This is a genomic window from Mycobacterium sp. shizuoka-1 (assembly GCF_002723835.1).
GTDB lineage: Bacteria > Actinomycetota > Actinomycetes > Mycobacteriales > Mycobacteriaceae > Mycobacterium.
The window spans coordinates 1-44367 of record NZ_BEWG01000021.1 but is presented as its reverse complement, the minus strand read 5'-3'; the positions used below and the strand labels follow the sequence as shown (position 1 = coordinate 44367).

General features: G+C 68.2%; 42 protein-coding genes and 1 pseudogene. 23 read left to right on the top strand and 20 right to left on the bottom strand.

Annotated elements, in window-relative coordinates; translation table 11 throughout:
• The 4 genes from rnhA to MSZK_RS06475 all read right to left on the bottom strand — a co-directional run.
• Positions 1 to 371, bottom strand: a 371-nt coding sequence (rnhA, locus tag MSZK_RS06490) for a ribonuclease HI (RefSeq protein ID WP_099246052.1), incomplete at its 3' end; no start/stop codon positions are given.
• Positions 368 to 994, bottom strand: coding sequence for a VOC family protein (locus MSZK_RS06485; protein ID WP_099246050.1), 627 nt, complete (start codon positions 992 to 994; stop codon positions 368 to 370). The genes MSZK_RS06485 and rnhA, both read right to left, overlap by 4 nt.
• A 2-nt stretch (positions 995 to 996) precedes the next feature.
• Positions 997 to 2865, bottom strand: coding sequence for a propionyl-CoA synthetase (locus MSZK_RS06480; RefSeq protein ID WP_099246048.1), 1869 nt, complete (start codon positions 2863 to 2865; stop codon positions 997 to 999).
• A gap of 117 nt (positions 2866 to 2982) precedes the next feature.
• Positions 2983 to 3411 carry an SRPBCC family protein gene (locus MSZK_RS06475; protein WP_099246046.1) on the bottom strand — a complete coding sequence of 143 codons (429 nt, stop codon included), beginning with the start codon at positions 3409 to 3411 and terminating at the stop codon, positions 2983 to 2985.
• A gap of 44 nt (positions 3412 to 3455) precedes the next feature.
• Here MSZK_RS06475 and MSZK_RS06470 point away from each other — a divergent pair, with 44 nt between their 5' ends.
• Entirely contained in the window at positions 3456 to 4256 is an 801-nt protein-coding gene (locus MSZK_RS06470) for an enoyl-CoA hydratase/isomerase family protein (RefSeq protein ID WP_099246044.1), read from the top strand.
• Between the two features lie 3 nt (positions 4257 to 4259).
• Here MSZK_RS06470 and MSZK_RS06465 read toward each other — a convergent pair whose 3' ends face one another.
• On the bottom strand, positions 4260 to 5123 hold the full coding sequence (locus MSZK_RS06465; protein WP_099246042.1) for a TIGR03619 family F420-dependent LLM class oxidoreductase: 864 nt from the start codon (positions 5121 to 5123) through the stop codon (positions 4260 to 4262).
• Positions 5124 to 5465: 342 nt separating this feature from the next.
• Here MSZK_RS06465 and MSZK_RS06460 point away from each other — a divergent pair, with 342 nt between their 5' ends.
• From MSZK_RS06460 to MSZK_RS06450, 3 genes are read left to right on the top strand one after another with little or no spacing between them, the layout of a single operon-like run.
• Positions 5466 to 6299 (top strand): helix-turn-helix transcriptional regulator, encoded by an 834-nt coding sequence (locus MSZK_RS06460; RefSeq protein ID WP_099246040.1) that lies wholly within the window; start codon positions 5466 to 5468, stop codon positions 6297 to 6299.
• Between the two features lie 51 nt (positions 6300 to 6350).
• Positions 6351 to 6728, top strand: coding sequence for a BlaI/MecI/CopY family transcriptional regulator (locus MSZK_RS06455; protein ID WP_099246038.1), 378 nt, complete (start codon positions 6351 to 6353; stop codon positions 6726 to 6728).
• Positions 6728 to 7606 carry a M48 family metalloprotease gene (locus MSZK_RS06450; RefSeq protein ID WP_142389882.1) on the top strand — a complete coding sequence of 293 codons (879 nt, stop codon included), beginning with the start codon at positions 6728 to 6730 and terminating at the stop codon, positions 7604 to 7606. Before MSZK_RS06455 ends, MSZK_RS06450 begins: the two co-directional genes overlap by 1 nt.
• On the opposite strand, the gene MSZK_RS06445 is transcribed toward MSZK_RS06450, so the two are convergent.
• Positions 7603 to 8088 (bottom strand): DUF2231 domain-containing protein, encoded by a 486-nt coding sequence (locus MSZK_RS06445; RefSeq protein WP_099246034.1) that lies wholly within the window; start codon positions 8086 to 8088, stop codon positions 7603 to 7605. The two genes, MSZK_RS06450 and MSZK_RS06445, sit on opposite strands and share 4 nt — an antisense overlap.
• 109 nt (positions 8089 to 8197) lie before the next feature.
• Between MSZK_RS06445 and MSZK_RS06440 the strand changes: the two genes are divergently transcribed.
• The 7 genes and pseudogenes from MSZK_RS06440 (at position 8198) to MSZK_RS06415 (ending at position 14523) form a co-directional block, all read left to right on the top strand.
• Positions 8198 to 10534 (top strand): heavy metal translocating P-type ATPase, encoded by a 2337-nt coding sequence (locus tag MSZK_RS06440; RefSeq protein WP_099246032.1) that lies wholly within the window; start codon positions 8198 to 8200, stop codon positions 10532 to 10534.
• Positions 10531 to 11697: an MFS transporter gene (locus tag MSZK_RS06435; RefSeq protein WP_099246030.1), complete on the top strand. Its 1167-nt coding sequence runs from the start codon at positions 10531 to 10533 to the stop codon at positions 11695 to 11697. Before MSZK_RS06440 ends, MSZK_RS06435 begins: the two co-directional genes overlap by 4 nt.
• A 10-nt stretch (positions 11698 to 11707) precedes the next feature.
• Positions 11708 to 12442 (top strand): precorrin-6A synthase (deacetylating), encoded by a 735-nt coding sequence (gene cobF / locus MSZK_RS06430; RefSeq protein WP_099246028.1) that lies wholly within the window; start codon positions 11708 to 11710, stop codon positions 12440 to 12442.
• A gap of 28 nt (positions 12443 to 12470) precedes the next feature.
• Entirely contained in the window at positions 12471 to 12863 is a 393-nt protein-coding gene (locus tag MSZK_RS06425) for a phage holin family protein (protein WP_099246026.1), read from the top strand.
• Between the two features lie 18 nt (positions 12864 to 12881).
• Positions 12882 to 13118 (top strand): annotated as a pseudogene (locus MSZK_RS32855) (DNA-formamidopyrimidine glycosylase family protein); the annotation flags it as partial.
• A gap of 138 nt (positions 13119 to 13256) precedes the next feature.
• Positions 13257 to 13745, top strand: a complete 489-nt coding sequence (locus MSZK_RS32850) for a zinc finger domain-containing protein (RefSeq protein WP_371411294.1) — start codon at positions 13257 to 13259, stop codon at positions 13743 to 13745.
• Positions 13746 to 13773: 28 nt separating this feature from the next.
• A complete protein-coding gene (locus MSZK_RS06415; RefSeq protein ID WP_099246022.1) occupies positions 13774 to 14523 on the top strand; it encodes an SDR family oxidoreductase in 750 nt (249 codons plus the stop codon).
• Positions 14524 to 14575: 52 nt separating this feature from the next.
• On the opposite strand, the gene pgi is transcribed toward MSZK_RS06415, so the two are convergent.
• Complete coding sequence (pgi, locus tag MSZK_RS06410) at positions 14576 to 16225, bottom strand: glucose-6-phosphate isomerase (RefSeq protein ID WP_099246020.1); 1650 nt, start codon at positions 16223 to 16225, stop codon at positions 14576 to 14578.
• A gap of 51 nt (positions 16226 to 16276) precedes the next feature.
• Here pgi and MSZK_RS06405 point away from each other — a divergent pair, with 51 nt between their 5' ends.
• Together MSZK_RS06405 and MSZK_RS32270 are read left to right on the top strand one after the other, a co-directional pair.
• Positions 16277 to 17734, top strand: coding sequence for an NAD-dependent succinate-semialdehyde dehydrogenase (locus tag MSZK_RS06405; RefSeq protein ID WP_099246056.1), 1458 nt, complete (start codon positions 16277 to 16279; stop codon positions 17732 to 17734).
• A 47-nt stretch (positions 17735 to 17781) separates the two neighbouring features.
• Positions 17782 to 17946: a hypothetical protein gene (locus MSZK_RS32270; RefSeq protein ID WP_158230555.1), complete on the top strand. Its 165-nt coding sequence runs from the start codon at positions 17782 to 17784 to the stop codon at positions 17944 to 17946.
• Between the two features lie 3 nt (positions 17947 to 17949).
• Here the strand turns inward: MSZK_RS32270 and MSZK_RS06400 are convergent, their stop codons facing one another.
• The 3 genes from MSZK_RS06400 to MSZK_RS06390 all read right to left on the bottom strand — a co-directional run bounded on the left by MSZK_RS06400 (position 17950) and on the right by MSZK_RS06390 (position 22068).
• On the bottom strand, positions 17950 to 19509 hold the full coding sequence (locus MSZK_RS06400; RefSeq protein ID WP_199203218.1) for a long-chain fatty acid--CoA ligase: 1560 nt from the start codon (positions 19507 to 19509) through the stop codon (positions 17950 to 17952).
• Positions 19510 to 19517: 8 nt separating this feature from the next.
• Complete coding sequence (locus tag MSZK_RS06395; protein WP_099246015.1) at positions 19518 to 20807, bottom strand: cytochrome P450; 1290 nt, start codon at positions 20805 to 20807, stop codon at positions 19518 to 19520.
• A 106-nt stretch (positions 20808 to 20913) separates the two neighbouring features.
• Complete coding sequence (locus MSZK_RS06390) at positions 20914 to 22068, bottom strand: LuxR C-terminal-related transcriptional regulator (RefSeq protein WP_099246013.1); 1155 nt, start codon at positions 22066 to 22068, stop codon at positions 20914 to 20916.
• Between the two features lie 131 nt (positions 22069 to 22199).
• On the opposite strand from MSZK_RS06390, the gene MSZK_RS06385 reads away from it, so the two are divergent.
• The gene (locus MSZK_RS06385; RefSeq protein WP_099246011.1) at positions 22200 to 22967 is read left to right on the top strand and encodes an enoyl-CoA hydratase/isomerase family protein; all 768 of its coding nucleotides are present in this window, start codon (positions 22200 to 22202) and stop codon (positions 22965 to 22967) included.
• On the opposite strand, the gene MSZK_RS06380 is transcribed toward MSZK_RS06385, so the two are convergent.
• From MSZK_RS06380 to MSZK_RS06365, 4 genes are read right to left on the bottom strand one after another with little or no spacing between them, the layout of a single operon-like run.
• Positions 22964 to 23794: an SDR family NAD(P)-dependent oxidoreductase gene (locus MSZK_RS06380; RefSeq protein WP_099246009.1), complete on the bottom strand. Its 831-nt coding sequence runs from the start codon at positions 23792 to 23794 to the stop codon at positions 22964 to 22966. The genes MSZK_RS06385 and MSZK_RS06380 overlap by 4 nt on opposite strands.
• A gap of 15 nt (positions 23795 to 23809) precedes the next feature.
• Positions 23810 to 24223 (bottom strand): MaoC/PaaZ C-terminal domain-containing protein, encoded by a 414-nt coding sequence (locus MSZK_RS06375; protein WP_099246007.1) that lies wholly within the window; start codon positions 24221 to 24223, stop codon positions 23810 to 23812.
• The gene (locus MSZK_RS06370; protein ID WP_099246005.1) at positions 24220 to 24678 is read right to left on the bottom strand and encodes a MaoC family dehydratase N-terminal domain-containing protein; all 459 of its coding nucleotides are present in this window, start codon (positions 24676 to 24678) and stop codon (positions 24220 to 24222) included. The genes MSZK_RS06375 and MSZK_RS06370 overlap by 4 nt, the downstream gene beginning before the upstream one ends.
• A gap of 2 nt (positions 24679 to 24680) precedes the next feature.
• The gene (locus tag MSZK_RS06365; RefSeq protein WP_099246003.1) at positions 24681 to 25865 is read right to left on the bottom strand and encodes a lipid-transfer protein; all 1185 of its coding nucleotides are present in this window, start codon (positions 25863 to 25865) and stop codon (positions 24681 to 24683) included.
• A gap of 126 nt (positions 25866 to 25991) precedes the next feature.
• On the opposite strand from MSZK_RS06365, the gene MSZK_RS06360 reads away from it, so the two are divergent.
• A complete protein-coding gene (locus MSZK_RS06360; protein WP_142389881.1) occupies positions 25992 to 27179 on the top strand; it encodes a TetR/AcrR family transcriptional regulator in 1188 nt (395 codons plus the stop codon).
• Positions 27180 to 27253: 74 nt separating this feature from the next.
• Entirely contained in the window at positions 27254 to 29284 is a 2031-nt protein-coding gene (locus MSZK_RS06355; protein ID WP_099245999.1) for an acyltransferase family protein, read from the top strand.
• A 112-nt stretch (positions 29285 to 29396) separates the two neighbouring features.
• Here the strand turns inward: MSZK_RS06355 and MSZK_RS06350 are convergent, their stop codons facing one another.
• Positions 29397 to 29666, bottom strand: coding sequence for a chorismate mutase (locus MSZK_RS06350; RefSeq protein WP_099245997.1), 270 nt, complete (start codon positions 29664 to 29666; stop codon positions 29397 to 29399).
• Between the two features lie 245 nt (positions 29667 to 29911).
• Between MSZK_RS06350 and pcrA the strand changes: the two genes are divergently transcribed.
• Both pcrA and MSZK_RS06335 read left to right on the top strand, forming a co-directional pair.
• On the top strand, positions 29912 to 32239 hold the full coding sequence (gene pcrA, locus MSZK_RS06340) for a DNA helicase PcrA (protein ID WP_099245994.1): 2328 nt from the start codon (positions 29912 to 29914) through the stop codon (positions 32237 to 32239).
• A gap of 9 nt (positions 32240 to 32248) precedes the next feature.
• Positions 32249 to 33157 carry a phosphatase PAP2 family protein gene (locus tag MSZK_RS06335; RefSeq protein ID WP_099245992.1) on the top strand — a complete coding sequence of 303 codons (909 nt, stop codon included), beginning with the start codon at positions 32249 to 32251 and terminating at the stop codon, positions 33155 to 33157.
• On the opposite strand, the gene MSZK_RS06330 is transcribed toward MSZK_RS06335, so the two are convergent.
• Both MSZK_RS06330 and MSZK_RS06325 read right to left on the bottom strand, forming a co-directional pair.
• Positions 33128 to 33736 (bottom strand): hypothetical protein, encoded by a 609-nt coding sequence (locus tag MSZK_RS06330; protein WP_099245990.1) that lies wholly within the window; start codon positions 33734 to 33736, stop codon positions 33128 to 33130. The genes MSZK_RS06335 and MSZK_RS06330 overlap by 30 nt on opposite strands.
• A gap of 4 nt (positions 33737 to 33740) precedes the next feature.
• Entirely contained in the window at positions 33741 to 34799 is a 1059-nt protein-coding gene (locus tag MSZK_RS06325; protein ID WP_099245988.1) for a M23 family metallopeptidase, read from the bottom strand.
• Positions 34800 to 35058: 259 nt separating this feature from the next.
• Between MSZK_RS06325 and sucC the strand changes: the two genes are divergently transcribed.
• Positions 35059 to 36222, top strand: a complete 1164-nt coding sequence (sucC, locus tag MSZK_RS06320; protein ID WP_099245986.1) for an ADP-forming succinate--CoA ligase subunit beta — start codon at positions 35059 to 35061, stop codon at positions 36220 to 36222.
• Between the two features lie 12 nt (positions 36223 to 36234).
• Positions 36235 to 37137, top strand: coding sequence for a succinate--CoA ligase subunit alpha (sucD, locus tag MSZK_RS06315; protein WP_099245984.1), 903 nt, complete (start codon positions 36235 to 36237; stop codon positions 37135 to 37137).
• Positions 37138 to 37191: 54 nt separating this feature from the next.
• Here the strand turns inward: sucD and MSZK_RS06310 are convergent, their stop codons facing one another.
• The gene (locus tag MSZK_RS06310; protein ID WP_099245982.1) at positions 37192 to 39045 is read right to left on the bottom strand and encodes a S9 family peptidase; all 1854 of its coding nucleotides are present in this window, start codon (positions 39043 to 39045) and stop codon (positions 37192 to 37194) included.
• 91 nt (positions 39046 to 39136) lie between these two features.
• Positions 39137 to 39784, bottom strand: coding sequence for a TetR/AcrR family transcriptional regulator (locus tag MSZK_RS06305; RefSeq protein WP_099245980.1), 648 nt, complete (start codon positions 39782 to 39784; stop codon positions 39137 to 39139).
• Between the two features lie 83 nt (positions 39785 to 39867).
• Here MSZK_RS06305 and MSZK_RS06300 point away from each other — a divergent pair, with 83 nt between their 5' ends.
• A complete protein-coding gene (locus tag MSZK_RS06300) occupies positions 39868 to 41400 on the top strand; it encodes an acetyl-CoA acetyltransferase (RefSeq protein WP_099245978.1) in 1533 nt (510 codons plus the stop codon).
• On the opposite strand, the gene MSZK_RS06295 is transcribed toward MSZK_RS06300, so the two are convergent.
• Entirely contained in the window at positions 41397 to 42248 is an 852-nt protein-coding gene (locus tag MSZK_RS06295; RefSeq protein WP_099245976.1) for an LLM class F420-dependent oxidoreductase, read from the bottom strand. The two genes, MSZK_RS06300 and MSZK_RS06295, sit on opposite strands and share 4 nt — an antisense overlap.
• 121 nt (positions 42249 to 42369) lie before the next feature.
• On the opposite strand from MSZK_RS06295, the gene sfnG reads away from it, so the two are divergent.
• Entirely contained in the window at positions 42370 to 43500 is a 1131-nt protein-coding gene (sfnG, locus tag MSZK_RS06290) for a dimethylsulfone monooxygenase SfnG (protein ID WP_099245974.1), read from the top strand.
• A gap of 169 nt (positions 43501 to 43669) precedes the next feature.
• Positions 43670 to 44367 (top strand): DUF5336 domain-containing protein (locus MSZK_RS06285; RefSeq protein WP_099246054.1); only part of this gene is annotated, 698 nt, incomplete at its 3' end.

The window sequence follows — 44367 nt, the reverse complement described above, 5'->3', positions numbered from 1 at the left end:
CCTTTCACCCAGAACCACTCGACCTGATGGCGGGCGCAGGCAATCTGCAGGCGCTGCCACAGGTCGACGTTCTTGACCGGTTGCTTGGCGGCGGTCAGCCAGCCGTTGCGCTCCCAGCCCGCCACCCACTGGGTGATGCCGTTTCGGACGTAGGTGCTGTCGGTGTAGAGGTGCACGCTCACCGGACGGGTGAGCGCCTCCAACGCCATGATCGGCGCCGTCAACTCCATCCGGTTGTTGCTCGTCGAGCCGGCCTCGCCGCCGCACATTTCGCGGACGTGCTGGCGCATCCGCAGCACCGCACCCCAGCCGCCCGGGCCCGGATTGGGCCGGCATCCGCCGTCGGTGTGGATGACAACCACATCGGTCATCGGCTGAGAATAGGCGGCGAGATCATCGCCGTCCGGACCGACATGCCCAGATCCTCATGCCGCAGCGTCGTGATCCGGCGTCCCGGCTGCACAGCGTCTTTGACCGGCAGGGTGCGGTCGCCGAAGAACGCCGCGGTCGCGTCGATGTCGGCGACGACGTAGGTGATGCCCCACAACGACGAAGGACCGTCACCCGCCGTGTCCGGCGCGCCGACGACTTCGACAATCACCGATCCCAGCCGGAAGAAGATCTGCCGGATCGGCCGGCCGCCGAGTTCGGCGTCGCGTTCCCTCCGCGGCTGCAGGCCGATGGCGGCCAACGCCGCCACCGTCCTCGTCAGGTCGGTGGAGAACAGCACCACATGGTCGATCGCGGTGACGCCGTTCGGATGGGCGGCCGGCTCGGCCGGAATCGCGATACTCCGGAAGGTGGGGATGCCGTCGAGCGGGCCGTCGTCGGGCAGGCCCCGCAGCGTCCACCCCAGAATGCCGTCGCCGTCTCCGAGCAGCCGGACCCGGACCTCACCGATCCGGCAGACACCGCCGGTGTCGACGCTGAAGCCGGCGTCGCGCCAGGCGTCGGCGGTGTCCCCGATCCGGATCTCGTCGACGGTGATCGGCATACCTAGCCCTGCAGGATCGGTCGCAACGTTTCCAGCACGGCCGGGTCCTCGATGGTCGACGGCATCGGCTCGTCCTTGCCGTGCGCGATGCCCCGCATCGTCTTGCGCAGGATCTTCCCGGAGCGGGTCTTCGGCAGCGCCGGGACCACATCGACGAGCCGGAAGCATGCCACCGCCCCGATCTCGTCGCGCACCGTGGCCACCAGTTCCTCGGCCAGCCCGTCGGCCGAAGCCCCGGCCTTGAGTACCACGAACCCGCGCGGCACCTGGCCCTTGATCTCGTCGGCCACCCCGATCACCGCGCACTCGGCCACCGCAGGATGCGAGGCCAGCACCGCCTCGATCGATCCCGTCGACAGCCGGTGTCCCGCAACGTTGATCACGTCGTCGATCCGGCCCATGACGAACAGGTAGCCGTCGGCGTCCAGATAGCCGCCGTCACCGGTCAGATAGAAGCCGGGGTGTTCGCACAGATACGACGCCTCATAGCGGGCGTCGTCGCCCCACAGCGTCGGCAGGGTTCCGGGCGGCAGCGGCAGGCTGATACAGATGGCGCCTTCCTCGCCCGGGCCACACGGCGAGCCGTCGACCTGCAGGATCTGCACGTCGTAGCCGGGCATCGGCACGGTCGGCGAGCCGGCCTTGATCCGAAGGTGTTCCACCCCCATGGGATTGGCGGCGATCGCCCATCCGGTCTCGGTCTGCCACCAGTGGTCGACAACCGGGATCCCCAGCTTGGCCGACGCCCACGCGTAGGTGTCCGGGTCCAGGCGCTCGCCGGCCTGGAACAGATACTTCAGCGCGGACAGGTCGTAGCGGCCGATGTGCGAACCCTCCGGATCCTCTTTGCGAATCGCCCGGATCGCCGTCGGCGCGGTGAACAACGCCTTGACCCCGTACTCGGAAACCACCCGCCAGAACGCGCCGGGATCCGGTGTGCCGATGGGCTTTCCCTCGTAGAGCACCGTCGTCGCGCCGGCCAACAGCGGCCCGTACACGATGTAGGAGTGGCCCACCACCCAGCCGACGTCGGAGGCCGCCCAGAACACGTCGCCCGCGTCGATGTCGTAGATGTGGCGCATGCTCCACAGCAGCGCCACCGCATGGCCGCCGTTGTCGCGGACGATGCCCTTCGGCTTGCCGGTGGTGCCCGAGGTGTAGAGCACATACAGCGGATCGGTGGCGGCTACCGGCACCGGGTCGGCCGGCGTGGCGGCGGCCATCACGTCGGCCCAGTCCACGTCGCGGCCGTCGACCAGCTCGCAGCGGTGCCGGTCGCGCTGGACGATCACGCACGCATCCGGGCGGTGGGTGGCCAGCTCCAGCGCGTGGTCGAGCATCGGCTTGTACTCCACCACCCGGGTCGGCTCGATACCGCAGGATGCCGAGACGATCACCGTCGGCTCGGCGTCGTCGATGCGGGTGGCCAGCTCGTGGGCGGCGAAGCCGCCGAACACCACCGAGTGCACCGCGCCCAGGCGGGCGCAGGCCAGCATGGCGATCACCGCCTCGGGGATCATCGGCATGTAGAGCACCACGCGGTCGCCCTTGCCGACTCCCAGTCCGCGCAGCACACCGGCGAAACGTGCTGTCTGGTCCAGCAATTCGCGATAGGTGTAGGTGCGCTTGGTCCCGGTGACGGGGGAGTCGTAGATCAGCGCGGCTTGCTCGCCCCGCTCGTCGACGTGCCGGTCCAGGGCATTGGCGCAGGTGTTCAGCTCGGCGTCGGGAAACCACCGGTAGAACGGTGGGTTGCTGTCGTCGAGGATCTGCTGCGGGGCGCGGGTCCACGACACCGCGCGGGCGGCCTGCGCCCAGAACGCTGCTGGGTCAGCGACGCTGGCGTCGAACAGTTCGCGATATCCGCCCATCCCGGCTCCTCCCGTCATTGGGTGGTAGCACGGTAGCGCGACGCGGCCGCGAAAACCTCCTCGACGTCCGGTTTGTCGGTGAACGCGGCGCCATCTGCGCCGAACGGGCGGATCCGCTCAGGCCAAAGCGGCCAGATTCTCCACCGACTTCTGCACCTCGCCCTTGAGTACACGGGCCACGAGATTGCCGACCGGCCCGTTCAGCAGGCCGCCGGAAATGTCGGCGTTGAGCCGGAAGCAGGTGCCCGGGTGCTGGTCGTCGACGTGCATGGCGATGCCGATCCCGATGCCGCCCCGCCCCCAGCCACGCAGCTCGATCGTCTTGGGAGCGTCGTAATTGGTGACGTTCCAGTGGATGGTGTTGCGGAAGCCCTTCACCTTGATCAGCGACGACACCTGGGTGCCCTCCTTGATCACCAGCGGCACCGGGCTGCGCCAGTCGCCGAAGATCGTCATCCATTCGTCGAAGCGGTGCAGATCCGAGGCCAGTTCCCAGGCTCGCGCGGGGGGCACGGCAGAGGGAACCGCGACGTCAACGGTTGCCATGGCGCCCGGAGTACCCGGGGTCGGGCCGGGCTAATCTGCACGTCATGGCTGCTGTGGAATTCGAGGTCCTCGACGACGGGATCGCCGGCGTCACCCTGAATCGGCCCGATCTGCTGAACGCGATCGACGGTGCCCTGATCGACGGACTCGACGCTGTGCTCGACGAGCTGAGCTCGTGGAAGTACCGGGTCGCAGTCCTGACCGGCGCCGGTCGCGGCTTCTGCGCGGGAGCCGACCTCAGCGGCACCGGGCAGCCGTGGACCGCCCCGGCCGGCGCGCCGTTCAAGACCACGTATGACGCGCAGGTCCGGCTGGCCGACCAGCTCACCCGGCTCTACGAGCTCCCCATCCCGGTGGTCGCGGCCGTCAACGGCGTGGCCGTGGGCGGCGGCCTGGCCTATGCCCTGCACTGCGACATCCGGATCGCGTCGGACACCGCGCGGTTCGGCTCGGTGTTCATCAAGGCGGGGTTCTCGTCACTGGACATGGGCACCAGTTACCTGCTGCCCAAGATCGTGGGTGCGGGCGCCGCGCGGGAGATGATGCTGACCGGGCGGATCATCGACGCGCAGGAGGCCTACCGGATCGGGCTGGTGCACGAGGTGGTGCCCGCCGACCGGCTCGCCGATGCCGCGCTGGAGATGGCGCGCAGCATCGCCGCCAACAACGCCTTCGGTGTCTGGCAGACCAAGACCGGGCTGAATGCCGCCCTGGACGCGCCGAGCCTGCGGCACGCCAAGGAGATCGAGAACCGCACGCAGATCCTGACGGGATTCACCAACAACCCACATGAGGCCGCGATGGCGCACCGCGAGAAGCGGGCGCCGCGGTGGGATCCGCTGTGACGGTTAGACTTTCGCCATCACGTTCTCGGCGAACCACTCCAGATTGCGGATCTTGGCGTCCAACGGCTCGGTGTCGGGTCCCTTGACGTAGGGGATGCGGAACCCGACGATGACGTCGGTGACGCCCTTGTCCTCGAGGCGCTTCACCCCGTCGACGGTGAAGGCGTCCGCCGAGATCACGTGGATCTGGAAATCCCCGGTCTGACCTTCTTCTTCGCGGTAGCGATTGAGCTTGGCCAGCAGCTCGTCGAGATCCTCGGTGCCGCCGCCGTGCATCCACCCGTCGTTGCGCGCGGCCCGGCGCAGCGCGGCGTCGGCGTGCCCGCCGATCAGGATCGGGATGGGTTGCGACGGTGCGGGCGTCATCTTGGTCTTGGGGATGTCGAAGAACTCACCGTGATACTCGAAGTAGTCACCGCTGGTGAGCCCGCGGATGATGTCGATGCATTCGTCCATCCGCTTGCCGCGCTTGGCGAACGGCACACCCATCAGCTCGTAGTCCTCGGGCCACGGGCTGGTTCCGACACCGAGTCCGACCCGGTTGCCGATAAGTGCGGCCAGCGAACCGGCCTGCTTGGCCACCAGGGCGGGCGGGCGGATCGGCAGCTTGAGGACGAAGAAGTTGAAGTGCAGGTTGGTGGTCACCGCGCCCAGCGCCGCGGTGATCACGAAGGTCTCGATGAACGCCTTGCCGTCCAGGAACTCACGGTTGCCGTCCGGGGTGTAGGGATACGTCGAGTCCGATTCGAACGGATACGCGACGCTGTCCGGGATCGTCATCGCGTGATAGCCGGCTGCTTCGGCGGCCTTCGCCAACGGGATGTAGAACGTCGGATCGGTCATCGCCTCGGCGTACGTGAATCGCATGAGCCGATAGTAGAACGTGTTCTACCTGTGGGGAGATCATTGCTGGTGATCGGGCTGAACTGTTCGCAGCCGCGATGACCGAGTAGTCTTCGCGAAGGGCTGAGAACAATGCCCGCACCGTCTGCCGTCGTCGGGACGTGTGTATCCGCTCATGTCGCATGAGCCGCCGGCCAGTTCTCATGTCATCCGAAGTCAGGACCGACGATCACCGTTGTCACGGGCGTTCATCCGCACCGCACCACCTGCACCACCGCCGACGCCGGCGCCGCCGCCGCGTTCTTCCACAGTGCCTGGGGCGCCCGGGGGCGCATCGACGGACTTCATCCCGACCATCCGATCCGGATGTCGCGGACGGCGATCGGCTCCGCCTGCCTCACGACGGCCGAGTTGCCGAGCGCGCTGGAATTCGAGACCGCCAGCTGGCCCTGCTATCTCGTCACCCACGTGAGGGCGGGTGCCGTGCAGGTCGGGACCACCGCCCGCGCCCAGCGATGCGCGACGGGCGATGTGGTGCTGGCCGCGCGGCCGGGTCGGCCGGCCTGGGCGCAGACGATCGATGCCGAAGTGTCGGTGGCGACCCTCGCGCCGCAGGCACTGCTGCGGATCATCGGTGACCCCCGGTCCGACGGCCGGCCCGCGGTCCGTTTCACCTCCGGACGACCCCGCTCGCCAGCCGCCGCCGGGCAGTGGCAGGCGGCCGTCGACTACGTCGCGGCGACGATGCAGGGCACGCTGGGCGCAGCCGACGCCCCGCTGGTGGTGGGTGGCGCGGTCTCCCTGCTGGCCTCGACGCTGCTGCACGTGTTCCCCAACACCTACGCCGACGCCGAACCGGCCGAGGCGCCCGAGGTTGCCACACCGCAGCTGCGGCAGGCCATCGACTACATCCACGACAACTGCGCCCGCGACGTCGCGATGGCCGACATCGCCGCCGCCATCCACGTCACGCCCAGAGCGGTGCAGTACATGTTCCGCAGGCACCTGGACACCACGCCGATCGCCTACCTGCGCCGCGTGCGCCTCGATCGCGCCCATCGAGATCTGTTGGCCGCCGACCCGTCCTGCGACACCGTCGCGGCGATCGCGACCCGCTGGGGGTTCGCCCACACCGGGCGGTTCAGCCAGGTCTACCGGGCCGAATTCGGGGAGTCGCCGAACGTCACTCTGCACGGCTGAGGCCCGGCGGCGGGCCCGGGTGTGCCTATCCTTGGCCGGAGAGGATCATCCGTGCGCAGACAACCCGGCAGTCTGGAAGACGCCATCATCGCGGCCCTGGGCCGTGCCGCCGCCATGAGCGTCGCCGAAGTGCGCGCCGAACTCGGCGGCGACCTCGCGCACACCACGGTGATGACCGCGCTGGTCCGATTGACCGACAAGCAGCTGGTCACCAGGACCAAACAGGGGCGCGCCTTCGTCTATTCACTGGCCGCGCCGGCCGACGACCTGCCGGCCCTGCGGTCGGCCATCAGGATGCGTAACGAGCTGCACCGCCGCAAAGCGCCCGAGCGCGCCGACGTGCTGGCCAACTTCGTCGCCGCCCTGGAACCCGCTGACGAGGAAGCTCTGCGAAAATTGTTGGCCGACAACGATTCCAGTTCGTCGTGATGCTCTGGTTCATGCTGGCCGCGCCGTGGCTGGTCGCTGCCGTGTTGACGTTGCGACTGCCTTCGGCCGAGGGGCTGTTCACCCCGGAGTGGCTGACCAAGGTCCTGGCCGGCACCGCCGCGGTGCTGGCGATCACCACGTGGACGTCGGCGCTGGCGGTGGCGACGATCGCGAGCGCAGCCCGGTTCGCCCCGCTGCGGATCACGGCGCTTCTGGTGGCCGGCTGGCTGGTGTGGACCCTGTTCGGCGCTGTCCGCCACGGATGTCAGGCGGTGACGAATGTGCGTGCGGGACGGCTCTTTCGGAACAGCCCGCACCGCTCCGGTGACGTGCTGGAAGTCGACTCGCAGATACCGGACGCATTCGCGGTGCCGGGCCGGCGCGCGGTCGTCGTCGTCACCAGCGCGCTGGCGGCGGCCCTGAGCGACGACGAGTTGGGTGCCGTGCTCCGCCACGAGCGGGCCCATCTGGCCGGTCGCCACTCGCTGCTCATCCAGGCGGTGCAGGTGGCGGCCCGGCTCAACCCGCTGCTGGGACCGTGGACGGCCGCCATCCGATACGCCGCCGAGCGGGCCGCCGACGAGCGGGCGGCGGCGACTGATCGCACCGCCGCGCTGCGCGCAGTCGCCAAGGCGGCGCTGGTGTGCTCCGGGAGCGCCTCGTCGGCATGGACCGGGATGGGTGGGCGGCGCGCCGAGGTGATGCGGCGCGTCGACGCGCTGCAGCGGCCCGGCCCGCGGCCCCAGCGCAGGTGGCTGCTGGTCGCCGCGACCCTGCTGGTGCTGGGGATGGGAGCCGATCTGGTCGTGGTCGCCGACGTCGCCCAGGACCGGATCGCACCCGAGCCCGGCGAAGCGGCCGGCGCGGTGTTCAGCTAGTCGTCGGACGGTGCCGGCGAACTCTGCGCCAGGTCACCCCAGGTGGCCTTGGCGCCCGAATCGCCGATGCGATACACCTGCACGACGGTCGCGACCGCGGCCAGCACCACGAACACCGTGATCGCGATCGACAACGCCGAGGACAACGCCTGGCCGCGGCTCGCACGCACGTGCACGACCACCAGCAACGCCGCCGCGATGAGCAAGGCGAGCGAGAAGTAGACCATCGTGTCGCCGAGTTCGGTGTGGGCGTGCAGCGTCGGCGATCGTCCCACCTGGTGTTCGAGCCATTCGCCGGCTTCGGTCGTCAATGGCGTCAGCCCCGCCGTGATCACCGCCAGCGCCACCACCAACCACACCAGCCGTTGCCGGGCAGCCGGCCACACCGCGCACAGGATCGCCAGTACCGCGGTCAGCGGGGCCAGCACCACGATGAAGTGCACCAGCAGTGCGTGGGCGGGAAGACCGTTGAATGTCGACACTGTTTCTCCTGCCGATGGGTGGGCGGCGCCTCAGCCGCGAATACTACATACCCTGTAGTAGTTGCCGCAGTGCGCCACAAGCCGTCACACACCGGAGATCATGGCTGATATGGACGACCCAGTGCCGAAGAATGCCGGTCTCGCTGGGGGATTCGTGCGCTGGGCGCTGCTCGCCGTGACCCTGGTCGCACTGCTCGCCGGCGGCGTCGCCTGGCTGCTCGGCACCCGCGAGATGGCCGACCTCTGCTGGATCGCCGGGACCGTCGCTGCGATCCTGCCCGCGTTGTGGTGGGTCGTCGGCGCCATCCGGGCCGGCCGCGTGGGGGTGGACGTGCTGGCCGTGTTGTCGCTCGGTGGTGCGCTGGCCGTGCGGGAATACCTGGCGGGCGCGCTGATCGGGGTCATGCTCGCCACCGGTCAGGCGCTCGACGCCGCTGCCGAGCGACGGGCCACCAAGGATTTGCGGGCGCTGCTCGACCGGGTGCCGCGCACCGCACGCAGACGGACGCCGGACGGCGTCGAGGTGGTCGCCCTGGACGCCGTCGTGGTCGACGACGTCGTCGTCGTGGGACCGGGCGAGGTGTTGCCGGTCGACGGCATGGTGCTGACGGACTCCGCCGTGCTCGACGACTCCGCGCTGACCGGCGAATCGGTGCCCGTCCGGTGCGACCGCGGCGAACCGGTGCGCAGCGGCAGCGTCAACGCCGGCAGCGGGCTCGAGTTGCGCGCCACCGCGACAGCGGCCGACAGCACCTACGCCGGGATCGTCCGGCTGGCCAGACAGGCGGCGGCCGAGTCGGCGCCGGTGGTGCGCATCGCCGATCGCGCCGCCGCCTGGTTCTTGCCCGTGGCGCTGACCGTGGCGGGCCTGGCCTGGATCCTCAGCGGTTCGCCTGATCGCGCGGTCGCGGTTCTGGTGGTGGCCACACCGTGCCCGTTGCTGCTGGCGGCGCCCGTCGCGATCGTGTCCGGGCTGTCCCGGGCGTCGCGGATCGGGGTGCTGGTCCGGGGTGGCGGTGCCCTCGAAACACTCGGCCGGGCAACCACGTTGGTTCTGGACAAGACCGGAACGCTGACGTCGGGACGACCCCGCGGAACGGACATCGTCGTCGGCCCAGGCTGGACGATCGACGAGGTGCTCCGGCTGGCCGCGTCAGCCGACCAACTCTCGCCCCACGTGCTTGCCGCCGCGATCGTCGACGAGGCCCGCCTGCACGGTGTGACCCTGAGCATGCCCGGCTCGGTCACCGAGGAGGCCGGCATCGGGGTGTCGGCGGTGGTGGACGGAAAACGGGTCACCGTCGGCAATCTCAGCCTCGACGGTGACGTGCCGGAGTGGGCGGCGGCCGTGCTGTCCCGGGCGTCGTTGGACGGTGCGGTGGTGGCCTGGGTCAGCGTCGACGGTGAGCTGGCCGGCGCCCTGTTGCTCACCGATCCGCTGCGACCCGACGCCCCGCGGACCCTGCGACGCCTCCGCGCCGCCGGGATGACTCGGCTCGTGATGCTCACCGGCGACCGGCCCGCCCCCGCACAGCAGGTGGGCACCGTGCTCGGTCTCGACGAGGTCGCCGCACAGCAGACCCCGGCGAACAAGGTGGCGCGGGTGCGCGCCGAGAGCGAGCGGGCGGTGACGGCCATGGTCGGCGACGGCGTCAACGATGCGCCCGCGCTGGCCGCCGCCGACGTCGGCATCGCGATGGGCGCCCGCGGCGCCACGGCGAGCTCCGAGGCCGCCGACATCGTCCTCACCTCCGACCGGCTCGACCGGCTCGCCGACGCCAAGATGATCGCCCGCCGGTCGCGGCGCATCGCGGTGCAGAGCGCCGCGGTGGGAATGAGTCTGTCGCTGGTGGCCATGGGATTCGCCGCCGTCGGATGGCTGCCGCCGGCCTGGGGTGCGCTGCTGCAGGAAGGCATCGATCTCGCAGTGATCCTCAACGCGCTGCGGGCGGTCCGCGGCGATCACACCGGGCTTCCACCGCTGAGCCACGACGCCGAAGAACTCGTCCGGCGGTTCTCCGCCGAACACGACCAGATGCGCGACGACCTGTCGATCCTGCGCGACACCGCCCACCAGGTCGCCGCCGGGCAGCTGACCGACGCGCTGGTGTCGCTGCGCGCCGCCGACTCCTTCCTGCAGGACACGCTGCTTCCGCACGAGGACGCCGAGGACAGCGCCCTGTATCCCGAACTGGCCCGGCCGCTGGGCAGCACCGAGGCCACCGCGACGATGAGCCGGATGCACGCCGAAATCCATCGCCTGGCGCAGCGTCTGCACACCCACCGCGAGCTGGCCGACGAGGCGGGCGCGATCCGCGACGACCAGGCCGACGACCTGATGGCGTGCCTCTACGGCCTGTATGCGCTGCTGCGGCTGCACTTCGTGCAGGAAGAGGAGAACTTCTTCGTGCTCGCGCCCGCATTCCTGAACCCGGATCAGGTGTGAGCGCGTGGCTGACCCGCAACGTGCGGGTGCTCTCGGCGGTGTCGTTTCTGCAGGATGCCGCCAGTGAGCTGCTCTACCCGCTGCTGCCCATCTACCTCACCGCCGTGCTCGGCGCGCCGCCGTCGGTCGTCGGGGCCATCGAAGGCGCGGCCGAGGGTGCCGCATCGCTGACCAAGATCGCGGTCGGCCCATTAGGCGACCGTTTCAGCAAACGCCCTTTGATCGCAACGGGATACGGGATGGCCGCACTGGGTAAGGTCATCATCGCCGTCGCCGCCGCGTGGCCCGGCGTGCTGGCCGGCCGCGTGGTGGACCGCCTCGGCAAGGGGATCCGAGGTGCCCCGCGCGATGCGCTGCTGGTCGACGGCGTCGACCCGGCCTTGCGCGGCAGGGTGTTCGGCTTCCACAGAGCGATGGACACCATGGGCGCCGTGGTCGGTCCGCTGCTCGGGCTGGTCGGCTACGAACTGCTGGATCACCGCATCCCGCCACTGCTGTACATCGCGATCGTCCCCGCGGTGCTCTCGGTGCTGCTGGTCGCCGCGGTGCGCGACCCGCGCCGCACGGGTCCCCGCCGGACCCCCGGGCAGCCGATCTTCCGCGGGCTGCGTGAGCTGCCGCGGCGATATTGGCGGGTGACCGCGCTGCTGGTGGCCTTCGGTGCCGTCAACTTCCCCGATGCGCTACTGCTGTTGCGGCTCAACGAGATCGGCTTCGGTGTCGCCGAGGTGATCCTCGCCTACGTCGGCTACAACCTGGTGTACGCGCTGGGCAGTTTCCCGGCCGGCGTGCTGGCCGACCGGCTGCCCCGCTCCGCCGTCTTCGGCTTCGGGCTGGTCTTCTTCGCCGTCGGCTACATCGGATTGGGGTTGACCACCGACCGGGTCGCGGCCTGGTTGCTGATCGCGGCATACGGGATGTTCACGGCCTGCACCGACGGCGTCGGCAAGGCATGGATCTCGACGTTGGTCGGCGCTGACCGGCAGGCCGGCGCACAGGGAGTCTTCCAGGGCGCCAGCGGTTTCGCGGTGCTGGCCGCCGGATTGTGGGCCGGATTCCTGTGGGGCGCCGACGGCCGGCTGCCGCTGCTGGTCTCCGGAGTGGTCGGCGGCTGCTTCGCGGTGGTGCTGCTGGCTCCGATGGTGCTTCGTCGCCATCGTTAGGCTGACCGGCATGCGCTTCATCCACGTCATCGGCATCGGTGCCGGCGATCCCGACTATGTGACGGCGCAGGCGGTCCGGGCGCTGCGCGACACCGACGTGTTCTTCGCGATGGACAAGGGCGAGGCCAAGAGCGACCTCGTCGCGCTGCGCCGGGAGATCTGCGCGCGGTTCATCCCGGAACCGCGCTACCGCTTCGTCGAGCTGCCCGATCCGAAACGCGCGTCCGACGGCGACTACACCCAGGCTGTCGCCGACTGGCACCGCGCCCGCGCCCGGCTGTGGGCGCAGGCCATCGACACCGAACTCGGGCCCGACGGGGTCGGGTCCTTTCTGGCCTGGGGCGACCCGTCGCTCTACGACAGCGCCCTGCGCATACTCGACGACGTACGCCGGCATGTCGACATCGAATACGACGTCATCCCCGGCATCACCGCCGTGCAGGCGCTGACCGCTCGGCACCGCATCCCGCTCAACGACGTCGGTGAGCCCGTGCTGATCACCACCGGACGGCAGCTGCGCAGCACCGGGGTGACCGGCTCGGCGGTGGTGATGCTCGACGGGGACTGTTCCTTCCTGAGTTGCCCGCCGCACACCCGCATCTGGTGGGGCGCTTACCTCGGCACACCCGACGAGCTGCTGATGTCGGGCACGGTCGGTGAGGTCGGGGAGCGCATCGTGGCGCTGCGCGACAACGCCCGCGCGCAACACGGCTGGATCATGGACATCTATCTCTTACGGGCGTAGCCGGCCGCGCTTCTGGGAAGATCGCGGCATGGGATCGTTTCTCCTTCGCGCCGCAGTCACCGGACTGGCGCTGTGGGTCGTCACGCTGATCGTGCCCGGCATCGGTTTCGTCGGCGGCGACACCACGCTGCAGCGGGTCGGCATCGTGCTGGTGGTCGCGGTGATCTTCGGGCTGGTCAACGCGATCGTCAAGCCGCTGGTGCAGATCCTGTCGATACCGCTGTACATCCTGACTCTCGGACTGATCCACATCGTCATCAATGCGCTGATGTTGTGGATCACCGCCTGGATCACCGAGCACACCACGCACTGGGGCCTGCAGATCGACCAGTTCTGGTGGACCGCGATCTGGGCGGCGATCGTGCTGTCGATCGTCGGCTGGTTGTTCTCGCTGCCGTTCAAGGACCCCGCCCACCGCTGACCCGGCTAGCCTGGACAGATGCCCGAACTCCCCGAAGTCGAGGCCCTCGCCGACCACCTGCGTCGGCATGCTGTCGGCTCGACGATCGGGCGTGTCGACGTCGGCGCACTGTCGGTGCTCAAGACCTTCGACCCGCCGCCGACGGCCCTGCACGGCCGGACCGTCACGGACGCGGCGCGCTGGGGCAAATATCTGGGCCTGCAGGCCGGCGATCTGTACCTGATCACCCACCTGTCGCGGGCGGGCTGGCTGAGATGGAGCGACAAGCTCGCCGGGGCCCCGCTCAAACCCGGCAAGGGCCCGATCGGCCTGCGGGTGCACCTCGGAACACCGGGGGTGGCCGCGGGATTCGATCTCACCGAGGCCGGCACCCAGAAACGGCTTGCGGTGTGGATCGTCGACGACCCGGCCACGGTCCCCGGCATCGCGGGTCTGGGCCCCGACGCGCTGGAGATCGGTCCCGAGCAGCTGGCGGAAATCCTTGCGCCGCACGGCGGCCGGATCAAGACGGTGATCACCGACCAGAAGGTGATCGCCGGAATCGGAAACGCCTACAGCGACGAGATCCTGCACGTCGCCAAGCTGTCGCCGTTCGCGACGGCCAACAAGCTCACCGCTGGGCAGCGAGGTGCATTGCACGACGCGATGCTCTCGGTGCTGACCGACGCCGTGCAACGGTCGGTCGGTCAGCAGGCGGCAACCCTGAAGGGGGAGAAGCGATCTGGACTGCGGGTGCATGCTCGCACCGGCTTACCGTGCCCGGTCTGCGGGGACACCGTGCGCGAGGTGTCGTTCGCCGACAAGTCGTTTCAGTACTGTCCGACCTGTCAGACCGGCGGCAAAGTGCTGGCCGACCGGCGGATGTCGCGGCTGCTGAAATAGCGCTCCGGTCCGGCGTTAAGCTGCCCGGATGACCCGCCAGAGAATCCTCATCACCGGTGCCAGTTCCGGGCTCGGCGCCGGCATGGCCCGCGCGTTTGCCGCCAAGGGGCGTGACCTCGCGCTGTGCGCGCGGCGGATCGACCGCCTCGAGGAACTGAAGGCCGAACTGAGCCAGGCACACCCGAACATCACGATCGCCGTCGCCGCCCTCGACGTCAACGACCACGACCAGGTGCCCGCGGTGTTCGCCGCGCTCGCCGACGAACTCGGCGGCATCGACCGGGTGGTCGTCAACGCCGGTCTGGGCAAGGGCGCCGTGCTCGGTACGGGCAAGTTGTGGGCCAACAAGGCCACCATCGAAACCAATCTGGTCGCCGCGCTGGTGCAGATCGAGACCGCCCTGGCGATGTTCAGGGCGGCGGGTTCCGGGCATCTGGTGCTGATCTCGAGCGTGATGGGCAACAAGGGCGTTCCCGGGGTCAAGGCGGCCTACGCCGCGAGCAAGGCCGGGCTGACCTCGCTGGGGCAGTCACTTCGGGCCGAATATGCTTCCGGCCCAATCACAGTCACCGTGATCGAACCCGGTTACATCGAATCGGAGATGACCGCGAAGTCCAACACCACCATGCTGATGGTCGACACCGACACCGGGGTGCGCCAGATCGTCGCGGCGATCGAACGTGAATCCGGTCGTGCGATCGTGCCGGCCTGGCCGTGGATTCCGTTGGTCGCGCTGATGAAGATCGTGCCGACGCGCTTCGCCAAGCTGTTCGCCTGAGCGATTTCGGCGCGGAAACCGTCGCTGGGCGAACGTTTCCGCGCCGAAATCGCTAGCGAGTCCGGCCGCGCTCCTCGCGGTAGCGGCGCACCAGCTCGTCGGTCGAGCTGTCGGTCTGTGCCGGCGGCGAGCTGTCGGCGGTGATCACCCCGAGCAGCGCCTTGGCTTGGGTCTTGCCCAGCTCGACACCCCACTGGTCGAACGAGTCGATACCCCAGATCACGCCCTCGGTGAAGACCTGATGTTCGTAGAGCGCGATCAGCTGGCCCACCACCGACGGGGTCAGCCGGTTGGCCAGGATCGACGTGCTGGGCCGGTTGCCCGGCATCACCTTGTGCGGCACGACGTTTTCGGGTGTTCCTTCGGCCGCGATCTCCGCGGCGGTCTTGCCGAACGCCAGCACCTGGGTCTGGGCGAAGAAGTTGCTCATCAGCAGGTCATGCATGCTCCCCCGACCGTCGGCGGTGGGCAGGTCGTCGGTGGGCTCGGAGAACCCGATGAAGTCTGCGGGCACCAGCCGGGTGCCCTGGTGTAGCAGCTGAAAGAACGCGTGCTGGCCGTTGGTTCCCGGCTCGCCCCAGAAGATCTCACCGGTCGGGGTGGTCACCGGCGACCCGTCAGCCTGCACCGACTTGCCGTTGGACTCCATGGTCAGCTGCTGCAGATACGCCGCGAAGCGCGCCAGGTCGTTGGAGTACGGCAGCACCGCGCGCGTCTCGGCACCGAAGAAGCCGGAGTACCACAGCCCGATCAGGCCCAGCAGGGCCGGCGCGTTGGCCTCCAGCGGCGCGGTGGCGAAGTGCCGGTCGACGATGTGGAATCCGGACAGGAAGTCGGCGAACGCCTCGCGGCCGATCACCGCCATCACCGACAGCCCGATCGCCGAGTCCACCGAGTACCGGCCGCCCACCCAGTCCCAGAAGCCGAACATGTTGGCGGTGTTGATGCCGAAGCTGTCGACCAGCTTCTTGTTCGTCGACACCGCCACGAAGTGCTTGGACACCGCGGCGTCCCCCAGCGCATCGGTCAGCCAGCGCCGTGCGGCGGTGGCGTTGGTCAGCGTCTCCAGCGTCGAGAACGTCTTGGAGGCCACGATGAAAAGCGTTGTGGCGGGATCGAGTCCGTCCAGCTTGGCGACCAGGTCGGCCGGGTCGACATTGGAGACGAACCGCGCCGAGATGCCGGCGTCGGCGTAGTGCCGTAGCGCCTGGTACACCATCACCGGGCCCAGGTCCGAGCCGCCGATGCCGATGTTGACCACCGTTTTGATCCGCTCACCGGTGGCGCCCGTCCACTCGCCGTTGCGCAGCCGGTCGGTGAAGTCCCCCATCGCGTCCAGCACCTCATGCACGTCGGCGACCACGTTCTGACCGTCAACGACCAGCTTGGCGTCGCGAGGCAGCCGCAGCGCGGTGTGCAGCACCGCGCGGTCCTCGGAGGTGTTGATGTGCTCGCCGGCCAGCATCGCGTCCCGGCGCGCTTCGAGGTGCGCCGCGCGGGCGAGGTCGACCAGCAACGTCAGCGTCTCCCGGGTGACGCGGTGCTTGCTGTAGTCGATGTACAGGTCACCGACGCGCAGCGTGAGCTCGCGGCCGCGGTCAGGATCGTCGGCGAAGAGCTCGCGGAGGTGTTTCCCGGCGATCTGGTCATGGTGGCGACGCAGCGCGTTCCATTCGGGGGTGGCGGAAATGTCTCCAGTCATTCCTTCGACCCTAGTGCGGAGAAGTGTCCAAGGGAGTAGATGATGGAGGGTATGAGCTCTCCAGACATTGAACGGCTGTTGGCCTCGGTCCCCACCGGATTGTGGATCGGCGGTGAGGAGCGGCCCGGCTCGTCGACGTTCGAGGTCCACGACCCGGCCAACGACACCGTGATCACCACGGTGGCCGACGCCGGCGGCGCGGACGCGGTCGCGGCGCTGGACGCCGCCTGCGCGGTCCAGGCGCAGTGGGCGGCCACACCGGCCCGGGAGCGCGGCGAGATCCTGCGCTCGGTGTTCGAGACGATCATCGACCGCGCCGACGACCTGGCCACGCTGATGACGCTGGAGATGGGCAAGGTCGTCGCCGAGAGCATGGGCGAGGTCAAATACGGCGCCGAGTTCTTCCGCTGGTTCGCCGAGGAGGCGGTGCGCATCGGCGGACGGTACGTGCCGTCCCCGGCAGGCACCGGCCGCATCATCGTCACCAAGCAGCCCGTCGGCCCCTGCTACGCGATCACCCCGTGGAACTTCCCGCTGGCCATGGGGACTCGCAAGATCGGGCCGGCGTTCGCGGCGGGCTGCACCATGATCGTCAAGCCGGCCCAGGAGACGCCGCTGACCATGCTGCTGCTGGCCAAGCTGATGGACGAGGCGGGCCTGCCCAAGGGCGTGCTGTCGGTGCTGCCCACCAGCAGGCCCGGTGAGGTCACCAAGGCCCTGATCGACGACGGCCGGCTGCGCAAGCTGACCTTCACCGGCTCCACCGGCGTCGGCAAGGCGCTGGTTGCCCAGTCCGCGGACAAGCTGCTGCGCACATCGATGGAACTCGGCGGAAACGCGCCGTTCGTGGTCTTCGACGACGCCGACGTCGACGCCGCCGTCGAGGGCGCGATGCTGGCCAAGATGCGCAACGGTGGCGAGGCCTGCACCGCGGCCAACCGCATCCACGTCGCCAATGCCGTGATCGAGGAATTCACCGACAAGTTCGTCAAGCGGATGGGCGAGGTGAACCTGGGCAACGGACTGGACCCGGCGGCCAAGCTCGGCCCGCTGGTCAACACCAAGCAACTGGCCAAGGTGCAGGAACTGGTCGACGACGCCGTCAACAAGGGCGCGACGGTGGCCCTCGGCGGCCAGGCCCCCGGCGGCCCCGGCAACTTCTACCCGGCCACCGTGCTGACCGACGTCCCGCCGGACGCCCGCATCCTCACCGAGGAGGTGTTCGGTCCGGTCGCCCCGATCATCGGCTTCGACACCGAGGAGGACGGCATCGCCGCGGCCAACAACACCGAATACGGGCTGGCGTCCTACATCTACACCGAATCGCTGGACCGGGCGTTGCGGGTGGCCGAGGCCATCGAGTCGGGCATGGTCGGCGTGAACCGGGGCGTCATCTCCGACCCGGCCGCCCCATTCGGCGGCGTCAAGGAATCCGGGTTCGGCCGGGAAGGCGGCTACGAGGGCATCGAGGAGTACCTCGACACCAAGTACATCGCGCTGACCAAGTAGTGGCGGGCATCACGCTTGCAATTGCAAGCAGTGGGTATCCGTGCGCCATGAAGATCAGCAGTTATCAGGTGCCGGTGCGCCGGGCGGTGCCCGAGTTCGTCGTCGCCCAGCTGTCCGGCGCGATCGCCGGCCTGGTGCTCGCTGCGGATCAGCTGTGGCCGGAGGCGCCGCGGCGCCACAAGATCGTCGATCGGGACCTCACGCGCTGCTGATGCTCAGCTGACCGAACGGTCCTGGCCCGCCCAATAGCGTTCCCGCAGTTCGCGTTTGAGCACCTTGCCGGCCGCCGAGACCGGCAGCTCGTCGACGGTCTCGAAACTGCGGGGGATCTTGTAGCCGCCGATGAGCGGCTTGCAGAACTCCCGCAGTTCGTCGGCCAGGTCGTCGCCGCCGACCTGGTGTCCGGTGGTCAGCACCACCACGGCGTGCACGCGCTCACCCCACCGCTCGTCCGGCACCCCGACGACTGCACAGGTGGCCACCGCGGGGTGGCGGGCCAGCGCGTTCTCCACCTCGACCGAGTACACGTTCTCCCCGCCCGTGACGATCATGTCCTTGAGGCGGTCGACGACGAACACGTAACCGCGGTCGTCCATGTAACCGGCGTCGCCGGTATGCATCCATCCGCCGCGCAGTGCGGCCGCGGTTTCCTGCGGCTTGCCCCAGTAGCCGGCCATCACATGGCCGCCGCGCACCACGATCTCGCCGACCTCACCGCGGGATAGCTCGGTGTCGTCGTCACCGACGATGCGCACCTCGGAATGCGGTGCGGCACGCCCGCCGGAGCGGCGCAGCACCGGGTCGTGATGGTCCTGCGGCGAGAGCAGGGTGGCGATCGGCGATACCTCGGTCATGCCGTAGGCCTGGACGAACGACGCTGTCGGCAACCGCTCGGCGGCCCGCTCCAGCAGAGCCGCCGAGATCGGCGACCCGCCGTACATGACGGCGCGCACGCTGCTGGTGTCGTAGTCCGGAAGCGACGGGTGGTCGACGAGGATCTGCACCATGGTCGGTACGAGCAGAAGGTCGCTGACCCGATGCCGCGCGACCGCGTCCAGTACCCAGTCCGGCCGGAACGACGGGATGAACACGTGAGTGCCGCCGTTGATCACCTGTTCCAGCCAAATCGCCAGATCGGCGAGGTGGAACATCGGGGCGGCGTGCAGCAGCGGTCCGCCCGAGGTCAGGAACAATCCCGACGCCAGTGCGCCCATCGCCGACGTCATCAGGTTGTCGTGGGTCAGCATGACGCCCTTGGGATGGCCGCTGGTCCCACCGGTGTAGAAGATCCCGGCCAGGTCCGAACCGCTGCGGTGTGCGTCGGGCACCGGGGTGCCCGTTCGCACCAGCTCTTCATAGGCGAGGGTGTCGTCCGGCGTCGGGCCGTCGCCACAGTGGATTACGGCCGCCAGGTTGCCTGCCTGCGAACGTAATTCCGGCAGCAGTGCCAGGAAAGTGTCGTCGATCAGCAGTATCCGGGTGTCGGAGTCGCGCAAGCTGTAGGCGATCTCGGCTGCGCTCCAGCGGATGTTGATCGGATTGACCACGGCGCCGGCCCACAGCGTGCCGAGCAGATATTCCTGGTAGCGATCGGAGTTCAGCGACAGAATGCCGACGCGGTCGCCGTCGCGGGCGCCGAGGGCCTGGAGCGCGCCGGCCAGTCGGGCCACCCGGTCGGCGACCTCGGCGAATGTCCGGGTCCGGTCGCCGCAGACCGTCATGGTGTCGTGCGGGGTGGCCCGCACCGATCGATGCAGCCCCTGGGTCAGATACATGCCGGCGGTCATCGCGGCGTGAACCGGAACGGCAGTCGCTTGATGCCGTGAATGAAATTGGTGCCCAACAAGTCTGGCTCACCGGTCTCGAATTCCGGTATCCGCATGAACAACTCCCGTGCTTCGGCCCGCAGCATGGTCCTGGCCAGGTTGGCGCCCAGACAGAAGTGTATGCCGCCGCCACCGAAGCTCACGTGCGGATTGGGCGAGCGAGACAGGTCGAACATGCGGGGTCGATCGAAGACCGTCTCGTCGAAATTGCCCGCCAGGTAGATCAGCACGACCTTGTCGCCCGGCATGATCGTCTGCCCGCCCAGCTCGGTCTCCACCACAGCGGTCCGGCTGAAGGTGAGCAGTGGTGTCGCCCAACGGATGAACTCTTCGACGGCGGTGCCGATTCGGGCGTCGAAATCCTCGAGCAGCCATGCGCGCTGCTCGGGGAACAGCGACAGCGCCCGTACCGCGTGCCCGAGTGTGGTCTTGGTGGTGTCGGTGGCGGCACCGGAGAGCAGGCAGAAGAACGATGCGATCTCGAAGTCGGTCAGTTTCTGCCCATCGATCTCGGCCTGCGTCATCGACGAGATGATGTCGTCGCCGGGCTGACGGCGGCGCATCTCGATGATCTCCTGAGCCACCTGGTGCAGCCCAGCGATCGACTCCAGCTGAACTTCGGCGGCACTGCGTCCGGCCAGGTACTCCTCGTCGGCCCAGGACACCGAACCGATGACGTGCTTGACCGTCGCATCTTCGAGATGTGCCGGCACGCCGAACATCTCACAGAACATCCGCAGCGGCAGGAGGCTCGCGCAGCGATCCATGAATTCGATCTCGCCCGACGGATCGGCGGCGATGTCGTCGACGATCTGCTTGGCGGCGAGCTCGATCTTGTCCTCGATGCGTTTGACCTGGCGCGGGGTGAACGCCTTGCTGACCAGTCGGCGTAATTGGTCGTGCCGCGGCGGATCCATCGCCAAGAAGGACAGTGCCATCTCCAGGAACACCGGCGGCAGCCGGTCGAAGAAGACCCCCTGACCCGAGACGAAGGTCTGGTTGTCGTGACTGACCTGCTTGATGTCGGCATGCCGGGTCACCGCCCAGAAGCCCGGATCGTCGGGGTCGGGTACCACCGCCCCTTCGATCGGACGCTGCCAGGACACCGGCTGCTCGCTGCGAAGTCGGGCGAACACGTCCTCCATCTGGGCGGCCGGCTTGGCCCAGAAGGCCTTGCTCGACACCTCGATATCGCAATAGTCGGGCTTGTTGTCCGAGGTCGCGGGAAGGAGTCCGTCGATGTGCATGGTGCCTCCACTGCAGGTGATGTGCGTCGGCATTCAGTCTCGAAGGCGGCGGGGGAGGCCGGAATCCCTCCAAAAGGGTCTGTTTGCCTCCCGATCGGACAGCGGACTATCCGGTGGTCAGTCGCACCCAGTAGGACACCGCTTCGGCGCGGTTGGCCGTGCCGAGCTTCCGGAAGATGTGCTTCATATGGCCCTTGACGGTCCCCTCGGAGATGGTCAGTGCCCGGGCGATGCGGGCGTTGGTGGCGCCGTCGGCCACGAGTTCGAGCACCTCCAGCTCTCGACGGGTCAGGACCGTAGCGGTCCTGGCTCGCGAATGCTGCGGTTCCGCTGCATCGAGAGCACCGCGGACCAGAGCCGGACGGCGATGAGTCCGGCCGGACCAGCTGCGCTGCAGCTCGGCGATCCGGGCAGTGAGCCCTTCGGCCTGGGCGTGCAGCGCCCGTAGTTCGTCGAGCATCATCAGCCGCGACATGGTGGCGCCCAGGAACTCGCCGAAGAGGCCCAGCAGGCGGATGTCGGTGTTGGTGAACCGGCGTGACATATAGAACGCGTCGGCATGCACGAAGCCGATCACGTTGCGGCAGGACATGATTGGTGCCGCGACGTATCGCTGTCCTTTGGCGATGTCGATGATGGTGTCGTAGCAGCGGGGCAGCCTGCGGGCATCGTCGACCAGGATCGGCCGCAGTCTGCGCAGCATCTCGGCCTCAGGCAGCGTCGCATCGATGACCTCGGGGTGCTCCTGTCCTGCCGCGACGATCTGCGAGGCCCAGAGCGGATCGCGTTCGATATGGCCCGCGACCGGCAGCCATTGACCGTCGTGCACCGACGAGATCATCGCGCGGTCGAATCCGAGGGTCGTGGCCGCGATGGCGGCGCGGTCGAGCAGATGTGCCGGGTCGTCGATCTGCTCGAGTTCCGCGGTTGCGGCGCGCAGGCCGGCCAGCGAGCTGTCGACCCGCTCGGCCTGACTGGAGTGAATACGGGTGAGCGCCGACTTCACCCGGGACAACAGCTCGATGTCGTGCGCGTCGGGCGGTGCCGTCGTGGTCACCGCGTCGACCACGGCGTGCCACACCGCCTCAAGGACGTCGAGTGCTTCGGCACAGTCCGTGACAAGCCCGTCCGGGTGGATGTCGGGGTAGCGCGCCCGCGCGGTGGCGACGATGTCGGCGATGTCATCGCGGTCCTGATTCCGCAGGCTCAATCCACGCCGCCTGGGCGATCGCACACTGCTGACGACGGGCGCACTGGCCATGGGAATCTCCTTTGAACGCCGCTGCGCAGACCAGTATAAGTGAATATCGACGCCAATCGTTGGCCGATACTGCGGCTTTTGGACAGCACTGTATCCGCATAAGTGATGTGCGAATAGTCTAGTCTCGCGAGATGACCACCGACGTCGTCCGTGTCAGTTCGCCCGTTGACCACATCGCGATCGTGGAGCTCAACCGCCCCGAGCGGCTCAACGCGCTCGACGACGAGTTGATGAGCGAACTGGACGTCGCGCTGAACCGGATCGCCGCCGACGACCACGTGCACGTGGTCATCCTCACCGGAGCCGGCCGGGGGTTCTGCTCGGGCGCCGACCTGAGCACCCTGCCGGCCTTCGCCGAATCCGACTCGACCGTCGAGCTGATGAAGACCGTGAGTAGGCCCGTCCTCACGCTGCACCGGCTTCCGCAGCTGACGATCGCCGCGGTCAACGGTCCCGCGGCCGGTGCCGGGTGGGGTTTGGTCCTCGCCTGCGACATCCGCGTCGCCGCAACCTCGGCTCGCTTCGGGGCTACCTTTGCCCGGATGGGCCTCGGCCCCGACTACGGACTCTCCGCGAGCCTGCCGGCAGCCGTCGGCCGTGACCGGGCGCTGGAGCTGTTGATGACGGCCAGAATCATCGACGCACGCGAAGCGCAGCAGATCGGTGCGGTTTCCACCGTTGCCGATGATGCTGTGGCCGAAGCGTTGCGGCTGGCGGCCGAGGTGGTCCGCGCGCCGGGGCGGACGATCCGCTCGATCAAGCAGAGCCTGCGACTCTCCGCGCGCGCCGAGTTCGACCGCGCCGTCGAGGATGTCGAGGCGCAGGCTCAGGCCGACCTGTTTGAGCACCCCGACTTCCTGGCCGGCGCCGCGACGTGGGTCGCCCAGGTGACCGGCTAGAAGTTGAATCCGCCGCCGCAGACCAGTGTTTGGGCGCTGATGTAGTCCGATTCCGGCGTGCACAGCAGGTAGACCGCACCGGCGGCCTCGGCCGGTGTGCCCGAGCGGCCGAGCGGGATCATCTGCTCCATGGTGGCCAGCAAGCCGGGGTTGACCCCGACCTTGATCTCCTGTCCCCGCACGGTGATGGATCCGTCTCCGTCGGCGGGAGTTTCGGTGAGGCGGGTCTTGATCAATCCGAACGCGACGCTGTTGACGGTGACGTTGTAGCGCCCCCATTCCTTGGCCAGCGCCTTCGTCAGGCCGATCACGCCGGCCTTGGCGGCGGCGTAGTTCGCCTGACCGGCATTGCCGCCCACCCCGGCCAGCGACGAAATGTTCACCACCTTGCGGCAACCGACCGGGCGCCCGGATTCCCTGGCATCTTTGACCAGCCCGCTGATCACCGGCTGGGCGGCTCGCAGGATGTGAAACGGCGCCTTGAGGTGGACGTCCAGGATCGCATCCCACTGTTCGTCGGTCATTTTCTGGATCACCGAATCCCAGGTGTAGCCGGCGTTGTTGACGATGATGTCCAATCCGCCGAAGGCCTCCACCGCCGTCTGCACGAACCGTTCACCGAACTCGTCGTCGGTGACGCTGCCGATACACGTGACCGCGCTGCCCCCGGCGGCCTCGATGGCAGCGACCGTCTCGGCTGCCGGGTCGGCATCGAGGTCATTGACCACCACCGATGCGCCCTCGGCGGCAAGCTTGAGCGCGATCTCTCGGCCGATTCCCCGTCCCGAGCCCGAAACGACGGCGACCTTGCCTCGCAGATTTCCCATGTGTGTCAGTACCTTTCAGTTGATGGCGACGACCGCGTCGCCGGACAGGGTGACCGTGCCGTCGGCGAGCGTGACGGTGACCTCGACGGTGGCCCGGCGCTCACCGTCGACCTCATCGATGGCGGTGACTTGGCCAGTGCAGGTGGGCTGGCCGTGCACCGGCGTGATGGCGGCGAATCGGACTCGGTATGACCGCAGATCCTCCGGTGCGGCCCAGTTGGTCAGCAGCCGCCCCAGATAGGCCATGGAGAGCATTCCGTGCGCGAACACATCGGGCGCACCGGCCGATTTCGCGGCGTCGACGTCGACGTGGATCGGGTTGTGGTCGCCGGATGCCCCGGCGAACAGTGCCAGCGTCAATCGCGAGATTGCCGGCAGCGCCAGCGGTGGCAGTTCAGAGCCGACTGCGATCGGTTCGACGGATGTCATGCGCCGCCTCCCGGGGTGCGAACGACGATCACCGATCGCAGATCGGCGATGGGTGTGCCGTCGGCGCGCGTCACCGCCGTGTCCTTGACGATGAATTCCAGCGCGCCGGCCTTCTTGGCGTACACATCGGTGATCCGGGGGTGTGCCACCAGCTCGTCGCCGGCATACGCGGACTCGTGATAGGTGAAGCTCTGCTCGCCGTGCAGCACGAAACGCAGGTCGACGCCGAGGGCCGCGAGGTAGGCGAAGGGATCGGGGGCCTCGAGCTCGATGGAGAACAGGAACGTCGGCGGCACCGGCAGGTCGCGATGGCCGCCGGCGACCGCGGCGTCGACATGGGTGAAGATCGGGTTCGTCTCACCGATCGCCTTGGCGAAGAACCGCAGCCGCCCGCGGTCGACGGTGAGCGAGGTCGTGGGCAATTCGGTGCCGACCACGCCAGGATCCACTGCCATGCTCAGCCCACCTTTTCGTAGAGGGTGACGACGGCGGCGCCGCCGAGTCCGATGTTGTGCTGCAGCGCGACCGTCGCGCCGTCGACCTGGCGGGCCTGCGCGAGTCCGCGCAGCTGCCATACCAACTCGGCGCATTGGGCGAGGCCCGTCGCGCCCAGCGGATGTCCTTTGGACAGCAGACCGCCCGACGGATTGGTGACCACCCGGCCGCCGTAGGTGTTGTCGCCGTCGAGGATGAACTTCTCGGCGGTGCCGACCGGGGTCAGGCCGAGGCCCTCGTAGGTGAGCAGCTCGTTGGTGGTGAAACAGTCGTGCAGCTCGACCACCCGGATGTCCTCCGGCGCCACCCCGGAGGCCTCGTAGACCGCGTCGGCGGCGGCCTTGGCCATGTCGTAACCGACGACCTTGATCATGTCGCCGGTGAATGTGGACGGTGTGTCGGTGGCCATGGCTTGGGCCTTGATCGCAACCTCGACCCGCAGGCCGTGCTTGCGGGCGAACTCTTCGCTGACCAGCACCGCCGCGGCCGCACCGCAGGTCGGCGGGCAGCATTGCAGCCTGGTCAGCGGCCCGTAGATGTGGGGCGAGGCCAGGACTTCCTCGACGGTGACCGCGTCGCGAAACACCGCGTACGGGTTGTTCTTGGCGTGCGCCCGCGCCTTGACCGCGATGCGGGCGAAGGTTTCGGGTGCGGTGCCATAGGTGTCGGCGTATTGCCGGCCCGCGCCGCCGAAGTACTGGGCCGCCATCGGGGCGGCATCGTCCCAGCCCTGGACGGTCCTCGTGACCTCGTCGAACCGGTCGAACGGGCTGGGCCGGTCGGTCCACATCGACGACAGGGCACCACGCTGCATCTGCTCGAAACCCAACGCGAGTACGCAGTCGGCGGCACCGTTTTCGATCGCCTGGCGCGCCAGCCACAGGGCGGAGGAACCCGTCGAGCAGTTGTTGTTGACGTTGACGATCGGAATCCCGGTTTGGCCGACGCCGTAGAGTGCGGCCTGCCCCGATGTTGAGTCACCGTACACATAGCCCACATAGGCCTGTTGTATCGACGAATAGTCGATACCGGCATCCGCCAGCGCTTCACGAACGGAAGTCTCTGCCATATCTGAATATGGTGTGGTGCGACGTGGGGTCGTGAACGGAATCATCCCCACGCCCGCGACGATTGTGCGGCGTGTCATTCATTCTCCAATGGACTAGTGAAAGTTCACTTAGACTAGGCCGTGGCGGAACTGGGTGGCAAGCCCGCACGAGAGCCGGCGTTAGGCTGTCTGTGACGTGCGGTGATAGGGAAAGGGTCAGAGGACGTGACAGCGGTCGCCCGCCCGGAACGCGGCACCAGGCCGGCCAATCGTCGGGCGATGATCGTCATGGCCGCCACCGAGCTGTTCTGCGTCCGTGGCTACGAGCACGTGGCCATGGGTGACATCGCCGATGCCGTCGCGGTGGGAGCGTCAGCGCTGTATCGCCATTTCTCCAGCAAGCATCAATTGCTGGAGGAGGTCGTCTTCAGCGGTCTGGACTCGGTCACTGCAGTGGTGGGCAGGCTGGACGCCGCCGACGTCGACCGATCCGTACTGGACCTCGCCGAGCTGGCAGTGTCCGGCCGGCACATCGGGATACTCGTCGAGCGCGAGGCGCGACACCTGTCGCAGGACGCGCAGGCCCGGTTGGGTCACGCCAGCCACGATGTCGCCCGTCGGTTGTCGGCATTCGTCGAAACCGCCCGGGCGGACGTGGACGGGGATGCGCGCGATCTGTTCGCGTGGATGATCCTGGGCGTCGTCGTGAGCCCGTCGTTCTATCAATCCGAGCTGTCCGCCAAGGATCAGTCTCGGTTGCTGGCCGAACTCGTCGGGCGAGTGGTGACGGCACCGGCACCGGCAGGGTTCGCGATCGGGCGACGCCCGCGCCCGCCGGCCGGACTGTTACCGAACTCGCGGCGAGAAGCGTTGCTGCAGCAGGCGATCCGGCTGTTCGCCGAGCGGCGCTACGCAAGTGTGGGGATCGAGGATGTGGCGGCGTCACTCGGGATCGCCGGCCCCAGCGTCTACAACCACTTCGCCAACAAGGCCGATCTGCTGGCGACCGCGCTCTCGCGTGGTGCCGCGTACCTCTACATGCAGGCCGCCGACGCGTTGGCCGTCTCGACCACGCCCGCTGCGGCACTGCGCAGCCTGATCGCCTCGTACGTCGAGTTCGCGCTCGGCCACCCCGCCCTGGTCGACCTGCTGATGACCGAGGTGCGCAATCTGCCCGAGCCGCATCGCGCCGCCGCATTGGCGGCGCAGCGCGACTACGTCGAGGAGTGGGTACACCTGCTGCGGCAGTTCCGTGCCGAGGCAAGTGAAGCGGAGGCCCGGCTCCAGGTCCAGGCGCTGCTGACACTGGTCAACTACGTCGCGCGGGTGCCCCATCTGCAGTCTGCCGACGGCATCTCGGGCGCGGTCGGCGCGACATGTGCGCACCTGCTGAGCCTGCCGCAAGGGAATTGACACCCGGGACCGCGCGCCTGCGTCTGCTTGCCGCCGCCAGCATCTAGATTCACAGGACTGAGATCTAGGAGGGCATGGCTGTGCCGGCGCGCTTGTGGGCGCAACGTCCATGGGTTGATCCCGTGTCCCCGCCGAGCCCTCGGCGCCGCCCGCGGCCCCGCGGCGAGGGAGTTCCCGCGCTCAACGGGATCCGCGGTGTCGCGGTCGCCCTCGTGCTGATCGGTCACAGTGGAATCCCTGGTATGGCAGGCGGATTCATCGGGGTCGACATCTTCTTCGTGCTCAGCGGATTTCTGATCACGTCGTTGCTGCTGGACGAGATCGGCCGCACCGGCCTCCTGGATCTCGGCTCGTTCTGGGTTCGTCGCGCCCGCCGGTTGCTGCCTGCGCTGCTGATCATGGTGCTGGCGGTGATCGCTGCGCGGATGCTGTTCCCGCCCGATGCCGTCAGCGGCCTACGTAACGACGCGGTCGCCGCGGTCCTCTGGGCGGCGAACTGGGCATTCGTGTTCCATCAGACCGACTACTTCAGCCAGGGCGCCCCACCGTCACCGCTGCAACACACCTGGTCACTCGGCGTGGAAGAGCAGTACTACCTGATCTGGCCGGTGCTCATCGCGCTGGCCGCGATACTGCTTGCCGTTGTCGCCCGGTGGCGCAAGAAGACCCCGACCATCACCGCCGTGCGGTGGGCGGTGCTGGTCCTGGCTCTCGTCGGAACTGCGGCGTCGGCGACCGAGGCGATGCTGATGGCCTCGGACGATTCGCTGAACCGGGTGTACTTCGGCACCGACACCCGCGCGCAGGCACTGCTGATCGGGGCCGCGGCGGCCGCGCTGCTCGTCCGGGACTGGCCGGCGTTGTTGGCGGGCGTGCCGGTGATCCACTCGCGCTGGATCCGGTGGTTGGCCTGGGGTGTGCCGATGGCCGGGGTGGCGGTGCTGGCTGCCATCACCCACGTCGCCACCGGGAGCGCCAACGAGTTCCGCAACGGTCTGCTCATCGTTGTCGCCGTCGCCGCGGTGGTGGTGATTGCGGGCGTTGCGCTCGAGCAGAACGGCCCGGTGGCGTGGGTGTTGTCCACCCCGCCACTGGTGGCGCTGGGCGTGATCTCCTACGGCGTCTATCTGTGGCACTGGCCGGTGTTCCTGGTGCTCAACGGCGAGCGCACCGACTGGTCGGGCTACGCGCTGTTCGCCGCGCGCTGCGCGGTGACGCTGGCCTTGGCGATCGGATCGTGGTGGCTGATCGAGCAACCCGTTCGGCGCTGGCGCCCGGTGCACGTCCCGCAGTTGCGCCTGGCCGCAGCGACGATGGCCACGGCCGTCGCCGTCGCGGTCGTTGTCGTGCCGGTGGGAACCCGCATCGACCCGTCGAGCCCCGACGTCACGCAGGCCGCGCTGATCTCACCGGTCGAAACGGTGCGAGTCGCCGCGCCGACCCACTCCGGTCCTCGCGAGCACACCGTCTCGGTGTTCGGCGATTCGATCGGGTGGACCATGATGCGCTACCTGCCGCCCACCCCCGGGATCACCTTCCTGGACCGGACCACGATCGGCTGCGGCCTGGTGCGCGGCGGGCCCTACCGCTACTCCGGGGTGTCCCTGGAGCAGAAACCCGAGTGCGACACGTGGCCGGAGCGCTGGGCGCAGCGGATCGGCCACGACCGCCCCGACGTGGTGCTCATGATGGTCGGGCGCTGGGAGGTGGTGGACCGCAAATGGAACGGCAACTGGGCTCACATCGGCCAGCCCGATTTCGACAAGTACCTGGAGAGTGAGCTGCGCCGTGCGCTGGACATCCTGGGCTCCACCGGGGCGCTGGTGGTGGTGGCCACCGAGCCGTACAGCCGGCACGGCGAGCAGGCCAGCGGCAAGCTCTATCCCGAAGACCAGCCCGGCCGGGTCGACCAGTGGAACACGTTGCTACGCAAGGTCGTCGACGGCCGGCCCAACGTGACGGTGCTCGACCTGAACAAGAAACTCGGCCCGAACGGCGGCTACACCAACAAGATCAACGGCGTGCAGGTGCGCAGCGACGGCGTGCACCCGACGCCGAACGCGGTCAAGTGGATGACGCCCTGGCTGCTGGACGCAGTCCGCTAGTTGCTAGGAGTGCCCGAGCCGGCGCGGCCGGATGGCCGGCGTCAGTGCCCGAGGCGGCGCGGCCGGATGGCCGGCGTCAGTGCCCGAGCCGGCCGCGGCCGGATGGCCGGCGTCAGTGCCCGAGCCGGCCGCGGCCCAAGCGCAGCAGCAGCATCGCCAGGTCCTTGCCGTCCGGTCCCAGCTCGCTGTAGCGCTCGATGACCTTCATCTCGCGGCTGTGCACCAACCGGGTGCCGCCGGAGGCCATCCTGGCCCGGCCGATCGCCTGGGACACCTCGGTCCGGCGCTTGACCGCAGCCAGGATCGTGGCGTCGAGTTGGTCGATCTCGCCGCGCAGGCTGTCGATGTCGTGTTCGGCTTCAGGAACCATTTCCAGAGTCATCGCTTCGTTCTCCTCAGGTGTGGGTCTGGTCTCGTCCGAGTTCCGGGCCTCACACAAGAGACGAGCCCCGGATCCGGATTCGGACCGCGGGGCTCTCGGGTTGAGCAGCTAGACACCCACGGGCACCGCGGACCGGTACCCGTAGAAAAATCGACGCTGCAAAGAAAGCACGTCCGCAAGTGTGCCACTCCGAAGGCCGGCTTCGCAAAAAAACTGTCGCCATACAGCGGTAAGTTGGGTCAGACATGAGTGTGCACGTGACCGATTTCAGACCGCCGGCCGACGCGGCCGAACTTCTCGAGGGCCTCAACCCGCAGCAGCGCCAGGCCGTGCTGCACGAGGGCCCCCCGTTGCTGATCGTGGCGGGCGCCGGGTCCGGGAAGACGGCCGTCCTGACCCGGCGGATCGCCTACCTGCTGGCGGCCCGCGACGTCGGTCCCGGCCAGGTGCTGGCGATCACCTTCACCAACAAGGCCGCCGCGGAGATGCGGGAACGGGTGGTCGCCCTGGTCGGTCCGCGGGCCCGCAACATGTGGGTGTCCACGTTCCACTCCACCTGCGTGCGGATCCTGCGCAACCAGGCCTCGCTGCTGCCCGGGCTGAACTCCAACTTCTCGATCTACGACGCCGACGACTCCCGGCGCCTGCTGCTGATGATCGGCAAGGACATGGGCCTGGACACCAAGCGGTATTCGCCGCGGCTGCTGGCCAACGCCATCTCCAACCTGAAGAACGAGCTGATCGGGCCCGAGGATGCGGTGGCCGCACTCGAGCCGGGGGCCGACGATCTGGCCCGCACGGTCGCCGGCGTCTACGGCGAATACCAGCGGCGGCTGCGGGCCGCGAACGCGCTGGATTTCGACGACCTGATCGGCGAGACCGTCGCCGTCCTGCAGAACTTCCCGCAGATCGCGCAGTACTACCGCCGGCGGTTCCGGCACATCCTGGTCGACGAGTATCAGGACACCAACCATGCCCAATACGTGCTGGTGCGCGAACTCGTCGGAGTCGGCGCGCCCGACACCGACACCGTGCCGCCCAGCGAATTGTGCGTGGTCGGTGACGCCGACCAGTCGATCTATGCCTTTCGCGGCGCGACGATCCGCAACATCGAGGACTTCGAGCGCGACTTCCCGAACGCCACCACGATCTTGCTCGAGCAGAACTATCGGTCGACCCAGAACATCCTGAACGCGGCCAACTCGGTGATCTCCCGCAACGCCAACCGGCGGGAGAAGCGGTTGTGGACCGACGAGGGCGACGGCGAACTCATCGTCGGCTATGTCGCCGACAACGAGCACGACGAGGCCAGGTTCGTCGCGAGCGAGATCGACGCGCTCGCCGATCGCGGCGGATTCTCCTACAACGACTTCGCGGTGTTCTACCGCACCAACAACTCGTCGCGCTCGCTGGAGGAGGTGTTCATCCGCGCCGGCATCCCGTACAAGGTGGTCGGCGGCGTCCGGTTCTACGAGCGCAAGGAGATTCGCGACATCGTCGCCTACCTGCGGGTGCTGGACAACCCGGGTGACGCGGTCAGCTTGCGCCGCATCCTCAACACCCCGCGCCGCGGTATCGGCGACCGCGCCGAGGCGTGCGTGGCGGTGTACGCCGAGACCACCGGCGCCACCTTCGCCGACGCGCTGGCCGCGGCGGCCGAGGGCAAGGTGCCGATGCTCAACACCCGCTCGGAGAAGGCGATCGCGAGTTTCGTGAACCTGCTCGACGAGCTGCGCGGCAAGCTCGACGACGAGCTCGGCGACCTGGTCGAGGCGGTGCTCGACCGCACCGGCTATCGCAACGAGCTGGAATCGTCCAGCGACCCGCAAGACCTGGCCCGGCTGGACAACCTCAACGAATTGGTCAGCGTCGCACACGAATTCAGCATCGACCGGGCCAACGCCGCGGCACTCGAGAGCGACGAGGACGACGAGGACATCCCGCAGACCGGCCTGCTCGCGGAGTTCCTGGAGCGGGTGTCGCTGGTCGCCGACTCCGACGAGTTGCCTGAGCACGGCGCCGGCGTGGTCACGCTGATGACCTTGCACACCGCCAAGGGCCTGGAGTTCCCGGTCGTCTTCGTCACCGGCTGGGAAGACGGCATGTTCCCGCACATGCGGGCACTGGGGGATCCGGCCGAGCTTTCCGAAGAACGCCGGCTGGCGTATGTGGGCATCACCCGTGCGCGCCAACGGCTTTACCTCAGCCGCGCGAAGGTGCGCTCCTCGTGGGGGCAGCCGATGCTGAACCCGGAATCCCGCTTCCTGCGCGAGATCCCCGAACATCTTCTCGACTGGCGGCGCACCGATCCCGCGCCGTCGCTCAGTGCGCCGGTGAGCGGGGCGGGCCGGTTCGGTACCCCGCGGCCCTCGCCGATGCGGCCGGCGGGTGGCGGTGGCAAGCGGCCGCTGCTGGTGCTCGAACCCGGCGACCGGGTCAGCCACGACAAATACGGTCTCGGCCGTGTCGAAGAGGTCTCCGGCATGGGGGAGTCGGCGATGTCGCTGATCGACTTCGGCAGCGCCGGGCGGGTCAAGCTGATGCACAACCACGCACCACTGCAGAAACTCTGACCGCCGGATATGGGCCAGCCCTACGGACCGGGCTCGCCCGGCTTCGGAATTCTCGGAGCAGTAGTGCTGGCCGCACTGCTGCTGTGGTGCGGGCTGGCTGTCTGGGTGGCTTCCCACCGCGGCGTGCTCGTCGCGGCGATGGATCGCCTCCGCGCGACCCCGGGCTACGTCCGCCTGCATGCGTGGGTAACCGAACATCTCGGCGGCCCCGTCACGGTGTTGGCCCGATGGCTGTCGGTGGATGTCGCCGCGGCGCTGGGGCTGGTGTCGGGAATGGTGCTCGTCGCGCTGCTGTCGGCCGGCTTCACGAACTTGCTCGACGACGTGCTCGACGGCGAGCTGACGTCCTACGTCGATCAGCCGGCCAGTCAGTGGCTCGCCGCCCGGCGTGACCTGTGGCTGACCGCGACCCTGAAAGTGCTTACCCACCTTGGTGATACGGGGTCACTGGTGGTGACCGTCGCCGTCGTCTGTGCACTGGTGTGCTGGCGGGTCCGGTCCTGGCTGCCCGCGGTGCTCGGGGTGTTCGGGTTGGCGGGTGTGGGTCTCGTCTTGGTCGTGGCCAAGGTGATGGTCGGTCGGACCCGTCCGCCGTCGTGGATCGCGGTGATCGTCGAGGATGGCTTCTCGTTTCCGTCCGGCCATGCCACCGGCGCATTCGGGGTCGCCATCCTCGTCGCGTGGATGCTCGGCCGGTGGGCTGTCCGCGGCTGGGCGGCCCGCGTCGCATTGTGGGCGACCGCGTTCGCCGCCGCCGGGATGATCGCGTTCTCCCGGGTCTATCTGGGCGTGCACTATGTCAGCGACGTCGTGGCCGGGGCCTTCCTCGGTGCGGCGTGGGCGGTTGCGGTCATCGTGGTGGGGTCGTGGTGGGAGACCCGCCGTCGATCAGCGCTCCCGGCACCACCGGCGGGTTGACGGGTGCAGCGCCAGAATCAGGGCGGCCAGCGGCAGCACCGGAATCAGGTAGACCACCAACGGGATTCGCGCGCCAGCCACCAACACACTACCGAACGTCAGTAGTGCGATGACCGAACCGAAGGCCATCAGGTAGCGGCCGACCGAGCGGCGCAGCAGCAGCGCGATCACCCCGGCGATGGTGCTGACCGAGAACAGCAACGTCAGGAATCCGACGGCTAGGCAGAACAGTCGATCGGTGCCCCACCAGCCGGTGATCAGGTCGGTGGACACCACCGCCGTCGTCCAACCGGACAGGATGCCCAGCGTGCTGGCGGCGATCGCGGTCCGCCCGGTCGAGAGGTCCAGCGGGGTCACCCGCGCCGGCACCGCCACGGGGGCGGCCCGGTGGATCAAACCGGTGGGGGCCTCCTGCGCCGGTGGCCGCGGAACCTGCGTGGTGCGCGGCTCTGGCGGCTGCGGGATGGGTCCGGTAGGCGCACGCCGGATGATGCTCGTGCGGGGTGCTTCGGGCTGCGGGATGGGTCCCGACGGCTGGCGTCGGATGATGCGGGTGTGTGGTTCGTTCGGCTCAGACACCGGGTCAGCCGACGTAGGGCCCGACCGCCAGCCCGCGCTGCGCCAGCCACGGCACCGGGTCGATCCGGTTGGTGCCGCCCAGCAGAACTTCGAAGTGCAGATGCGGGCCGGTCGAGTTCCCCCGGTTCCCGATGGTGGCGATCTGGTCGCCGGCGAACACCCGCTGGCCGATCTGCACCGTCCAGGTGTTGACGTGGCCGTACAGCGTCACCGTGCCGTCGGAGTGCCGGATCTTGACCCAAGCGCCGTAGCCCGCGGTCGGACCGGCGTCCACGACGACACCGTCGGAGGCCGCCACGATCGGGGTGCCGATCGGGCCGGCCAGGTCGATGCCGCCGTGCAGCGCGCCCCAGCGATAGCCGAAGCCCGAGGTGAACACGCCGCGGGTGGGCATGACGAACAGCGGCCGCTGCAACCGTGCCTCGCGCTCGGCGCGTTCCTGGGCGAACGCCTGTCCATTGGCCAGCTCTTCGCCGTGAACGGCGGCATCGGCGGCCGGCTTGACCGCGATCAGCTGCATGCCGCGCGGCGTGGTCACGGTGCCGTCCATCGGGGTCTTGTCGGCCGCCAGCACCGTCCGGGTGGTGGTGTCGGTGGCGGGCTTGACCGCGGTGTAGGCGGCGGCCGCGGCGGCGCCGGCGGCCATCGCCGCGATCATCACGCGGCCCTTGACGGCTCCGGTCGGCTGCCGGCGATGCTGCGGGGTGCGCGGCAGGATGTCGGTGTTCTCGCTGTTGGAAAAGCGCGGGACCTCGGCGTGGCGGTCGTCGCGGGCAGCGAATTCGGCCGGCACCGCCAGCCGGAGCGGCTGCAGGTCATCGGCGTCATGCAGGTCGTCGAGTTCGGGGCAGCGCGCCACCTGAAGGCTGGCGAAGGCCGTGCTCTCGCGGAAGTCGATGTCGACGAGATCGCCGAACTCGTTGAACGGAATGATGTCGGTGACATCGAGCCGCTCGGGATCCAGGGCTCGGGCTGACGCTCCCTGGCGATCAAAGGTCCTGGTCTTGGTGGGCAAGGCCGAAGAATCTCCGACAGAAGTCGGTTCCGGCCGGTGCTGCGTCAAAACTCGAAGTCCCTTAGTCGTGACCAAAGCGTTATCTCAGACCCCGACGACGTTAACGAGATACACCGCAGCAGGCAACCCACGCGCATATTCCGCGGGCGATTGTGAGTTGAATCACTTCAGCCTCGCGGTGAGATGGACCACATGAGTGGTAGGCGAGGATGGCCGCCCGCGGCCGTCTGGATACAGTTCCCCCGGAGCGACTTCCTCAACACATCGTCACCAGAAAAACAGTCAGCGCCGACCAGACAGTGAGCCAATGGATCTTTTCGAGTATCAGGCGAAGGAACTGTTCGCCAAGCACAACGTTCCGACCACGCCGGGCCGGGTGACCGACTCGCCCGAGGACGCGAAGGCCATCGCCGAGGAAATCGGCAAGCCCGTGATGGTCAAGGCACAGGTCAAGGTGGGGGGCCGCGGTAAGGCCGGTGGCGTCAAGTTCGCCGCCACCCCCGAGGATGCCTACACCCACGCCACGAACATCCTCGGCCTGGACATCAAGGGCCACATCGTGAAGAAGTTGCTGGTCGCCGAGGCCAGCGACATTGCCGAGGAGTACTACATCTCCTTCCTGCTCGACCGCTCGAACCGCACCTACCTGGCGATGTGCTCGGTCGAGGGCGGCATGGAGATCGAAGAGGTCGCCGCGACCAAGCCCGAGCGGCTGGCCAAGGTGCCCGTCAACGCCGTCACCGGCGTCGACCTGGCCTTCGCCCGCTCGATCGCCGAGCAGGGCCACCTGCCCGCCGAGGTGCTCGACGCCGCGGCCGTCACCATCCAGAAGCTGTGGGAGGTGTTCGTCAAGGAGGACGCCACCCTGGTCGAGGTCAACCCGCTGGTGCGTACCCCCGACGATCAGATCCTCGCGCTCGACGGCAAGGTCACCCTGGACGCCAACGCCGATTTCCGGCAGCCCGGGCACGCCGAGTTCGAGGACCGCGACGCCACCGATCCCCTGGAGCTCAAGGCCAAGGAGAACGACCTCAACTACGTCAAGCTCGACGGTGAGGTCGGCATCATCGGCAACGGCGCCGGACTGGTGATGTCGACCCTGGACGTCGTCGCCTACGCCGGCGAGAAGCACGGCGGCGTGAAGCCCGCCAACTTCCTCGATATCGGTGGCGGCGCCTCGGCCGAGGTGATGGCCAACGGCCTGGACGTGATCCTGGGCGACAGCCAGGTCAAGAGCGTGTTCGTCAACGTGTTCGGCGGTATCACCGCCTGCGACGCGGTGGCCAACGGCATCGTCAAGGCGCTGCAGATCCTCGGCGACGAGGCGAACAAGCCGCTGGTGGTCCGGCTCGACGGCAACAACGTCGAAGAGGGCCGCCGCATCCTGGCCGAAGCCAACCACCCCCTGGTGATCCAGGCCGACACCATGGACGCCGGCGCCGACAAGGCCGCCGAGCTGGCCAACAAGTAAGGGACGCAATCAATGTCGATTTTTCTGAACAAGGACAGCAAAGTCATCGTCCAGGGCATCACCGGTGGCGAGGGCACCAAGCACACCAAGCTGATGCTCAAGGCCGGCACCCAGGTCGTCGGTGGCGTGAACGCCCGCAAGGCGGGCACCACGGTGAGCCACGTCGACAAAGATGGCAACGATATCGAGCTGCCGGTATTCGCCTCGGTGGCTGAGGCCATGAAGGAGACCGGCGCCGACGTGTCGATCGCCTTCGTGCCGCCGGCCTTCTCGAAGGACGCCATCATCGAGGCCATCGACGCCGAGATCCCGCTGCTGGTGGTCATCACCGAGGGAATCCCGGTGCAGGACAGCGCTTATGCGTGGGCCTACAACGTCGAGAAGGGTCAGAAGACCCGGATCATCGGCCCGAACTGCCCCGGCATCATCACCCCCGGCGAGTCGCTGGTCGGCATCACGCCGAACAACATCACCGGCAAGGGACCGATCGGGCTGGTGTCGAAGTCCGGCACGCTGACCTACCAGATGATGTACGAGCTGCGCGATCTCGGGTTCTCCACCGCCATCGGTATCGGTGGTGACCCGGTCATCGGCACCACCCACATCGACGCCATCGAGGCGTTCGAGAAGGACCCCGAGACCAAGCTGATCGTGATGATCGGCGAGATCGGCGGCGACGCGGAGGAGAAGGCCGGCGCCTACATCAAGGCCAACGTCACCAAGCCGGTCGTCGGCTACGTCGCCGGTTTCACCGCGCCCGAGGGCAAGACCATGGGCCACGCCGGCGCCATCGTCTCCGACGGTGCCGGTACCGCCCAGGGTAAGAAGGAGGCCCTCGAGGCCGCCGGAGTCAAGGTCGGCAAGACGCCGTCGGAGACCGCCAAGCTGGCCCGGGAGATCTTCGAAACCCTGTAACCCGCTTCACCGAAAAGCCCCCGGAGTCAGTGACTTCGGGGGCTTTTTCGTCGGTCAGAGATGTTGGGCCAGGAAACGCTCGACGGCGTGGTAGAGGTCGATCTGGTTGTCCGGGTTGACGAATCCGTGTCCTTCGTCGTCCTTGATCAGGTATTCGACCTCGACACCGCGCTCGCGAAGCGCGTTGACCAGGTTGTCGGATTCGGCCTGCACCACCCGAGAATCGTTGGCGCCTTGGACCACCAACAGCGGGGTATGAATCTGGTCGACTCGGGTGATCGGCGACCGCGCCAACATGTCGGCCTCTTGCACCGGGTCGGACGGATCTCCGACATACCGGTGCCAGTTGTTGGCGAGGAACGGACGCGCGACGGTCGGCAGCGTCCGCATGAAGTTGGCGAGGCTGGAGATCCCGACGTAGTCGATCGCCGCTGCGAAGACGTCCGGGGTGAAGGTCACCCCGACCAGTGCCGCATAACCCCCGTAGGAGCCGCCGAAGATCGCCACCCGCCGTGGGTGGGCGATGCCCTGGTCCACCGCCCAGCCGACGGCGTCGATCAGGTCGTCGTGCATCTTGCCGGCGAACTCGCCGATCGCTGCCTTGGTGAACGACTTGCCATAGCCGGTCGACCCGCGAAAGTTGACCTGCAGCACCGCATATCCGCGGTTCGCCAGCAACTGCACCTCGGCCTGGTAGCCCCAGCAGTCGCGCGCCCAGGGGCCACCGTGGACCAGCAACACCAGCGGTAGGCCGACCGGCTCGACACCGACCGGCAGCGTCAGATACCCGTGCAGGGTCACGTCGTCGCGGGAGGTGATGGCGACCGGCTTCATCGGCGCCAGCGCCGCGGGATCCAGGTGCGGGTAGGGCCGGAACAGCAGTCGGCTCGCACCGGTGGAATGGTCGTAGAAATAGGTGGCCCAGGGATCGCGGTCGTGGGTGAAGTTCACCACCCACCGTTGCCCGCCGGCGTCGGAGGAGAGCGCGGCCAGGTCGCCGTCCGACAGTGCGGTGAGCCGCTCCAGGATGGCCGCGAATTCCGGATCCAGCGGGTGGATGACCTGGCGGTCGCCGCAATAGCGCGCGCCGATCAGCTCGCCGGTCCGCTCGCTGATGATCAGCGGTGACGGCAGCACCATCTGGGCAGCCAGATCGAAGCTCGGATGGCTGTCCACCTCCGTCTCCTCGCCGGTGGCGACGTCGACGCGAACCAGCCTGGTGCGGTCGGTGTTTCGGCTGGATCCCAGCCACATGCCGGATCCATCGGGGCTGATCGCGATCGGGTGGATGCCGACGGGATAGTCGGCACCGTCGTAGGTCGTGATGGTGCGCAGCGACCGGGTTTCCGGCCGCCACTGCGCCGGTTCGACGTCGCCCTCGGCGGTCAGCACCGAGGTGAACAACTGGCCGTCGGCACTGCACAGCCATGTGACGACAGTGCCTGGATTTTCGGCGAGCAGGGTCAATTCGCCGGTCGCGATGTCGAGTTCGTAGGCGTCGAACAGTTCCGGGTTCCGCCTGTTCAGCTGCACCATGGCCGTTCCCGGCCGGCTCTTGAGCAGCTCGAACGTCGCTCTGACGCCGGGGAACGGCGTGAGGTCGACGATCTCGGCGTCCGGGTCCTCGAGGTCGACGCGATACAGGTGCCACAGCTCGTCCCCGCCGCCGTCCTGCAGGTAGAGCAGCCAGCGCGAGTCGTGGGTCCAGCGGTAGATGTACACGCTGCGGGTGTCGTCGGCGGTCACACAACGGGCCGGTGTCTCGGCGTCGATCTCGTGCACCCACACGTTGAGCCGGTTGCGCCACGGCGCGAGGTAGGCGATCCGTGTCCCGTCCGGGGAGATCGTCGCCGCGGTGCGCTGCGGCGGACTGAAGAAGTCTTCGACGGTGATCAAATCGGGTTTCATGAAGGTCCTTTCGACGGCGGCGGGCGCGGTGATTCGCCGGGCCCGCGGTCGTGCTGGCTCGTGAGGTGTATTCGGTTGTGGTGATGGGGATTTAGCGGTTCACCGGGCCGCCCACTCGGCCGTTGGTGGCTTCCCGGATGGCCCGGTCCATCAGGGCGAGCGCTTCGGCCTGGCTGACCGATTTGCCCTCGACGATCACTGCGCGGCCGACGTCCTCGTCGATCACGCGGAACGCGCCGGTGACGGCGGCTGCGCAGAGGCGGACGGTGAGGTCATCGACGGGGAGGCCGAGCCGCTCGGCGATCACCGGTGCCAGCCCCCGTTCCATCTGGTCGTGGACCATCAGATACGAGGTGCGCAGCGCCGGATCGGTCGTGGTGAGCGTGGCGATGCGTAGCGCCGCCGCCGCATCTTCGATGTCCTGCGGCGTCAGCGGATGCTCGACCGCGTCGGCCACCAGGTGCTCGATGAGGGACAGCTCGGCCGGCCATCGACGGGCGGACGCCAGGAAGCGTTCGGACGTCTGGGCCAACAGTGGCTCGACGCAGCTCTCCTTGGACCGGAAATAGCGCCAGATCGTCCTGGTCGACAGTCCGGCGGCGGCGGCGATGTCGTCCCCGCTCGTCGCTGCCACCCCTTTCTCCCAGAACAGGGCCGCCGCCTTGCGCGACACGTCCAGTCGCGCTTGCGCCTGCTTGTCGCTGATGAGCACCTCCTCCCGGCTGTCACTTAGTGACATCTCGACTGTGTCACTAAGTGACAGATCGGTCAAGGAGTCGCCGGTTGGCGAAACCGTAACGTGTTCTATTAGCCTGTCGAACTATGGTCGATCCGCGTACACCCGTCATCGTCGGCGTCGGCCAGTTCACCGAGCGCGTCGACGACCCCGACTACCGCGGCATGTCCGCCGTCGAGCTGGCCACCGAGGCGGTCCGCGCTGCTCTGGCCGACACCGGCGCCGATGTCGCCGCCGTCGCCGCGGCGATTCAGGTGTTTGCCGGTCTGCGGCAATTCGAGATCTGCACGCCGTTCGCGAGCGCGCCGCTGGGCTGCTCGGACAACTACATCCGTTCGGTCGCCCGTCGCGTCGGCGCCGACCCTGAGCGTGCGGTGCTGGAGTCGATCGGCGGCAACGGCCCGCAGAAGCTGTTGACGGAGTTCGCCGGGGCCATCGCGGCAGGCGACATCGAGGCGGCGTTGATCCTCGGCTCGGAGAATGGCTCGACGCTCAAAACGTTCGCAGGCAAAGACGACAAGCCCGATCACAGCGAGACCGTAGGTGGTCAGCTCGAGGACCGCGGGTATGGGTTCGAGCAGTACATGAGCGAATACACTGCCAACCACGGACTGACCGGTGCGCCTGTGCAGTACGGGCTGCTGGACAATGCGCGGCGCGCCCGGCTCGGTCTCGATGTCGACTCCTATCGGCGCAAAATGGCCGAATTGTTCGCGCCCTTCTCGAAAGTCGCTGCCAAGAACCCGTTTTCGTCGTCGCCGGTCGAGCGCTCGGTGGACGAGATCGCCACGGTCACCGCGGACAACCGGATGATCTGCGATCCCTACCCGCGGTTGATGGTCGCCCGCGACACCGTCAACCAGGGCGCCGCCGCGCTGGTGATGTCGGTCGAGGCCGCGCGCAAACTTGGTGTGCCCGAGCAGAAGTGGGTCTATCTCCACGGCCATGCGGATCAACGGGAACAGGACCTGCTCGACCGCGAAGACCTCGGCGTCAGTTACTCGTCGAAACAGGCTGTGGCAGAAGCTCTTCGGGTGGCGGACATCACCATCGACGACGTGAACACCTTCGACCTCTACAGTTGCTTCCCCTTCCCGGTCTTCGTCGTGTGTGACGACTTCGGCGTGGCCGCCGACGACCCGCGCGGGCTCACCCTCACCGGCGGCCTGCCGTACTTCGGTGGGCCAGGCAACAGTTATTCGTTGCACGGCATCGCCGAGACGGTCGCCGCGATGCGCGACAAGCCGGGCGCGTTCGGGTTGGTCGGCGCGAATGGCGGTGTGATGAGCAAGTATTCGGTGGGTATCTACTCGACCACTCCGGTCGGCTGGACACCCGACCGCAGCACGCAACTGCAGCAGGACATCTCGAACCTGCCGACGGTGGCCGTGACCCGTCATGCCAACGGCACCGGCGTGATCGAAACATATTCGGTGCGCTACGACTGGCCGGAGCGTACCGGCGTCATCATCGGCCGCCTCGACGCCGACAACAGCCGCTTCATGGCGATCACCACCGACGCGGCCTTGGTCGCGTTGATGACCGACGGTGACCCTCTCGGCGCCGCGATCACCGTGACCGCAGGCGAGGACGGCAAGAACCGCGCGACGTTGGCTTAGAGGTCGAGCGCTCCGAGCTTGCCCGCCAGCCGCTCCACATAGCCGGCGACCTCGTCGGCCGACCTGTCGGGCAGCCCGAACAGCACCTCGGTGACGCCGATGTCTTTCCAGTGCGCCAATTTCTCGGGCACCGGCTTGAAATCGAGCGCCACGATCTGCGGTGCGCCATCACGACCGGCGGCGGCCCAGGTGTCCTGCAGCAGCTTCACCGGTTCGTCGATGTCGAAGTCGCGCGGCGTGGTGATCCAGCCGTCGGCGCTGCGGGCGATCCACTTGAAGTTCTTCTCGGTGCCGGCCGCGCCGACGAGCACCGGGATGTGTGGCTGCACCGGCTTGGGCCACGCCCAGCTGGGGCCGAATTTGACGAACTCTCCGTCGTATTCGGCCTCTTCCTGGGTCCACAGCGCCCGCATGGCTTCGAGGTACTCGCGCAGGCAGGTGCGGCGGCGTCCGGCCGGCACGCCGTGGTCGGCCAGCTCGTCGGTGTTCCAGCCGAAGCCGACGCCGAGGCTGACCCGGCCGCCCGACAGATGATCAAGGGTCGCAATCGATTTCGCAAGGGTGATGGGATCGTGCTCGACGGGCAGCGCCACCGCGGTGGACAGCCTCACCTTGGAGGTCACCGCGGCGGCCGTACCCAGGCTGACCCACGGGTCCAGGGTGCGCATGTAGCGGTCATCGGGCAGCGACTCGTCACCGGTGGTGGGGTGGGCGGCCTCGCGTTTGACCGGGATGTGGGTGTGCTCGGGCACGTAGAACGTGGTGAAGCCGTGGTCGTCGGCAAGCTTGGCCGCCGCCGCCGGAGCGATGCCGCGATCACTGGTGAACAGAACGAGCCCGTAATCCATGCGCTGAATTAGAGCGGGCCGCCGGGGGCCGGGCAAGGCGGGGTATCAGTCGTCGAGACCTGCGCTCGCGACGAGTTAAAGGGGTGACCCGGGCCGGCCGTGTCACCACCATGGGGAAACCATGACGACCGAACGCGTTGCCGACCACGTGAAATTCGCCTACTGGGTGCCCAACGTCAGTGGGGGTCTGGTTACCAGCACCATCGAACAGCGCACCGACTGGAATTACGACTACAACGTGCGGCTCGCGCAGACCGCCGAGAACAACGGCTTCGAGTACGCGCTGTCACAGGTCCGCTACGAGGCCAGCTACGGCGCCGAATACCAGCACGAATCCACCAGCTTCTCGCTGGCCCTGCTGCTGGCCACCAAGCGGCTCAAACTCATCGCGGCCGTCCACCCGGGTTTGTGGCATCCCGGTGTGCTGGCCAAACTCGGTGCCACCGCCGACCATCTCTCCGGCGGCCGGTTCGCGGTCAACGTCGTCTCCGGCTGGTTCAAGGACGAGTTCACCCACCTGGGCGAGCCCTGGCTCGAGCACGACGAACGTTACCGGCGCAGCGCCGAATTCCTGCAGGTGCTGCGCAAGATCTGGACCGAGGACCAGGTGGACTTCCGCGGCGACTTCTACCGCATCCACGACTTCACCCTCAAGCCCAAACCGCTCAACACCGCCCAGCGGCCCAACCCCGAGATCTTCCAGGGCGGTAACTCCACTGCCGCGCGACGCAACGGCGGTCACTACGCCGACTGGTATTTCTCCAACGGCAAGGATTTCGACGGCGTCACCGAACAACTCGTCGAGGTCCGCGACCACGCCCGCGACGCCGGCCGGGAGGTGAAGTTCGGACTCAACGGCTTCATCATCGCCAGGGACACAGAAAAAGAAGCGAAAGAGACCTTGAAAGAGATCATCGCCAAGGCCAACCGGCCGGCGGTCGAAGGCTTCCACGCCGCCGTGCAGCAGGCCGGCAGTTCCACCGCCGACAAGCGCGGCATGTGGGCCGACTCCACGTTCGAGGACCTCGTGCAGTACAACGACGGCTTCCGCACCCAGTTGATCGGAACGCCTGAGCAGATCGCCGAGCGCATCGCCGCGTACCGAAAACGTGGGGTGGACCTGATCCTCGGCGGTTTCCTGCACTTCCAGGAGGAGATCGAGTATTTCGGCGCCCGGGTGCTTCCGCTGGTGCGCGAAATTGAAGCTGCCGAAAGTGATTCGTTCACGCGGCCGCTGCAAGCATCTGCCTGACTCGTGACGGCCCTGTGCCAACTGCCTGTGTGACACGCCGATGGTCGTGGTCGCCACGGCGGTGTGCGCTAGCGTGGTGTGCGAACCGGGCCTGCGGCCCCGTTCGCGAGCCACAACCGACGCAGCGCCGCGGGGGACGCGCCGGCGTGACAAGGCTGAAGGAGAGGCCATGAGTTACCCGCCCACCAACCCGGGCTACCCACAATCGCAGCCACCCGGCCCGTACGGCGCTCCGGCGCCGTCGTTCGCGACCGCCGACGCCGGACCGAGCAAGCTGCCGCTCTACCTCAACGTCGCGGTCGTCGTGCTGGGCCTGGCGGCCTACCTGGCCAGCTTCGGGCCGATCCTGACCGTCAAGGCCGATCTCGGCCCGTTCGGCGGTGCCGAGCTGACCAGTGGTGGCGGCGGCTACCCGGTGCTCGCGACGCTGGTCGCCGCCCTGCTGGCTGCGGCCAGCCTGCTGCCCAAGGCGCGGGATTACGGCGGTGTCATCGCGGCGGCCTCGGCGATCGCGCTGCTGACGGCCGTCGCCCAGATGGTCGGACGGCCGACCGGCTTCACCGTCGGGTGGGGCCTGTGGGCGATGATCGCCCTCACCCTGCTGCAGACCATCGCCGCGGTGTCGGCGCTGTTGCTGGAGGCCGGTGTCATCACCGCGCCGGCACCCCGCCCCCGTTACGAGCAGTACGGCCAGTACGGTCCGCCGCCCGGTGGTTACTACGGCCAGTCCGGGCCGCAGGGACCGGCCCCGGGACTTCCGCCCCGTCCCGGCTATCCCGCTCAGTACGGCGGCTACGGCGCGGGCCCGTCGACCGGCGGTTTCGGTGGCGGCGGCGCGCAGACCGGTCCCCCCACCCCGCCCACGGG

Coding starts and splice junctions, on each gene's coding strand:
- MSZK_RS06485 (WP_099246050.1), bottom strand. CDS start 994: ATGCCGATCACCGTCGACGAGATCCGGATCGGGGACACCGCCGACGCC.
- MSZK_RS06480 (WP_099246048.1), bottom strand. CDS start 2,865: ATGGGCGGATATCGCGAACTGTTCGACGCCAGCGTCGCTGACCCAGCA.
- MSZK_RS06475 (WP_099246046.1), bottom strand. CDS start 3,411: ATGGCAACCGTTGACGTCGCGGTTCCCTCTGCCGTGCCCCCCGCGCGA.
- MSZK_RS06470 (WP_099246044.1), top strand. CDS start 3,456: ATGGCTGCTGTGGAATTCGAGGTCCTCGACGACGGGATCGCCGGCGTC.
- MSZK_RS06465 (WP_099246042.1), bottom strand. CDS start 5,123: ATGCGATTCACGTACGCCGAGGCGATGACCGATCCGACGTTCTACATC.
- MSZK_RS06460 (WP_099246040.1), top strand. CDS start 5,466: ATGTCGCGGACGGCGATCGGCTCCGCCTGCCTCACGACGGCCGAGTTG.
- MSZK_RS06450 (WP_142389882.1), top strand. CDS start 6,728: ATGCTCTGGTTCATGCTGGCCGCGCCGTGGCTGGTCGCTGCCGTGTTG.
- MSZK_RS06440 (WP_099246032.1), top strand. CDS start 8,198: ATGGACGACCCAGTGCCGAAGAATGCCGGTCTCGCTGGGGGATTCGTG.
- cobF (WP_099246028.1), top strand. CDS start 11,708: ATGCGCTTCATCCACGTCATCGGCATCGGTGCCGGCGATCCCGACTAT.
- MSZK_RS06425 (WP_099246026.1), top strand. CDS start 12,471: ATGGGATCGTTTCTCCTTCGCGCCGCAGTCACCGGACTGGCGCTGTGG.
- MSZK_RS06415 (WP_099246022.1), top strand. CDS start 13,774: ATGACCCGCCAGAGAATCCTCATCACCGGTGCCAGTTCCGGGCTCGGC.
- pgi (WP_099246020.1), bottom strand. CDS start 16,225: ATGACTGGAGACATTTCCGCCACCCCCGAATGGAACGCGCTGCGTCGC.
- MSZK_RS06405 (WP_099246056.1), top strand. CDS start 16,277: ATGAGCTCTCCAGACATTGAACGGCTGTTGGCCTCGGTCCCCACCGGA.
- MSZK_RS32270 (WP_158230555.1), top strand. CDS start 17,782: ATGAAGATCAGCAGTTATCAGGTGCCGGTGCGCCGGGCGGTGCCCGAG.
- MSZK_RS06400 (WP_199203218.1), bottom strand. CDS start 19,509: ATGTATCTGACCCAGGGGCTGCATCGATCGGTGCGGGCCACCCCGCAC.
- MSZK_RS06395 (WP_099246015.1), bottom strand. CDS start 20,807: ATGCACATCGACGGACTCCTTCCCGCGACCTCGGACAACAAGCCCGAC.
- MSZK_RS06390 (WP_099246013.1), bottom strand. CDS start 22,068: ATGGCCAGTGCGCCCGTCGTCAGCAGTGTGCGATCGCCCAGGCGGCGT.
- MSZK_RS06385 (WP_099246011.1), top strand. CDS start 22,200: ATGACCACCGACGTCGTCCGTGTCAGTTCGCCCGTTGACCACATCGCG.
- MSZK_RS06380 (WP_099246009.1), bottom strand. CDS start 23,794: ATGGGAAATCTGCGAGGCAAGGTCGCCGTCGTTTCGGGCTCGGGACGG.
- MSZK_RS06375 (WP_099246007.1), bottom strand. CDS start 24,223: ATGACATCCGTCGAACCGATCGCAGTCGGCTCTGAACTGCCACCGCTG.
- MSZK_RS06370 (WP_099246005.1), bottom strand. CDS start 24,678: ATGGCAGTGGATCCTGGCGTGGTCGGCACCGAATTGCCCACGACCTCG.
- MSZK_RS06365 (WP_099246003.1), bottom strand. CDS start 25,865: ATGACACGCCGCACAATCGTCGCGGGCGTGGGGATGATTCCGTTCACG.
- MSZK_RS06355 (WP_099245999.1), top strand. CDS start 27,254: ATGGCTGTGCCGGCGCGCTTGTGGGCGCAACGTCCATGGGTTGATCCC.
- MSZK_RS06350 (WP_099245997.1), bottom strand. CDS start 29,666: ATGACTCTGGAAATGGTTCCTGAAGCCGAACACGACATCGACAGCCTG.
- pcrA (WP_099245994.1), top strand. CDS start 29,912: ATGAGTGTGCACGTGACCGATTTCAGACCGCCGGCCGACGCGGCCGAA.
- MSZK_RS06335 (WP_099245992.1), top strand. CDS start 32,249: ATGGGCCAGCCCTACGGACCGGGCTCGCCCGGCTTCGGAATTCTCGGA.
- sucC (WP_099245986.1), top strand. CDS start 35,059: ATGGATCTTTTCGAGTATCAGGCGAAGGAACTGTTCGCCAAGCACAAC.
- sucD (WP_099245984.1), top strand. CDS start 36,235: ATGTCGATTTTTCTGAACAAGGACAGCAAAGTCATCGTCCAGGGCATC.
- MSZK_RS06310 (WP_099245982.1), bottom strand. CDS start 39,045: ATGAAACCCGATTTGATCACCGTCGAAGACTTCTTCAGTCCGCCGCAG.
- MSZK_RS06305 (WP_099245980.1), bottom strand. CDS start 39,784: ATGTCACTAAGTGACAGCCGGGAGGAGGTGCTCATCAGCGACAAGCAG.
- MSZK_RS06300 (WP_099245978.1), top strand. CDS start 39,868: ATGGTCGATCCGCGTACACCCGTCATCGTCGGCGTCGGCCAGTTCACC.
- MSZK_RS06295 (WP_099245976.1), bottom strand. CDS start 42,248: ATGGATTACGGGCTCGTTCTGTTCACCAGTGATCGCGGCATCGCTCCG.
- sfnG (WP_099245974.1), top strand. CDS start 42,370: ATGACGACCGAACGCGTTGCCGACCACGTGAAATTCGCCTACTGGGTG.